This is a genomic window from Nostoc sp. UIC 10890 (genome assembly GCF_054786515.1).
Genome location: NZ_JBSGKF010000001.1, coordinates 4,164,531 through 4,222,201, shown reverse-complemented (window position 1 = coordinate 4,222,201; position 57,671 = coordinate 4,164,531). Strand labels below are relative to the sequence as shown.

General features: G+C 42.5%; 44 protein-coding genes and 1 tRNA gene (2 of these 45 cut by a window edge). 22 read left to right on the top strand and 23 right to left on the bottom strand.

Going from position 1 to position 57,671, the window contains the following annotated elements; translation table 11 throughout:
* Positions 1–1,399, top strand: partial view of an aldehyde dehydrogenase family protein gene (locus ACWATR_RS17260; RefSeq protein WP_460334798.1) — the 3' portion only. Its footprint begins 71 nt before the window's first position; 1,399 of the gene's 1,470 nt are visible here — the last part of the coding sequence; its start codon lies off the left edge, out of view; the stop codon is at positions 1,397–1,399.
* 138 nt (positions 1,400–1,537) lie between these two features.
* Positions 1,538–2,728 carry a transporter substrate-binding domain-containing protein gene (locus ACWATR_RS17255; protein WP_460334795.1) on the top strand — a complete coding sequence of 397 codons (1,191 nt, stop codon included), beginning with the start codon at positions 1,538–1,540 and terminating at the stop codon, positions 2,726–2,728.
* 149 nt (positions 2,729–2,877) lie between these two features.
* Here ACWATR_RS17255 and mazG read toward each other — a convergent pair whose 3' ends face one another.
* Together mazG and ACWATR_RS17245 are read right to left on the bottom strand one after the other, a co-directional pair.
* Positions 2,878–3,702: a nucleoside triphosphate pyrophosphohydrolase gene (gene mazG / locus ACWATR_RS17250; RefSeq protein ID WP_460334792.1), complete on the bottom strand. Its 825-nt coding sequence runs from the start codon at positions 3,700–3,702 to the stop codon at positions 2,878–2,880.
* 51 nt (positions 3,703–3,753) lie between these two features.
* Positions 3,754–4,341 (bottom strand): metal-binding protein, encoded by a 588-nt coding sequence (locus ACWATR_RS17245; protein ID WP_460334789.1) that lies wholly within the window; start codon positions 4,339–4,341, stop codon positions 3,754–3,756.
* A gap of 119 nt (positions 4,342–4,460) precedes the next feature.
* Between ACWATR_RS17245 and ACWATR_RS17240 the strand changes: the two genes are divergently transcribed.
* Positions 4,461–4,533: transfer RNA gene (locus tag ACWATR_RS17240), tRNA-Val, on the top strand.
* Between the two features lie 21 nt (positions 4,534–4,554).
* Here the strand turns inward: ACWATR_RS17240 and ACWATR_RS17235 are convergent.
* The 6 genes from ACWATR_RS17235 to ACWATR_RS17210 form a co-directional block, all read right to left on the bottom strand.
* The gene (locus ACWATR_RS17235) at positions 4,555–7,299 is read right to left on the bottom strand and encodes a GAF domain-containing sensor histidine kinase (protein WP_460334786.1); all 2,745 of its coding nucleotides are present in this window, start codon (positions 7,297–7,299) and stop codon (positions 4,555–4,557) included.
* A 550-nt stretch (positions 7,300–7,849) separates the two neighbouring features.
* On the bottom strand, positions 7,850–8,320 hold the full coding sequence (locus ACWATR_RS17230; protein WP_460334783.1) for an N-glycosidase: 471 nt from the start codon (positions 8,318–8,320) through the stop codon (positions 7,850–7,852).
* A 662-nt stretch (positions 8,321–8,982) separates the two neighbouring features.
* Positions 8,983–9,435 (bottom strand): GNAT family N-acetyltransferase, encoded by a 453-nt coding sequence (locus tag ACWATR_RS17225; protein ID WP_460340473.1) that lies wholly within the window; start codon positions 9,433–9,435, stop codon positions 8,983–8,985.
* A gap of 281 nt (positions 9,436–9,716) precedes the next feature.
* Complete coding sequence (gene mreD / locus ACWATR_RS17220) at positions 9,717–10,343, bottom strand: rod shape-determining protein MreD (RefSeq protein WP_460334780.1); 627 nt, start codon at positions 10,341–10,343, stop codon at positions 9,717–9,719.
* A 26-nt stretch (positions 10,344–10,369) separates the two neighbouring features.
* Positions 10,370–11,164 (bottom strand): rod shape-determining protein MreC, encoded by a 795-nt coding sequence (gene mreC, locus ACWATR_RS17215; RefSeq protein ID WP_181927914.1) that lies wholly within the window; start codon positions 11,162–11,164, stop codon positions 10,370–10,372.
* Between the two features lie 101 nt (positions 11,165–11,265).
* On the bottom strand, positions 11,266–12,273 hold the full coding sequence (locus tag ACWATR_RS17210) for a rod shape-determining protein (RefSeq protein WP_460334776.1): 1,008 nt from the start codon (positions 12,271–12,273) through the stop codon (positions 11,266–11,268).
* Between the two features lie 372 nt (positions 12,274–12,645).
* On the opposite strand from ACWATR_RS17210, the gene ACWATR_RS17205 reads away from it, so the two are divergent.
* The gene (locus tag ACWATR_RS17205; RefSeq protein ID WP_069071395.1) at positions 12,646–13,008 is read left to right on the top strand and encodes a single-stranded DNA-binding protein; all 363 of its coding nucleotides are present in this window, start codon (positions 12,646–12,648) and stop codon (positions 13,006–13,008) included.
* A gap of 60 nt (positions 13,009–13,068) precedes the next feature.
* Here ACWATR_RS17205 and ACWATR_RS17200 read toward each other — a convergent pair whose 3' ends face one another.
* Positions 13,069–13,809 carry an SIMPL domain-containing protein gene (locus ACWATR_RS17200; RefSeq protein WP_460334773.1) on the bottom strand — a complete coding sequence of 247 codons (741 nt, stop codon included), beginning with the start codon at positions 13,807–13,809 and terminating at the stop codon, positions 13,069–13,071.
* Between the two features lie 29 nt (positions 13,810–13,838).
* Between ACWATR_RS17200 and ACWATR_RS17195 the strand changes: the two genes are divergently transcribed.
* The 5 genes from ACWATR_RS17195 (at position 13,839) to murI (ending at position 21,563) form a co-directional block, all read left to right on the top strand.
* On the top strand, positions 13,839–14,054 hold the full coding sequence (locus tag ACWATR_RS17195) for a hypothetical protein (protein ID WP_460334770.1): 216 nt from the start codon (positions 13,839–13,841) through the stop codon (positions 14,052–14,054).
* Positions 14,055–14,194: 140 nt separating this feature from the next.
* Positions 14,195–15,673: a cation:proton antiporter gene (locus ACWATR_RS17190; protein ID WP_460334767.1), complete on the top strand. Its 1,479-nt coding sequence runs from the start codon at positions 14,195–14,197 to the stop codon at positions 15,671–15,673.
* Positions 15,674–16,346: 673 nt separating this feature from the next.
* Positions 16,347–18,263: an N-acetylmuramoyl-L-alanine amidase gene (locus ACWATR_RS17185; protein ID WP_460334764.1), complete on the top strand. Its 1,917-nt coding sequence runs from the start codon at positions 16,347–16,349 to the stop codon at positions 18,261–18,263.
* 399 nt (positions 18,264–18,662) lie between these two features.
* Positions 18,663–20,561 carry an N-acetylmuramoyl-L-alanine amidase gene (locus ACWATR_RS17180; RefSeq protein ID WP_460334761.1) on the top strand — a complete coding sequence of 633 codons (1,899 nt, stop codon included), beginning with the start codon at positions 18,663–18,665 and terminating at the stop codon, positions 20,559–20,561.
* A gap of 129 nt (positions 20,562–20,690) precedes the next feature.
* Positions 20,691–21,563, top strand: coding sequence for a glutamate racemase (gene murI, locus ACWATR_RS17175; RefSeq protein ID WP_460334758.1), 873 nt, complete (start codon positions 20,691–20,693; stop codon positions 21,561–21,563).
* A 60-nt stretch (positions 21,564–21,623) separates the two neighbouring features.
* Here the strand turns inward: murI and ACWATR_RS17170 are convergent, their stop codons facing one another.
* Positions 21,624–21,776, bottom strand: a complete 153-nt coding sequence (locus ACWATR_RS17170; protein ID WP_190942287.1) for a hypothetical protein — start codon at positions 21,774–21,776, stop codon at positions 21,624–21,626.
* 968 nt (positions 21,777–22,744) lie between these two features.
* On the opposite strand from ACWATR_RS17170, the gene sds reads away from it, so the two are divergent.
* Together sds and ACWATR_RS17160 are read left to right on the top strand one after the other, a co-directional pair.
* The gene (gene sds, locus ACWATR_RS17165; RefSeq protein WP_460334755.1) at positions 22,745–23,716 is read left to right on the top strand and encodes a solanesyl diphosphate synthase; all 972 of its coding nucleotides are present in this window, start codon (positions 22,745–22,747) and stop codon (positions 23,714–23,716) included.
* Between the two features lie 905 nt (positions 23,717–24,621).
* A complete protein-coding gene (locus tag ACWATR_RS17160; RefSeq protein WP_460334752.1) occupies positions 24,622–26,412 on the top strand; it encodes a S8 family peptidase in 1,791 nt (596 codons plus the stop codon).
* Between the two features lie 210 nt (positions 26,413–26,622).
* On the opposite strand, the gene ACWATR_RS17155 is transcribed toward ACWATR_RS17160, so the two are convergent.
* The 5 genes from ACWATR_RS17155 to ACWATR_RS17135 all read right to left on the bottom strand — a co-directional run bounded on the left by ACWATR_RS17155 (position 26,623) and on the right by ACWATR_RS17135 (position 33,519).
* Positions 26,623–28,104: an HlyD family efflux transporter periplasmic adaptor subunit gene (locus ACWATR_RS17155; RefSeq protein WP_460334749.1), complete on the bottom strand. Its 1,482-nt coding sequence runs from the start codon at positions 28,102–28,104 to the stop codon at positions 26,623–26,625.
* A gap of 104 nt (positions 28,105–28,208) precedes the next feature.
* Positions 28,209–29,084, bottom strand: a complete 876-nt coding sequence (locus ACWATR_RS17150; protein ID WP_460334746.1) for an SDR family oxidoreductase — start codon at positions 29,082–29,084, stop codon at positions 28,209–28,211.
* 1,016 nt (positions 29,085–30,100) lie between these two features.
* Entirely contained in the window at positions 30,101–31,189 is a 1,089-nt protein-coding gene (locus ACWATR_RS17145; RefSeq protein WP_460334743.1) for a fatty acid desaturase family protein, read from the bottom strand.
* A gap of 551 nt (positions 31,190–31,740) precedes the next feature.
* Complete coding sequence (locus tag ACWATR_RS17140) at positions 31,741–32,643, bottom strand: S1 RNA-binding domain-containing protein (protein WP_069071406.1); 903 nt, start codon at positions 32,641–32,643, stop codon at positions 31,741–31,743.
* Between the two features lie 135 nt (positions 32,644–32,778).
* A complete protein-coding gene (locus ACWATR_RS17135; RefSeq protein WP_460334740.1) occupies positions 32,779–33,519 on the bottom strand; it encodes a dienelactone hydrolase family protein in 741 nt (246 codons plus the stop codon).
* Positions 33,520–33,819: 300 nt separating this feature from the next.
* Here ACWATR_RS17135 and ACWATR_RS17130 point away from each other — a divergent pair, with 300 nt between their 5' ends.
* Together ACWATR_RS17130 and ACWATR_RS17125 are read left to right on the top strand one after the other, a co-directional pair.
* Positions 33,820–34,803, top strand: a complete 984-nt coding sequence (locus ACWATR_RS17130; protein WP_460334737.1) for a GntR family transcriptional regulator — start codon at positions 33,820–33,822, stop codon at positions 34,801–34,803.
* A 54-nt stretch (positions 34,804–34,857) separates the two neighbouring features.
* Complete coding sequence (locus ACWATR_RS17125) at positions 34,858–36,057, top strand: FAD-dependent oxidoreductase (RefSeq protein ID WP_460340470.1); 1,200 nt, start codon at positions 34,858–34,860, stop codon at positions 36,055–36,057.
* A 14-nt stretch (positions 36,058–36,071) separates the two neighbouring features.
* Here ACWATR_RS17125 and ACWATR_RS17120 read toward each other — a convergent pair whose 3' ends face one another.
* The 4 genes from ACWATR_RS17120 to tig form a co-directional block, all read right to left on the bottom strand.
* A complete protein-coding gene (locus ACWATR_RS17120; RefSeq protein ID WP_460334734.1) occupies positions 36,072–36,992 on the bottom strand; it encodes an alpha/beta fold hydrolase in 921 nt (306 codons plus the stop codon).
* Positions 36,993–37,097: 105 nt separating this feature from the next.
* Entirely contained in the window at positions 37,098–38,438 is a 1,341-nt protein-coding gene (gene clpX / locus ACWATR_RS17115) for an ATP-dependent protease ATP-binding subunit ClpX (RefSeq protein ID WP_181927898.1), read from the bottom strand.
* 9 nt (positions 38,439–38,447) lie between these two features.
* Positions 38,448–39,146, bottom strand: a complete 699-nt coding sequence (clpP, locus tag ACWATR_RS17110) for an ATP-dependent Clp endopeptidase proteolytic subunit ClpP (RefSeq protein ID WP_181927897.1) — start codon at positions 39,144–39,146, stop codon at positions 38,448–38,450.
* Positions 39,147–39,479: 333 nt separating this feature from the next.
* Positions 39,480–40,919: a trigger factor gene (gene tig / locus ACWATR_RS17105; RefSeq protein WP_460334730.1), complete on the bottom strand. Its 1,440-nt coding sequence runs from the start codon at positions 40,917–40,919 to the stop codon at positions 39,480–39,482.
* 891 nt (positions 40,920–41,810) lie between these two features.
* On the opposite strand from tig, the gene ACWATR_RS17100 reads away from it, so the two are divergent.
* From ACWATR_RS17100 to ACWATR_RS17090, 3 genes are all read left to right on the top strand, one after another.
* Complete coding sequence (locus ACWATR_RS17100; RefSeq protein ID WP_460334727.1) at positions 41,811–42,848, top strand: aspartate-semialdehyde dehydrogenase; 1,038 nt, start codon at positions 41,811–41,813, stop codon at positions 42,846–42,848.
* 134 nt (positions 42,849–42,982) lie between these two features.
* Positions 42,983–43,867: a 4-hydroxy-tetrahydrodipicolinate synthase gene (gene dapA / locus ACWATR_RS17095; RefSeq protein ID WP_460334724.1), complete on the top strand. Its 885-nt coding sequence runs from the start codon at positions 42,983–42,985 to the stop codon at positions 43,865–43,867.
* Positions 43,868–44,127: 260 nt separating this feature from the next.
* Positions 44,128–45,900 carry a ribonuclease J gene (locus ACWATR_RS17090; protein ID WP_460334721.1) on the top strand — a complete coding sequence of 591 codons (1,773 nt, stop codon included), beginning with the start codon at positions 44,128–44,130 and terminating at the stop codon, positions 45,898–45,900.
* A 299-nt stretch (positions 45,901–46,199) separates the two neighbouring features.
* On the opposite strand, the gene ACWATR_RS17085 is transcribed toward ACWATR_RS17090, so the two are convergent.
* On the bottom strand, positions 46,200–47,396 hold the full coding sequence (locus ACWATR_RS17085) for an anion transporter (protein ID WP_460334718.1): 1,197 nt from the start codon (positions 47,394–47,396) through the stop codon (positions 46,200–46,202).
* A gap of 516 nt (positions 47,397–47,912) precedes the next feature.
* Between ACWATR_RS17085 and ACWATR_RS17080 the strand changes: the two genes are divergently transcribed.
* Complete coding sequence (locus tag ACWATR_RS17080) at positions 47,913–48,290, top strand: Mo-dependent nitrogenase C-terminal domain-containing protein (RefSeq protein ID WP_460334715.1); 378 nt, start codon at positions 47,913–47,915, stop codon at positions 48,288–48,290.
* Positions 48,291–48,395: 105 nt separating this feature from the next.
* Here ACWATR_RS17080 and ACWATR_RS17075 read toward each other — a convergent pair whose 3' ends face one another.
* Positions 48,396–50,276 carry a caspase family protein gene (locus ACWATR_RS17075; RefSeq protein WP_460334712.1) on the bottom strand — a complete coding sequence of 627 codons (1,881 nt, stop codon included), beginning with the start codon at positions 50,274–50,276 and terminating at the stop codon, positions 48,396–48,398.
* Positions 50,277–50,476: 200 nt separating this feature from the next.
* Here ACWATR_RS17075 and ACWATR_RS17070 point away from each other — a divergent pair, with 200 nt between their 5' ends.
* The 3 genes from ACWATR_RS17070 to ACWATR_RS17060 all read left to right on the top strand — a co-directional run bounded on the left by ACWATR_RS17070 (position 50,477) and on the right by ACWATR_RS17060 (position 52,202).
* The gene (locus ACWATR_RS17070; RefSeq protein WP_420758068.1) at positions 50,477–50,968 is read left to right on the top strand and encodes a hypothetical protein; all 492 of its coding nucleotides are present in this window, start codon (positions 50,477–50,479) and stop codon (positions 50,966–50,968) included.
* 146 nt (positions 50,969–51,114) lie between these two features.
* Entirely contained in the window at positions 51,115–51,288 is a 174-nt protein-coding gene (gene rpmF / locus ACWATR_RS17065; protein WP_012407602.1) for a 50S ribosomal protein L32, read from the top strand.
* 308 nt (positions 51,289–51,596) lie between these two features.
* Positions 51,597–52,202 carry a sulfite oxidase-like oxidoreductase gene (locus ACWATR_RS17060; RefSeq protein WP_460334707.1) on the top strand — a complete coding sequence of 202 codons (606 nt, stop codon included), beginning with the start codon at positions 51,597–51,599 and terminating at the stop codon, positions 52,200–52,202.
* A gap of 88 nt (positions 52,203–52,290) precedes the next feature.
* Here ACWATR_RS17060 and ACWATR_RS17055 read toward each other — a convergent pair whose 3' ends face one another.
* Both ACWATR_RS17055 and ACWATR_RS17050 read right to left on the bottom strand, forming a co-directional pair.
* Complete coding sequence (locus ACWATR_RS17055; RefSeq protein WP_460334704.1) at positions 52,291–53,673, bottom strand: aldehyde dehydrogenase; 1,383 nt, start codon at positions 53,671–53,673, stop codon at positions 52,291–52,293.
* A 177-nt stretch (positions 53,674–53,850) separates the two neighbouring features.
* Entirely contained in the window at positions 53,851–54,990 is a 1,140-nt protein-coding gene (locus ACWATR_RS17050; protein WP_460334701.1) for a hybrid sensor histidine kinase/response regulator, read from the bottom strand.
* Between the two features lie 454 nt (positions 54,991–55,444).
* On the opposite strand from ACWATR_RS17050, the gene ACWATR_RS17045 reads away from it, so the two are divergent.
* Positions 55,445–57,013 (top strand): NACHT domain-containing protein, encoded by a 1,569-nt coding sequence (locus ACWATR_RS17045; protein ID WP_460334698.1) that lies wholly within the window; start codon positions 55,445–55,447, stop codon positions 57,011–57,013.
* A 51-nt stretch (positions 57,014–57,064) separates the two neighbouring features.
* On the top strand, positions 57,065–57,671 hold the 5' portion of the coding sequence (locus ACWATR_RS17040) for an NACHT C-terminal helical domain 2-containing protein (protein WP_460334695.1). It continues 257 nt past the right edge of the window; the window shows 607 of its 864 coding nt (coding positions 1–607); it begins with the start codon at positions 57,065–57,067; its stop codon lies beyond the right edge, outside the window.

Below are 57,671 nucleotides of genomic sequence, written 5' to 3'. Positions count from 1 at the left end.
GGTAAATAGTGTCAGCGATCGCCGATTTGAAACAATTAACCCGACTACAGGTGAGGTAATCTGCGAAGTCTCAGAAGCAGATGCCCCAGATGTAGATAACGCAGTACAAGCGGCCCGCAACGCCTTCAATAGTGGGGAATGGAGAAAGATATCTGCGACCCGTCGCGGCGAGTTGCTTTACAAATTAGCTGACTTAATTGAGCAAAATATCGATGAGTTGGCGCAGCTAGAAACTCTCGACAACGGCAAACCATTACAAGATTCATTAGGTGATTTGGGTCTAGTCATCGCCTGCTATCGTTACTATGCAGGTTGGGCAGACAAAGTACAAGGCAAAACCATCCCGATTAACGGGCCATACTTCTGCTACACTCGCCATGAGCCTGTGGGTGTGGTTGGTCAAATTATCCCCTGGAATTTTCCCCTATTGATGCAGGCGTGGAAGCTAGCACCAGCTTTAGCAACTGGTAATACTGTAGTTCTGAAAACAGCGGAACAAACACCATTATCAGCGCTGCGGGTAGGCGAGTTGATTATTGAAGCTGGTTTTCCGCCTGGCGTGGTGAATATATTATCAGGATATGGCCCAACCGCCGGGGCTGTGATCGCTCGTCACATGGATATTGACAAAGTGGCATTTACTGGTTCCACTGAAGTCGGTCATCTAATTATGGAAGCTGCTGCTAAGAGTAATCTGAAGCGCGTCACTTTGGAACTTGGTGGTAAAAGTCCTAACATCGTCTTTGCTGATGCTGACATGGATGCTGCGATCGCAAGTTCCCACGATGCCATATTCTTTAACCAAGGGCAGTGCTGTTGTGCTGGTTCGCGGCTATTTGTCGAAGAAAAATGCTATGACGAGTTCGTTGCTAGAACTGTAGAAAGAGCGAGAGTGCGGGTTGTTGGTAATCCTTTCGATGAGAACACAGAACAAGGGCCGCAAGTAGACAAAGACCAATTCGATCGAGTGATGAGCTATATCGAATCTGGAATGCGCGAAGGTGCACAGATGCTATGTGGCGGTAATCGAGTCGGCGACAAAGGTTATTTTATCGCCCCCACAGTCTTTGCAGATGTCCGCGATCACATGAAGATTGCTCAAGAAGAAATCTTTGGCCCAGTGTTGAGCATTATCAAATTCAAAGATATCGACGAAGTAATTCAACGGGCGAATGCCACCATATACGGACTCGCCGCCGCTGTCTGGACTCAGGATATTACCAAGGCTCATGCGATCGCAAATAATCTCCGAGCAGGTACGGTGTGGGTAAACTGCTACGACGTATTTGATGCTGCTGCACCCTTTGGTGGATTTAAGCAGTCTGGTATTGGTCGAGAACTTGGCGAATATGGCTTGCAGCAATATACCGAAGTTAAGACCGTTACCATCAAATTGTAGTTCGACTTGAATCTAGCTTTAACCATGTTCATCCCCCTAAATCTGAAAAAAATCAGTTTTAGGGGGATGATAACTGTGATATTTGATATGGGGTGGGCATGATAAATAGATTATGCATACAACCCCAAAAAAATTCTGATGATAAATGCGATCGCTACTAGATTTCGGCAACTTATAGCTGGGAGAAAAAGCCCAATTGGCAGATATGACCGGAAAAACAAAATCAGGCGTTCCTTAGCACTGTATACCTGCATAGGATTAATAAGTGGAATTCTGGCATTGTTATTAATGACATCCCCAGGACTAGCCCAAAAACCACAACTCCAACAACCTTTGTTAGTAGCTACACGAGTTATACCGCCCTTTGTGCTACCAAACAAAGGTGAGCTATCAGGATTCAGTATCGACCTCTGGCGCAATATCGCTAACCAAATAGGTGTAGAGTCTAAATTTATTGAATATTCCTCTGTACCGGAACTGCTTTCTGCTATTAAGGACAACAAAGCTAATTTAGGGATTTCAGCTATTTCGATTACAGCCGAACGCCAGGAGAATTTTGATTTCTCATTACCCATTTTTGCTGGGGGGCTGCAAATTATGGTAAGAAACTCAGAAACCAACGACAATGCCTTCCCAAATATTTTCCAATTGTTTTTCTCGGCTAGTCTGTTGCAGGTAATAGGCGTTGCCCTAGTGCTAATTGTTGTAGCAGCCCACATTATTTGGTTATCTGAGCGCAATCATAAAGATGGGATGATTCCCAAATCATACTTTCCTGGCATTTTCAAAGCCTGTTGGTGGTCAGCAGCCACATTAGCAACCCAAGCTGATGAAATGCCCAAGGGAGTACTGGGACGCTTAGTAGGTATTATCTGGATGTTCATCGGAGTACTTTTTGCCGCCTACTTTACAGCCAGCGCTACTACCTCATTGACAGTACAACAGCTTCAGGGCGACATCAGGAGTATAGACGATTTACCTGGCAAGGTAGTGGCCACAACTGCGGGCAGCACAGCCGCCACATATATGCGAGAACATAAGATTTCAGTTCTAGAAGTTAACAAGATTGATCAAGCTTACAATGCTCTGCAAACCAAAAAAGCTGATGCCGTGGTGTTTGATGCGCCTGTACTTCTTTTCTATGCTGCTAATGAAGGCAAAGGGAAAGTACAGATTGTTGGCAGTATCTTGCGTGAAGAAAGCTATGGCATCATTCTGCCCAACAACAGTCCCTACCGCAAACCAATTAATCAGGCCCTACTAAATCTTAAAGAAAATGGCACTTATCAATCGCTATATGATAAGTGGTTCGATGCTGAAAAATCTTGAAGAAGAAAGTCGGGAATGGGGAATGGGGCATTGGTTATTAATTCTTCTCCTCCCAAACCCCCCACACTCCTCTTCCCGATCTGGCTACACTATGCGTGAGAAATCCGGGCTTACCCCTTGCCCCTTTTCAATGCCCAATGCCCCATTCCCTACTCCCCACTCCCTTCTTGAGCAAGTTGGGCTTTTGCTTGTTGCCAAAGAGTTTCTAACTCATTCAAACTGTAATCAGAAAGGGGACGGTCAACAACCGCCTCCATTTTTTCTAATCGCTGCACAAATCGCTGATTTGTACCTTGCAAAGCATCGCTAGGATCAAGATCATGCCAACGGGCTAGCTGAATAACTGCAAACAGTAAATCACCTAACTCTGCTTGTTGTCGTTCTGGTGTTTCCTCCGCTAAAGCCTGTTGAAACTCCCCCAACTCCTCATGAAACTTATCCCAAACGCCTTGAATATTTTCCCATTCAAACCCAATAGCCGCAGCCTTTTGGGAAATCTTCATTGCCGCCGTCAACGGGGGAAGAGTACGTCCATAACGACCGAGTTTAGCACTAAATTTTTGCGCGTCTGGAGATGCTTCACCCTTTTCCGCAGCTTTAATTTGTTCCCAATTTTGCCGCACCTCATCCACACTCGCCACCAACACATCACCAAACACATGGGGATGACGGCGAATCAACTTTTGGGAAATCCCCTGAGTTATTTCTTTCAGAGAAAATTGCCCAGATTCGCTAGCAATTTGAGCCTGCAATACCACCTGTAATAATAAATCGCCTAACTCCTCTGCGATCGCACCCTTATCCCCACTCTTAATCGCATCCACCACCTCATAAGCTTCCTCAATCACATAAGGTGTAAGCGTTTCGGAAGTTTGAGCCAAATCCCAAGGACAACCACCATCAGGCGATCGCAACTTCGCCACCACCTCAATCAATTCCTGCAACGCCACCAAAGTCTCATTTTTTTCTTCCATACCTCTGCGTACCTCTGCGCTTCCCTTAGCGTTCCTTTGCGTTTAAAAAAATTATTTCTTTACTCTCGGCCGACGACTACCACTCCTCACTTTCCGCCTCTTAATTTTGCCACTAGGAAACACCCCCCGAACCCCCTGCTTTTTAAACCGCTTATAAGCCGAACCACCCCAATCGCTGAGAGAATGACTCATCGCACCAAGTTCCAACCCCAAAAAGAGGGCAACATATTCAGTATCGTATTGCACGAGCGATCGCCCCACAGTTCTACCCAAATCCTGCCAAGTAAAGCTCAGATTCCACAACCTTTCAGCAATTACCAAAACGAAAATTGCCACAATAGCAAGCAAACAGCCGAGATAAAGTATCCGCAAAATCGTGCCAATAATCGGCCCGTGGGATAAAAAAGAACGATGACGCAGACTTCTTTGATAAGGTAGCCAAATCCAGCGCAAGAAACCCCAGCGTTGAAATTGCACAGAATAGATATCCAAATCGGGGCCAAACATCAGCCCGCCAAATAGAAACCCGCCTGCAACCAACAAAGTCGCATTGCTACTGCGAGTCTGCCAGAAAGTAACGCCCGCCACGAACGGCAGAGCATACATAGTAATGCGATCGTGCGTCCGACCAGAGGGCATCCTAATTCTTGAGTGCTGAGTAACTGAATACTGAGTCAGTATAAGAGAAAAAAAGATTTTCTGAAAAAGACTAGCGCAATGGGAAATGTTTTGCTATATTAATTAAGGATTAGTCAAAAGGGCGGTTAGCTCAGTTGGTAGAGCGCCTGCCTTACAAGCAGGATGTCATCAGTTCGAGTCTGGTACTGCCCATTAAGTAACATCAATCTACCTTCAGCCATGTATTTTGGCTGGGGGTTTGATAGGAATCTCAATCCAGAACTCTGTGCCTTTGCCAAGTTCTGAAAGGCACTCCATTATTCCCCCATGTTTTTCGACAATAATCTGATAGCTGATTGCTAGTCCTAAGCCTGTGCCCTTGCCCACAGGCTTAGTAGTGTAAAACGGATCAAAAACTCGCTTTTTCACCTCTTCAGTCATTCCGGGCCCATTGTCGCTAATACGAATCAACAGACGAGAGTTATCTGCTGAGACTTTAGTAGAAATCCGGATAGTGGGCATTCGGCATAGGTTCTTCTCTTTGTCGTCAGTCCCGATTGCCCATTCCCCAGTCCCCATTACCAGGGCATCTATGGCATTGCTGAAAATATTCATAAATACCTGATTCATTTGGCCCGCATAGCATTCCACTCGTGGGATGTTGCCATAGTCTTTGATTACCTCAATGCGTGGAGATTCAGCATTTCCTTTCAACCGATGTTGCAAAATTAATAAGGTATTGTTAATCCCTTCATGCAAGTCAGCCCGCTTATTTTCAGCCTCATCCAACCGAGAAAAATTGCGTAACGACAGCACTATTGAGCGGATGCGCTCGGTTCCCACTTGCATTGAGGTCATAATTTTTGGGAGGTCTTCTACCAAAAATTCAAAATCGATCGCTTCGATCGCAGCTAGGATTTCGCTATGGGGATGGGAATAGTGCCGCTGGTAAAGACTTAAAATTTCTAGCAGCTGTTCGGTGTAGTCACTGGCGTGGCACAGGTTCCCGTAGATAAAGTTAACAGGATTGTTGATTTCGTGAGCGATACCTGCTACCAACTGTCCTAAGCCGGACATTTTTTCGGTGTGAATTAATCTTGTCTGTGTTTCTTGGAGTTCATGTAGGGTATGCTCTAACTGGGCAGCTTGATTTCGGGCTTCAATTTCGGCATTAGAGGTTTGTTCGTAGAGTTGGGCTTGTTGAATGGCGATCGCAGCCTGATCTCCTAGCTGTTGTAATAAATCAATTTCTGCATCCTGCCAATTTCTGGGAGCCTCACATTCATGGGCAATTAGTAAGCCCCATAGTTCTATACCTATATTTATCGGAACTATTAAGTTTGCTTGCACTTGTAAACTCTGCAAGAACTCTCGATGACAATCACTCAAAGAAGCTGTTGAAACGTTGTTAATTGCCCGTACCCTGCCCTGGCAGTATAGACGCGTATACTCATCAGGAAAACATTCCGGTGGTGCATTCACTCCCAAAACTGACTGCCAATTACCATTAATCTCTTCCACAATCACCGATTTACTCTTCAGTTGTAAAATCAGCACCCGATCTGAATTTAGCAGGGGACGGACTTCCCGAACGATAGTTTGCAGGGTTGTCTGCAAATCTAATGTGCGGCGAATCTGTTCGGTGACTTGCTTCAGTAGTTTAGTAAGCAGTAATGATTTTTCGAGTTCAGCAGTTTGCTCTTGCACACGCACTTCTAAATTGGCATTCAGGGCTTGTACGTGTTTGTACATTTGCTGCTGCTGAATTGCCATTGAGAAATGATCGTATAAGGCTTGCGCCAATAACATATCTTCCGGCTTCCACTCAGGTGCTTGCCCCTTTTTTTGCTCTCGCCAAACCTCAAATGAAAGTTTGGGTAGCAGTTGTCGACGATTTTGTTCACATTGTCCGGCCCACAAGATTTCCGTTTCAAATTCAGAGCGAAAAATACTTAATACACCAATAAATTTTTCGCGGTAATGTAAGGGAATCACCATAAGTCCGCGAATTTCAGTAGAACGGAATGCTAAAGCCAAAACTCGCAAACGTGGTTCTTTATAGAGGTCAGGTGTTGTCCAAATATTACCTTGTTGAAACTCAGCCATCCAGTTTTGCCACATGGGATGCTGTTCGATAATACTGTTATCTAACTCGTAGGGAAGTGTCGGTTGATCGCCCCAGGTGTATAGTTCCCGACTCTCTTCAATATAAAGCCTGCCACCGACTCCATTGAAAGCAGTAATAACTTCTTCTAGCGCTCCTTGTAATTGGATTGTCGGTAGTTTATGTAATAGTGTGGTAACTCGGTTAATAGTGGCTTCTCGCTCTTGCTTGGCGTGAGCTTCAGTGAGTAGATTACTTTGAGCGATCGCGATCGCTACCTGGTCAGCAACTTGTTGCAATACTTTCAGTTCCCGCTTTAAAATCTTTCGCGGTTCACCGTGGTGAGATACCAATAATCCCCACAATTTAGGCTTTGCCGATTGTTCTTGTAGATCGGAATGTAAAATTGGCACTACCAACGATGACTGCACGCCCATTGCCTGTAAGTATTGAATATGGCATGGGTCTACTTGCCGATAATAGATATTAGTTTGTAGACGTTTGCCAGTTTCTTTTGACTGTAGAGGCGATAACCCTGTCTTACCATTAGCCACATCAACAATCACACGTTGCTGTGCTAACAGAAACATCTCTCTAGCTGCTTGTGGAATATCATGAACTGGAAAGCGTAACCCTAATAAAGATGGCAGACGCTGTTCATGGATAGATTCAGCAATGACTTCACCACTACCATCAGCATCAAAGCGATACACCTTTACCCGATCTGCACCCAAAAACAAACGCACTTCGCTAACAGTAGTTGTTAATATCTCTTGGAGGTTGAGCGATCGCCTGATCTGTTTTGTCATCCGGTGCAGTAAACTTTCTTGGTATAAGCTTTGCTGCGACTCGTTTGGTTTATCGGTAAATGTCATTGTCTATATACACTATGACTGAAGTATATTTTTTTATAATTGTCTCTGATCAGAATTTTCAACTTACAATGCTTTGATTCTCATCCCATTTCGCGACATATTTGCTAAAAATAGGTTGCTAGAGGTATACATCTGTTGCAAAGGTTTTTTAAATGGTATTAAAATATACTTTACGTGTATCAGCTATTTTGTTTTATACCGTAGATTTATAAAGTTATCTAGGAAAATCTCAAAGCATTTTAAATATCATTAAATACTTTCCAAACATCCTCATAAGTCTAAAATTGAGAAAATCTTATTCATAGACACCTATTAATTTTATATTCTTAATCATCAAACTATTTCAGTGATATCACCCAATTTGATTCCTTCAGAATCGCTTTGAAATAAAAATATTTTTTACCCCTTTTACTCATTAATTCAATTAATTAAGATTTTCAAAACAAATAACTCAATTATTGGCAACTTTTTATAATATTTTTGACTGGGGAATTTTACCATTCCCCGTTTAATTGCTGATTTTATGTTGAACGTAACTATCTTGATTAAATTATTCGTAAATTACCGTTAAAGATAGTAAATTACGAATTTCTTCACGCACACTCATGAGAGTTTTACCGAGATGATTTTGGCCGGCTTTATTAGCACCACAGCCCCAGAAAGAATCGGTTGGGGAGTTTTCAACCAAAATCTCATCACCTGTCTTCAGAAGAACTTCTCTAATATCAGCATGGGTGAGAAACTTTTTGAGTACAGCTTCTCGCATAATTTGAGTTTTGACTAAATCCCAGTCTCGACGGAGTTGGCGATCGCTACATCTTCCCAAAGCAGCAGCTTCTTCTGGTGTGGCGGCAGCATGGATGATAGGTATAATTACTGCATCCGTGCTGGCTACAAACTTTTGTGCTTGATAATAATGCTCAACCGTTGGCCAGTAAGTACCCTGGATGTGGATTCCGTGGGGAGAAAAGTTAGAAAAACAGCCATAAGGCTGCCAAACCTTATAAAAGTAAATGGTCATTTGAAAATTGCTCTTTTATATATCAACTTCAGGGTAACTGAAACTTTAGGTTTCAAAACCCTTCATATAGAAGGGTTAATAACATCAGGTCAGGGGAATTATTTTACACAATTCCTGGAACAACAGGTTTACCACTTTACTCATAAGCCTTAGAGGTTATTTGAAAAGTTTTGGGCGAATATAATTCGCTACTACACAAACGAAGTCCACAACCGTGGACTAATACAAAATCAAGGGTTTTTAACCTGTGTTCGTGTAGCGTTCCGCAAGGAAAGGCAGGTTTTGTCTGTGTAGCCGCGACTTCTAGTCGCCAGGGCAAGTAATAATTTAGACTTTTCAAACATCCCCTTAGAAAGGATGTGTTTACCACCTAGCAATTTTTTCACCCTGTTCACTGACGTTAGCTTTGAGTTTTGAGTGAGTCGCGGTAGTTAATCAATTCCTTGATCAGCTCGTTGACAGGAAGCATTACAGCTTCCATGCCGATCAAAACATATTGTCACAGGCTAGTTCAACAGAAATATGAACCACTCGGTTTTTCAAACAGTCCATTTCTTGACTATTTCAGAATAGTACCTATCCCTAACCTCCTGCTTGAAAGTGGCGCGGCTGGGGTTGCGTTTAATCCGTGTTGTCTCGCCAGCTAATCGTTTTTGCGATGTCTACGACGGGCTACATCTCAATACGCTTGTGTTAAGGAACGAAACCCAACAGTCGCTACTATTGTTATTAACTATATATGCACCAGCCCAAGGCCCAATCGCTTTATTTGGTAGTTCCTGCTGATGGATTTCCTGTTTGTAGAGTTGGAAACCTCTTGCTTGGTAATTTGCAAGTGCATGACCACTATCCAAACTGCACGTATGAACCCACACTCGCTTTCCGCCCATCGCCCAAGCTTTTTCTACACCAACACTCAGTAAATGTCCACCAATAGACTGCTCAATAAACTGTTGTAGTAGACCGAAGTAGGCAATCTCCACGTTGCCGATTGGTTGTGCTTCTAGCTCAACATAGCCTGCGGGTGTTCCTGAAAGATATGCCACCCAGGTTTGGATCTCTGGACGGTTTAGGTACTCTAACCAGCGTTCGTAGCTCCAGTTTAAACGGTTGATCCAATACCAGTCGCCACCTACACTTTAGTATAAAAAGCGATTTAACTCAGGGCATGGAATTTCAGCACGGTTAACAGTAAGCTTTGGATTGCTTGAAAAAGCAGGACGAAGCTGACTTGGCTCAAGCATTTCCAAGTACCGGATGATAACATCAACTAACATATAGGAATCCAGTTTGATTAGTGAAAAGATTTGAAAATAAAATCTCAACTGAATAAAATTTTCATTCTCAATAGTCCTTCAAAATTTCAGTCGGATTCCTATAGATTATTTTAAATAGTTCAAGACTGTTCCAATAATTTTATCCGCTGCCACCAACGATTCAGAGGATAATAAACTACAGGTGCCCATAAACTACTAAGAATGGCAGAGGCAAGAGCGACACGCTGGTAATATGTCCAAATATCTGTTACCTTGCGCTCATCGCCCATCAAAGTTAATTGCAACCCAAAGATAGTTTCTGCCAAAACTGCCATAATAAAGACAATTACAGCAATTGAAATAAAATCTTCTTCAATAAAACGCTGTTTCTGGAGCAGACTAGTTAAAATTCCCACTATACCTAAACTGAGGGCATGAGTAGGGTTAGGTGATGTCATTGAATCTTGAAGTAGCCCTAGAACTATACCTGCCAATGCTCCGGCAAACACCGTGCGCTTCACACTCCAAGCTACCACCCAAATTAACAGCCAGTTAGGGCCAATTCCCAATAATTCCATACCTGGGAACCGGGTTGGTAATAATAGTAAACATAACAGTACAGATCCAATCGTCACTATCCAACCCAACAGCTGACGTATGCCGGGATGCCAACGAGAAAGCGGCTGGATTTGGAATTTTGATTTTCGCTTTCGTTCTGACGATTTTGGCTTTTTCTGCCTGCTAACACCAAATGCAGGAATCTTCATTTTTCTATGGATTTTCAAGGAAGAATTTACTTAGACTTTTGCGGCACTTGATTTGCCGACTCTTGGTTTTCTGGCTTTGGATAAACAGCTACCCAATCGAGAGAGCGGATTGGCGGAAAAAGCTCTATTTTTGCCACTGATGCTGGGAGTTTCTTTAAATCCAGCGACTTGATTCGTCCTACTGCCAAGCCGGATGGAAATTTCTGACTATAAGTAGATGTAGAAACTAAATCCCCCACTTTCACATTTGGGACTTTTTCATAAAATTCCAGCACAGCTTCTGCAGAAGAATCTCCTCGTAAAACACCTTTAGCTGCCGTGCGGCTAATGGATACACCTACTTGACTCTTGAGGTCACTGATTAACAACACGCGACTAGTATTGGGAGTTACGCTTTCCACTAAACCCACCAAACCGCCATCGGCCTTGACTATGAAGCCTTCCTGAATCCCTGCATTCGCACCGCGATTCAGGGTAACTTGTTGCCACCACTGGTCAGCACTACGTCCTATCACCCGTGCAGGAATTGGCCGTGATGCCAGAGGCTCTTTTTCTACATAGCCTAATAAATCTTGTAGCTTTGTCTTTTGACTTTCCAAATCTACTATACGGGTTTGCAATTCTGATATCCGGGCATCTCTGAGACGTTCTTCTCGAGTGGGCCCTGACTGCAACATCTCTAACGGACGGGTAATTGCCTGGTAGGTCTCAAGCACCAATTCACCTTGAGTCTGTCGCAATATCCAAGCACTACCAACTACTAGAGCTAACAACCCGATTTGCAATCCTTTACGATCCCACCAACGCCGTATTGTCACCATATATACCTTTGTATACTTATATAAATTAAGTTCTACTTGGATTCTATTTATATAAAACCCAAATAGAACTCAAATAGAACTCAAGTCTGATATTTTTTTTGTTACATATTCCGAGAGCTTTCAGTGACAACTCGTTCCAACTGTTTAAAGTTTTCTAACACACGACCTGTTCCCAGCACAACACAGCTTAAAGGATCAGCTGCAATGTGGGTTACAATCCCTGTTTCATGGCTAATGAGGGTATCTATGCCTTTGAGCAAAGCACCGCCACCAGCTAACATAATACCTCTGTCAATGATGTCTGCTGCTAGTTCTGGAGGTGTGCGTTCCAGTGTCCGCTTTACAGCTTCTATAATTACTGATAGCGGTTCTAACATGCTTTCACGGATTTCTGGCCCTTTGATTGTTACAGTTCGTGGTAGACCAGAAAGCAGGTGTAAACCTCGGACTTCCATCATGGCGTCATTATCATCATTAGTCGGATAGGCAGAACCCATCCGAATCTTGATGTCCTCGGCAGTACGTTCACCAATAACTAAGTTATGAACCTTCTTAATATACTGAATGATCGCTTCAGTCAGTTCATCTCCAGCAATGCGTACTGATTCGCTGATCACTGTACCTTGAAGACTCAGCACTGCAACTTCTGTTGTCCCACCACCGATATCAATGATCATGTTGCCAGTTGCTTCGGCAACAGGTAGTCCTGCACCGATAGCCGCGGCTACAGGTTCATCAATTAAATACACTTTTCTTGCTCCTGCTTGGTGAGCTGCATCCATTACAGCTCGCCTTTCTACACCTGTGACACCACTGGGAATACCAATGACAATCCGGGGTAAAACTAAAGATTTACCTTCATTTACACGCTGAATAAAGCTTTTTAGCATCAGCTCGGCTATCTCAAAGTCAGCGATTACACCATCTCGCAAAGGGCGGAGGGCAATCACATTTCCAGGTGTGCGACCGAGCATTTTTTTGGCTTCTTCTCCGACTGCTAGTGCCACCTTTTCGTTGACATCGATAGCAACTACAGAAGGCTCTTGTAGTACAATACCTTTACCAGATACATAAACCAGGGTGTTAGCGGTACCGAGGTCGATACCCATATCCCATGATGTGCGAAAGTTCCTAAAAATGCCCACGCGTCTCTAAGCCCCCTATGTGCGATACTTTTTGACTACAACGGTCAGAGTTAATCGTGCCAGATTTGATTACGTTTGTATCCTGAGTTGAGTAAACTAGACTATATTTTTATATGATTCCCAGGAATATTTAGTATGTCTCAGGCATCTGTTTTTTGATATTCTCTGGTTAGCTTAGTATATCCGTATACTTTTATGTGTTTCTCCAAGTAGTGTGTATAATTTTTCAAGTCAACTATATTGTTAACTGTTTAACACATTATTTTCAAGTGTTTCACAATTCGCTATGATGGAAGTCGGAATTAATGAGTACACTTGTACTGAAAGGCAACACGTATGAGTATTAATATTGTCACTCTTGTCGGTCGTGTAGGCGGCGACCCTGATATAAAGTATTTTGAGTCTGGTAGTGTGAAGTGTAGATTGACACTAGCGGTAAAAAGACGATCGCGCAACAGCGATGAACCTGACTGGTTTACGTTGGAATTATGGGATAAGACGGCTGAGGTAGCAGGTAATTATGTCCGCAAGGGAAGTCTAATTGGCATCAAAGGTTCCTTAAAGTTTGACACATGGAGCGATCGCCAAACAGGAGCAAACCGTTCTACACCGATTATTAGAGTAGACCAACTAGATTTATTAGGCTCTAAGCGAGATGGAGAGGGCGGTACTGGAGATATGTCTTCAGAACATTTTTAATTGGGTATTGTTTATTAGTCCCTTGTCTTAAACAAAGGACTAATGACAAATGACTAATGACTAATAACTAATTTGTAATGTCACGGATGCTTCTACTTCCTGTTCACCACCAACAACAGGGGTGGAAGCATCAGCTAACTTTGCAGCCTCTGCGCGTAAAAACATGGGTGGCCGAGGTGGAGTAGCATTATTAACTTGAATGCTCACTATTTCTTTGGATTTAAAACCCAAAGCGCTGAAAACAGCATCAGCTTGCTGCTGGGCGTCTTGAGTAGCTTCTTTTAATGCTTGTTTTTGAGCAGCCGCGATCGCTTCATCATTCGCAACAAAACTAATACCGTTAATTTGTGTCGCACCTGCTTTTACTGCATCATCCAATAATGTCCCAGCTTGCTCAACAGGAATGCTAAAACTCACAGTGTTATTGGCAGCATAGCCTGTAATTCGCTGTACATTATCGGTGTAGCTATAAACTGGGTTGAGCCGGATACCAGTAGTTTGTAATTTTTCAACATTTTTGCTCTTGAGGAACGCAACTACAGCCGATGACCTGCGGGCGGCTTCTTGCTGTACCTCCTGTGCTGTTTTCCCCTGAATCTCCACTCCTAAACTGACTTGCGCCAGGGTTGTAGGAATTGTTTCTACTCCGCGACCACTAACACTAAGGGTTCGCCACAATTTATCTTTTTCTTGCGCCAACGCGGGCAGTGTCAAAGTTACACATACTAGCAAGGCTAAAGGCAGTATTTTCCACAAGTTTCCAGATGGAAACTGAGAACCAGTTAAAGCGGCTCTAGTCATAAGATTTGCACTCCTCAAAGTATCCACAGATGTTTTTAATAAACGCATGTAGCAATCTTCTGGTGGCCGTTGAGAGCCAACAGCTACCACAAGTTTTTCACAACTCAAGTGCGATCGCTAGATACGATTTGTATGTTCTTACTTTGACATTGCGATCGTCAAAAGCTGAAACGGTTACATTTTTTGAAACTAAAAAAATTACACTAGCTTTTTTAGAGATTTTGTTGTGGCGTATTGGCTGCTGAAACCTGAATCGGAAAGGTAGGGCTTGATTGATTTGACAAATGGCACAAATTAATTTACCTAAGCTGCAAATTGCATCTCCACAGATAGACGTTTTTCAGAAACGCGTCAAAATCAAAGAGAAGGATTTTCAGAGAACCTAATGCATTTGTTAGATCCAATCAACTTTTCTTTTCCTCTGCTGGCTAGCGCAACAGAAGTCGCAGACAGTTCAATGGTAGTAGCAGCAGTGCTACTAAGCTTAGTAGTCATTTATCTCGCCAGCAAAGTTGGTGGAGAGTTATCAAACCAAGTGGGTTTACCGCCTGTCTTAGGCGAACTCGTAGGTGGTGTGGTAGTTGGCATCTCTGTTTTCCACCTTTTGGTATTTCCAGAAGGCAGCACAGACAGTTCTAACTCTTTGATCATGTCCTTCCTTCAAACCACTGGTGGTTTAACGCCTGAAGCCACACCAGCGGTGTTTGCCGCTCAGTCTGAAGTCGTTTCCGTTTTAGCAGAATTGGGTGTAATCATTCTGCTGTTTGAAATCGGCTTGGAGTCGAACTTAAAAGACTTAATCGCAGTTGGTATCCAAGCTACTGTTGTAGCAATAGTGGGGGTAGTAGTACCCTTTACCGCTGGTACTGTGGGACTGATGACTTTATTTGGTATTAGTGCTGTCCCGGCAATTTTTGCAGGGGCGGCTTTGACTGCCACTAGTATTGGGATTACTTCCAAAGTGCTGTCAGAGTTGGGGCGACTCAATTCTAGAGAAGGGCAGATTATTTTGGGCGCTGCCGTAATTGACGATGTACTAGGAATCATCGTTTTAGCAGTAGTTGCCAGCCTCGCTAAAGATGGCGTGGTGGATGTCAGCAAAGTAATTTATTTGATTATCAGCGCCACTGGTTTTATTTTGGGAGCAATCCTACTAGGTAATGTTTTCAATAAGTCCTTTGTGGCGATCGCTGATAAACTCAAAACACGCGGTGGACTGGTAATACCAGCATTCATCTTCGCCTTTGCGATGGCATACCTTGCTGCCGTCATCCACTTAGAAGCAATTCTGGGAGCTTTTGCAGCGGGTTTAGTCCTAGAAGAAACAGATAAGCGCAAAGAATTGCAAAGGCAAGTCTGTCCCATTGCTGATATGTTAGTGCCAATTTTCTTTGTGACTGTTGGGGCAAAAACCGATTTGGGAGTGTTAAACCCAGCAATTCCCGATAATCGGGAAGGTCTAATTATGGCAACTTTCCTGATCATAGTAGCCATTCTCGGTAAAGTGATCACAGGTTTAAGCGTGTTTGGTCAACCAGGAATTAACCGTTTAGCGATCGGTGTGGGGATGATTCCCAGAGGGGAAGTTGGATTAGTGTTTGCTGGTGTCGGCGCAGCCAGTGGCGCTCTCTCAAAACCATTAGGGGCGGCAATTATCATGATGGTTATCTTGACAACCTTTTTAGCTCCTCCCTTATTACGATTTGTATTTCCAGACCCAAAAGCTGTGGCCGCAGGCTCAGAGCAACTAGTTTTAGACGGTTCTTCTGGGACTTCGTTGGTAATTGAACCACCTCAGTTAAAGGTGCCAGCATCAAATGATAGTGGCAATTCGGAAATAACTCCAGAATCTGGCGATCGTTAATCAAAGTCTTGGGTAAATTCTTACTGAGTTCTGAGTAATTTTCGCTCAGAACTCAGGACTCTGAATTCAGTACTATCACTGTGCTTTGAAGATGTTGCGATTGTGTAGTGGAAACTTCTCTCCTCAAATTTCCGTCCCGTGTGATTGTAGAATAATCGTCTGTTTATAATTTCTACCAGCATTCGGAATGTTATTTATTTCTAGTCTCCCTTGGCTTGTATGCCTTTATCTGAATATTTTCCAGGTAATTGGGGAGTAAACCCATAAATCTTGCTAAATCATCTGACAGTAATGGGAATTATTTACTTAGTGCATTGATGGCAAAAAACAAAAAACAGTTATCAGTGAACGGTTATCAATTATTTGTTTTCTAGCTTCCTTGGGAGTGACAATTCCTACCTCTAAAGGTGGAAGATTTCACATGGGGATTTAGACCCAATATGAAACCTGATAACTGATTTTAAGTGGTATTACAGAAGTTTTCAGTTATTTAGACCACAACTGAGACGGAGAGTAGTGATTGCTGTAGTTCTATTACTTGAAAAGCCCTCTAGTAGAAGCTTAAAAATCAAAAAAGGCATCATAGGTCAAGTTTAGGTGGTGACGATGTGATGATTTACCAATGAGTTGAGATATTGACGGCTCCCATGAACGTGAATTAGGAGAAAGGACTGTGAAATTACACTGGTTACTACCCAGCACTATTGGAACTATCTTCATGCTGTCGTCGCCAGCAATGGCTGCGAGACTTGAATCTTGGCGCTTTGATGCCAATCAAAACAGGCTGGAAATTAATACTGTGGGAGCAGTTCAACCCCAGGCACAACTAATTTTCAACCCGACTCGGCTGGTAATTGATTTGCCAGGAACCACATTTGGGCGTCCGCAGTTAACCCAACAGGTGGGTGGTGGAATTCGCTCAATTCGTGTTGGGCAGTTTGATACAGAAACAACACGCATAGTTGTCGAACTAACTCCTGGTTATACTTTAGACCCCAAACGAGTGCAATTTGTGGGTACAACTGGCGCTCGCTGGACGGTGCAATTACCTAAGCCAGAAATCGAGAGAGTAGCTTCATCTCCCACCACATCTCCGACCTCATCTCCCAGAAGTGCTTACACTGTTGTTACCCCAGACTCTGAGCCGCAACCTAGTATTTCAAGAGTTGCCACTACTACACGAGGGGCGACTCAAATTGAGAGCTTACAAGTAACAGGCGATGGGTTGTTCATCCGCACCAGTGGTAGTAATCCTCCGATTCAGATAATTCGCAGTCGCGATCGCGCTACCATCTTCATGGATATCTCTGGCGCATCTTTATCACCACGTCTGGCGCAGCAGAATAATATACCGGTCAACAAGCATGGTGTTAGCCGCGTCGAATTCACCCGACTACAAACCCAACCTCCTGGCGTTCGCCTGACTTTGCGGGTAGATAAAAATAGCCCAGACTGGCGAGCAAGTAATAGTAACGGCGGTGGTTTGGTAGTTCTGCCTAGTCGCGTTGTCAGATTGCCTGGAAGTAGTAATTCAAACAATCTATCGGACAATCAGTCACAACCACCTTCCTTACCTAGCAGACTATCTGCTAACAACTCTCCAGCAACAATTGAGTCTATACAACTGGCTGATAATGGCACACAACTGCTAATTAGAGCCGACCAAACTGTATCTGCTACGGGAGCCTGGGATAGAACTTCTGGTCTGTTCCGCGTCACAATTCCCAATGCCAAGTTAGCTCCTAGAGTTACAGGCCCTACTTTTGCTCCTAATAGCCCCATTCTCCGGGTACGCCTGCAACCACAAGAACCCAACACAGTCGTTGTCTTAGTTCAACCAGCAAGCGGAGTACAACTTGGACAACCCCAGCAAATCGGCGACCAGCTTTTAGCTCTACCAATACAAGGCTCTCGTCGAATTGTTACAATCCCTCCCAGAAGACCTCCTTTTGCTTTACCTCCGCTACCACCGCCAAACCGGGGGCCATTCCCAGACCCAAACAATCCCAATCCCCAACCCCCAACCCAACCACAGCGCCGAGTTACCAATGGACGAGTGGTAGTTCTCATTGACCCCGGACATGGTGGTAAAGACCCTGGTGCAGTAGGTCTTGGGGGACTACGCGAAAAGGATGTTATTTTGCCTCTTAGCAAAAGAATAGCTCAGGTCTTGCAGCAAAATGGCGTGCAAGTAGTTATGACAAGGGATTCTGACTATTTTGTTACCCTTCCAGGACGGGTGCAATTAGCAGAGAGAGCTAATGCTGATGTGTTTGTGAGTATTCATGCTAATGCAGTCGGCCCGGGTCGTTCGGATGTCAGCGGCTTGGAAACATATTATTACGACAGTGGTTTGGGTCTAGCCCGTACTGTCCATAACAGTATTCTCCAAAGTGTAAATGTCAGAGACAGGGGAGTGCGGCGAGCCAGATTTTTTGTTCTCCGAAAAAGTTCTATGCCTTCTATTCTCGTCGAAACAGGTTATTTGACCGGTCGAGATGATAACGCTAAACTCAGAAGCTCGGCTTACCAAAATCAAATGGCAGATGCGATCGCTCGTGGCATTCTTCAGTATCTAAAGAGAAGATAAGTAATTTAGTCGAAATTATTGAGTAAATACATCTAATCTTTACCATTTTTATCCAATTTAGTAGTAAAACAATTTAAGTATTCTTGCGGCGGGACAAGAGTAGCTTCTTTGTTATTGTCATCTGATGCTTTGCAAATCAACAGATTTTGGATTGGTATTACCCACAAAGGGCAAAAGCGCATAGCAGGACGTTAGTCCGGTATGAACCTAAAATAGGCAGTCAAATTTATATCGGCTAATGGCATGGCAAAATCAGAGGAGCGTGCTATATTTTACGCCATTAGCTAGCTGTGTCTTAATAACAGCGCAAAACTCAAGTGTGCGTGGTGACGGTGTGAGGATTTGCCAATATGTTGAGATGTTGACGGCTCCCATGAATGTGAATCAGGAGAAAAGACTGTGAAATTACGCTGGTTACTATCCAGTACTATTGGAACTATCTTCATGCTGTCGTCGCCGGCAATGGCCGCGAGACTTGAATCTTGGCGTTTTGATGCCAATCAAAACAAGCTGGAAATTAATACTTTAGGGGATGTTCAACCCCAAGCACAATTAATTTTTAACCCGACTCGGCTAGTAATTGATTTGCCAGGAACCACATTTGGGCGTCCGCAGCAAACCCAACAAGTGGGCGGTGGAATTCGCTCGATTCGTATTGGGCAGTTTGATACAGAGACAACGCGGATAGTCGTTGAAATCAGCCCTGGTTACACTTTAGACCCCAAAAAAGTACAATTTGTGGGTACAACTGGCGATCGCTGGACAGTGCAATTACCTACACCAGAAGCCGAAAATGTACCCTCAAGAAATACTGAGGGGCAACAAGAAGAAGTTATAGCCACAGACACCTCACCAAGAACATCTACACCAACCTTCTCCCCAAGAAATATTTACAATGTGGTGACAACCGGCCCTGTCAATTCACCTAGAAACAGAATGGTTGCCGCCAGGGTTACTGAAATTGAGAACTTACAAGTCACAGGCGATGGCTTTTTCATCCGTACCAATGGTGGTAATCCTCAGATTCAGGTAAATCGTAGCAATGATCAGAAGGCAATCAACATTGACATTGCTGGCGCAACTTTATCACCAAATCTAGAGCAACGCGATTTGTCAATTAATCGCTATGGTGTCAGTCGCATTCAATTCAGCCAACTAGAAACAAGCCCATCTGTTGTCCGCCTGACTTTAGAGGTAGGCGAAAATAGTCCTAATTGGCGAGCAACTACTAGCAGTGTTGGTGGTTTTGTAGTTCTCCCCAGTCGTGGCGTTGCTCAAGTGCCTGGAAGTAACAGTCCACGCCCTGTAGCACCTTCTAATAGCTCACCTGCTACCATTCAGTCTGTGGAACTGGCTAATAATGGTACACAACTGTTAATTAGAGCCGACCAAGCTTTATCTGCTATAGCCGGTTGGGATAGAACTTCTGGTCTGTATCGCATTTCCATCAACAATGCTCGGTTGGCTCCCAAAGTTACAGGCCCGACTTTTAATGCTAATAGCCCTATCCTGCGAGTCCGCCTGCAACCACAAGAATCTAATACTGTTACTGTCTTAGTTCAACCAGCAGCCGGAGTACAAATTGGGGAACTCAACCAGGTTAGCGATCAGCTTTTAGCTCTACAATTACAACGCTCTAATAGTAGTATCACACCGCCCATTACTTTACCTCCCCTACCATCGTCAAACCAAGGTCAATTCCCAAACCCCACAGATAATCCTCGTCCCACTTCTCAGCCACGCCCCTCGGTTCCCAGAGGAAAATTACTAGTAGTGATTGACCCAGGACACGGTGGCAAAGACTCAGGTGCTCCTGGTCTGGGTGGACTCTTAGAAAAGGATGTAGTCCTGCCTATTGGTAGAAGGGTAGCAGCAATTTTAGAGCAAAATGGTGTACAAGCGATACTCACGCGGGATGCTGACTTTTTCGTAGAACTTCAGGGACGGGTAAATATCGCCGAGCGAGTTAACGCGACTTTGTTTGTCAGCATTCACGCTAATTCGGTTGATGGTCGTCCAAGTGTGAATGGCTTAGAAGTCTATTATTACGAAAGTGGTTATGCTCTGGCTGAAGCAGTTCGCAATTCTATTCTCCAGAACATCGGTACTATCAAAGACCGAGGAACCCGCAAAGCTAGATTCTACGTTCTCAGGAAAAGCTCCATGCCTTCGATTTTAGTGGAAACAGGCTACATGAGTGGTTACGAGGATAACCCCAGGTTGGGAACACCAGAGTATCAAAATCGGATGGCAGAAGCGATCGCTAGTGGCATCCTAAAATACTTAAAGCAGAGGTAATATAGTACAAATTACTAATTAAAGAGGTGGTATTTAAACTTCTTTTATTTGCAGAATTTAGTGGTCAATTTGGAGATTGTCTGCTAAATTCTGTATTTTAAATCCCAAATCCTAAATTTATATCTGCCTGTGTATTCATCTTCCATTTTTGAAGGGAATCTTGACGATTTTTCTGATCAAGAACCCCAACGTGCCCCAATTGGCATCTTTGATAGTGGTGTGGGTGGGCTAACAGTATTGCGACAACTATATCGGCAACTCCCCAATGAATCAATTATTTATTTTGGGGATACAGCTAGACTTCCTTACGGAATTCGTTCACAAGCAGAAATCTTACGATTTACGCGTGAAATTATTACCTGGCTACAACAGCAGCAGGTAAAAATGGTGATTATGGCTTGCAACACCAGTTCTGCCCTAGCCTTAGAAACCGTGCGTCAAGAATTCAGCATACCCATTTTGGGAGTAATTTTACCGGGTGCAAGAGCTGCGGTGCAGCTAGGAAAGCGGATTGGTGTAATTGCCACTCCAGCCACGGCTAAGAGTAATGCTTATAAGCACGCCATACTCGAAATTGCTCCTGATGTCCAAGTCTGGCAAGTTGGATGTCCAGAGTTTGTACCACTGATTGAGCAAAATCGCATTCACGACCCTTACACTGCGGAAGTAGCACGAGCCTACTTAGAGCCTTTATTAGAGCAGGAAATTGATACCTTAGTCCACGGCTGTACCCATTATCCCCACCTTACACCAGTACTGCGATCGCTCCTCCCCTCTCAAGTCCAGTTAGTTGATCCAGCTGTTCATGTTGTGGCAGCTTGTGCCCAAGAGCTAGACTTACTAGGCTTAAAAAATACTCACTTACCACTACCAACTCGCTTTGCCGTCAGCGGTTGTCCGCAACAGTTTTCCCAGTCAGGAGTGCAGTGGCTAGGCTATACCCCAATGGTTGAAGAGGTTTGCTTCACTGATACCGCTATTTCCAAACTCCAATCAAACTAATTTGTCCTTAGTCCTTAGTCTTTTAATCAAAACAAATGACCAAGGACAAAGGACAAATGACTATTGACTATTAACTGATATCTCCTGCTTGTGTTTTCCCTCAGCAGATGAAGGGAAACTTGTAGGAACAGTTTTTGTACCTGTTCGCTTCGCCAGTGCTAATAACAGGTAGACTGTGAACAAATATCCAGACGCTAAAATAAAAATCATCATAGGTATACTTCCGTAAATCATTGTTCTACTAGCACCCTTCTAAACGAATATAAAATTCCATAAATTAGTAGAACCTCAGCCAATCAAGTGCATTCTTGATGGCTGTAGTTTCCTATGGTAAAATTACCTATAGAGATAAAATTCTCTACGGACAAAGAATTTATTGTCTGATGCGACTTTTTGCAGACCATAGATCCCACAGCAGTTAGTTTGCCGTTTAGCAATCTAAAACTACGATTCTCAGCGGTCTACTTGATCTGCTTTATTGCTGCTCAAACTGCTGTGACAAGAGCAATGCTTGCGCTCAACGTGCGCTGAAGACGTGTAGCAGCTTCCCATAGGGATATCACATAGCTCCAAACCAGGAGTTTCGCCTACCGTAGGAAAAATTAAAGAATTTATTCCCTTAATCTTACCGACGAATATTTATTTTAGACTCACAATACCAACTCAGTAAAATCAACTAGTAGCTGACTTAACTTTTGGGGTGTGAATATCTGAAAAATTTAAAATTCCTACATTTTAGCGTAACACAACGACCCTGAATTTGAAGCCCAATCGACTGCTAAATTTCAAATTTTTTAAAGAGCTATGACTCAATCTGAAAAAATTTAGCCCTACCCATTGGCGAAAAATTTAAATTGCACCTGTTTTGTCAATAAGTAATGTTACTTAACTTTTGTTTTGAACTGTGGCGGTAAAGGTGAGATGAGAAACTACTTAATACAATTTAATCTGAGTATTTATTCTCATGTACAGAAAATTTATGTTTTAAGTTAGTTTAAAATCTGAGTTCTCACAAATCAAGCATAATTACTTATTGACAAACCCACTTCTAACCTTAATTATCACCCATAGACTCATAAATATGGGATTACCTTATGAAAACTTTGCGCTGGCACAGGGTTATCTTAAAATGAGTATAGGATATGTAAACTTTCGTAACCTAAGTCAGAGTCCGCCCATCCATGACCCCAGCCACCTCCCTGTTTACCCCTGTGGAAGCAGACCTGCGACTACTAGCAGATAACCTAAAACAGCTAGTTGGAAACCGCCACCCCATTCTGTTTGCAGCAGCCGAACATTTATTCGGAGCTGGGGGAAAGCGTATCAGACCAGCAATTGTCCTGCTAATATCGCGGGCAACAATGTTAGAACAAGACATTACACCGCGTCACCGCCGCCTAGCTGAGATTACAGAAATGATTCATACAGCAAGTTTGGTACATGACGACGTGGTAGATGAATCAGACGTGCGGCGAGGCGTTCCCACTGTTCATAGTTTGTTTGGGAATCGCATTGCCATCTTAGCAGGAGATTTTCTCTTTGCCCAATCGTCCTGGTATTTAGCAAACTTGGACAATTTGGAGGTGGTGAAACTGCTCTCAGAAGTCATTATGGATCTGGCTACTGGAGAGATTCAGCAGGGACTAAATCGTTTTGATGCTGGTATCTCTATTGAAACTTACATTGAGAAGAGTTACTACAAAACAGCTTCGTTAATCGCTAACAGTTCTAAAGCAGCTGGATTGCTCAGTGAAGTCTCACGAGAAACTGTTGAGCATCTGTATAGCTACGGTCGTCATTTTGGTATAGCATTTCAAATTGTTGACGACATTCTAGATTTCACCAGTACAACAGATACCTTGGGTAAACCAGTGGGATCGGATCTCAAAAGTGGTAATCTGACTGCACCTGTTTTATTTGCTTTAGCAGAAAAACCATCTTTAGAAGTGCTGATTGAACGAGAGTTTGCTCAAGAAGGTGATTTAGAGCAAGCACTAGCATTAATTCAAGACAGTCAAGGTATACAGCAGGCGCGAGAGCTAGCTGCTCACCATGCTAAGTTAGCAATTGAACATCTTGCAGTTCTTCCACCCTCAGAATCCCACCAGGCATTAATTAACATAGCTGAGTACACACTGAGTCGCCTCTATTAAATCAGTTCTCAGTTATCGGGTAGAAAGTGGAGATTTAGACCCAAGTGAAACTTTCCACCTGTTATTAAGGGAACTTCAAAAAATAAATTCAGTAGCTCGAAAAGTTCTGCAATGCCTACGCTAAAACTCTAATAAGCTGTTCCATATCTGACTTTTCACGTCATGTGGAATCAAAGATCCTCTAAAAGGGAATGGAGAGAGTTCAAAGCCTCTCTCCTACAAAACTACAGTGTACACACAAATCTTAAAAATTTAGTTTGAGAAGACTTTCCTCGTTCCTATACTCCGTAGACTGTTGGTCTTTTTATTTAGATAAAATAAGTTTTGACATTGAAGTAAGAACGACGCCAGATGCTCCACTTGGGATGCATCCTAAGACCGCACTGGCTCCTTTCTTTGTGTCTCGTGTCACTTTCCGCAACGCTCGATAGCGTAGCGTTAGCGACGCAAAAGCGTCTGACTCGCTTGCCGCCGGCGCTATCGACACAAATTTTTTTATCCTAGTGGGCAATAACCCGCAACTAAAGTTTTTATTAATACTTCTTTCATATAAAGCCTTCTGCCCTCTACCTTTCTTTGTAACACACTCTATTGGTATGACAGATATTAGCTAATGTTAAAAACCTTTAGAAATTATAAGTTTAGAAGCATAGACAAATTAATTGTTTATCCACCAATTGATAGTTAAACTGATACAAATTTAATTTTTATTGTATCAATTAATATGCCAAGAAAAATTCTACTATTAATTATGTTTTTTAGTAGTAGAATTAGCATTTTGTTGTGAGATTACATAGTAATTATTGACAATAGAGCTTATTCACAAATTAAAATCTTTTTCTTGTAAAGATTTTAACGCTGGAATCTGTCAAAAAAACGATTGCTATCTTTGAGAAAAAATACTTATGCTCATTGATGATGTTAATAACAATGTGCTGTCAGATAAACAGCTAAACGTCACTTCAATATCCTCATTAGATAGCTTTAATACGAAGGATGACTACAGCATTAACTTCAGCGGACGTAGTAGCCATAACTCAACTTCAACAGACTTGCAGTTGCTAAATAATGGTGACTCCGAAAATAGCATTGACGCTACTGCTAATGCTTTTAGCACTGGAAATTATAACTCCACCAATGGCTATGGCTTGATTAATGGGGCAGCAGCAGTGGCTAGAGCTACTGGTCAGAATACCTTTGCTGATGTTCCTAATCTTGGTGGCAATAATTGGGGAGCAGACCTTGTTAAAGCACCAGAAGTTTGGGCACATGGATACACAGGTCAAGGTGTTGTTGTTGCTGTTGTAGATACCGGGGTTGACTACAACCACGAGGATTTGAGGAATAATATCTGGACAAATACCAACGAAATTGCAGGTAACGGTATAGATGATGATGGCAATGGTTATATTGATGATAATTACGGCTGGAACTTCTCTGGTAACAACAACAACACCCTAGACATAAACGGTCATGGCACCCATGTTTCCGGCACGATCGCAGGAGAAAATAATAACTACGGTGTCACTGGTATTGCATACAATGCCAAGATTATGCCCGTCAAAGTTTTAAATGACTCTGGCTCTGGTTCCTATAGTTCCATCTCGAAGGGTATTCGCTACGCTGTGGATAATGGAGCTAATGTAATTAATCTCAGTTTAGGAGGCGCATCTGCCAATCGTACTCTAGAGTCAGCTATTAACTATGCCAGCAGCAAAGGAGTGATTGTTGTCATGGCAGCAGGTAATGATGGTGACTCATTACCAGACTATCCCGCTCGTTATGCATACAAGTCGGGAATTGCAGTTGGGGCAGTAGATAGAAATAATAATATGCCCGACTTCTCTAACCGTTCTGGAACGAATGAAATCTCCTACGTCACAGCCCCAGGAGTCAAGGTCTACTCCTCAGTTCCGAATAATCAATATGCTACTTATAATGGCACTTCTATGGCTACTCCCCACGTTGCTGGTGTAGTTGCTCTAATGCTTAGTGCTAACCCCAACCTTACTGATGCCCAAGTACGTCAGATTGTCACAGAAACAGCAGTAAATACTACACAAACTACAAGTGCTAGGTTTAATATTTCTAATGTCAATTCTCTAGCAAGTCAGGTGATTGCAGAGACATCAAGAAATAATACACAAAGTACAATCTCTAGTTCTAATAGTTACAATTTTGCTTCTCTAGGGAGTCAGGCAATGTCTGGCGACAACCTGCTACGCGTCTATACACAAACCGCAAGTTATCTCACATCACAACAGACAATTTCTAGGTTTAATAATTCCGATATCGGTTCTCTGATTGGTCAGGCAATTACAGAAACTACAAAATATCTGACACCAGAAACCATCGCTAGTTTTAATAATTCCAATGTCGGTTCTCTGATTGGTCAGGCAATTACAGAAACGGCAAAATATCTGACACCAGCAACCATCGTTAGTTTTAATAATTCCGATGTCGGTTCTCTGATTGGTCAGGCAATTACAGAAACTACAAAATATCTGACACCAACCGCAGGTAATAACGGATTAGCCAATCCAGAATTATGGTCGCAATTTCAAAACTATGAGAAGATTCTGGGCAGCACAAACATGGATAGCAATGAGGATGAAAATAATCTTGATTTTGGCAAACTGCTAGAGGAAATGCAAAAACAAATAGATCAGTATAGAAAATTCTTAGGTATGGTTTGAAAATTGTAGCGATTTGCAGTTCAGTTCAATAATGCTTGGTTAAGAAAATCAACCAACCAACTCCTCTGTTGTGAATGAATGTAAGGGTTTAGCAATGCTAAACCCTTACGTTTTAAGTGTGGGTTGTGGGATGCGTAGGTGTAGCCAACCCAGGCATCGCTTTTTGTGAATCGCTTTTAAACTGGAATAAAAATAAGAGAGGCTACAAACCTACCTAACTGAAAAGGCCTCGTTAAACCGTCGGGTCACAGGCTCAGTGATGAATGTCAAAATTGACTTTTTACGAGTGACAATTTCACCTGTAGCGGCCATTCCTGGTGTAAATGCTACTTCCTGACCCCGCACGTTTACGGTGTGTTTACCTAACTTAATTCTTGTAGGAAAAACTAAGCCTAATTCTTTATCAACAATTGCATTCGGACTGACTTGCATGACTTCGCCCTCCACAATACCAAATTCCTGGAAGGGGAAAGTTGCCATTTTCACTTTTGCCTTCATTCCTTGACGAATAAACCCAATATCGCGGTTGAGAACTTTCACCTCTAGGAGCATTTCTTCTCCTTCCGGCAAAATTGACACCAATTCTTCACCCACTTGTACTGGCCCTTTGGTGGCTTTGACTCTATAAATCGTACCCGCAACTGGAGCCTCAATGGTTTCTAATGCTTGCTGTTTTCTCGCCTGTTCTAATTGACCTTGAACAGTTGTCAGTTCTTCTTTACGCTTGTTGAACTGAGTCAAAATTTCACTTTGGCGTTCTGATGCTACACGCTGGGCCTGACTGCGTGCAGCGTTGTAAGCTTGTTCTGCTTGGCGAATTTCTTGGGCTTGGGCAGCAATATCTTTTTCTAATGATGTGACTTTATCTTGAGCCTCTGTGATTCTATTTTGGGCGTTAATCACTTCATCTTGTGATCTAGTGATTTCTGTCTTTGCACGAGTTAATCTTTCTTGGGCATCCAAATAATCGACACGAGGTACAGCGCCAGGAGTAATTAGGGTGCGTAAGCTTTTTTCCCTTTCTTCGGCGAGAGCCAAATTACTTTCAATTTTAATGCGGATGCTATCTGCGTTGGCAAGGTTGGTTTTAGCATTTGCAACGCTGGTTTTGGCATTAACTAAGTTGTCTTGCAATCTAGTCAACCGGACTTTGGCTTGATCAATAAGTGCTATTTGGCGATTTGCTTCTGCTTCCGCCCCTGCTTGACGCGCTTGGTAGTCTTGCAAACGGGAGGTTAAAAGTTCATCTTGTAGTTTCGTCCCAGCAGTTTTGCCTCCAATACGTTCTGCATCCAAACGTTGCAAATCGTCTTGAATCAATCTGGTAGAGTTGGCTAGGCGGGAAACATCGGTTTTCTGCAAGTCAGGATCTTTTTGAATCAGAATTTGACCTTTAGTAACGCGATCGCCTTCTTGTACTTTAACAGCGACAATTGACCCTCCACCCAAAGATGTCACGGGTCTTACCTGTGTAGAAGCAATTAATTCCCCTGGTGCTGTTGCTACTTCATCTATTTGCGAGAAGTACGCCCAGGCGATCGCTCCAAATACAATAGCGCTCATCGTTCCCGCTAATAATCTAGTGTACAGGGGTGGCAATTCCTGTACCGCTTTACCTAATTCATAAGTGAGTTGTTCCTCTGGTTGCGCGAATCGCTCTTTTGTCTGACGTGCTTGTGCAGCATTTACCATATATTTTTGTCCTTTGTCATTCGTTATTTGTCATTTGTCATTTGTCATTTGTCATTTGTTATTTGTTATTCACTAATGACTATTGACCAATGACTAATGACTATTCAAACTGCTAAATAGCGCCGCAAAAAATTTTCTAGTGTCTCCAATTTAAAGTTATAAATCGCTTCTAAATTGGCAATTTCATCTTTTGTACAGAAAAATTCATTTGCTAGCAATGTGCGATAAGTTCCCAAAGCTTTTTGGATTTGAGGATTAAATAAACCCAATGCACCTTGTAATCCATCAATTACAAATAGTGGTGAATTAATTATTACTGGCTCTTTGGCAAAGATCCGACCAAAAATTCGGGGAATATCTTCTCGCAATAAAATCTCCGGGCCTCCAACGGGTAAAATCTGTTTGCGAGCGCCTTCAACCGTCACAGAATCCACTACTATCCTTGCTAAATCATCGGTACTGACAATTGAGGTACGGTTTTTGCGATCGCCAACCAGCAGATACAATCCCGTTTCCCGAAATCGTTCTACTAGTGGCAGCAAGTTAGATGCTAATCCAGCTGGGCGTAAAATAGTGTAATTCAAGCCACTAGCTGCCAAATATCGCTCTACTGCTCGTTTGGCTTTGAAAACGGGAGCGTCTTCATAACCGCGATCGGCTCCCAGTACGGAAATGAAAACAAAATGCTCGACGCCATTGGCTTTTGCCTGGTCGATAAGTTCAATATTGGCGCGGTAATCTAAGGATAGGGCATTGCTATCAGAACCGTGGGCGCTGATAATATACCGCATACTCCGACTTGCTTTCTGGATATCTTTTTCGTGTAGCAAATCACCAATGAAAATTTCTGCACCCCGGTGTTCTAACTCGCTGTAGCGCGAGTTAAGGCGGACAAATGCCCGCACAGACTGTTCTCGTTGCCGTAGGAGTCGCACAACTCTGCGACCAATTCCTCCCGTTGCTCCAGTTACCAGAAACATATAAATACCTAAATTGAATAGTTACAGGGTTTATGTATGCAATAGAGTCTGACCTCTCTCCAAACCTCTCTCCTTTTAGGAGAGAGGCTTTGAATCTTACTCCCCTTCCCTAGTAGGGAAGGGGCTGGGGGTTAGGTCTCTATTAGCCAATAAGTCATACCTTATTTATCTTAATACTCTAAAAATTATCCCCTATATCTTTGTCGATGCAGGGGATGGATGGAGAGTGAAAGGAAGGTGGATTGGTTACGAAGATGTAGCTTTTAAAACTTCAGTACATAATAAAACTTCAGCACATGAGGGACACCTCCCTTTACCTTTCCTTATGCGTTTCCGTTTGGAATTTGTGGGCTGGAGAGAGAAAGATGGTTGTCTCTCTCTTTTCTCGCGTCGAGACTTGTGAAGCAAAAATAAATCAAACTATATTACGTTAAGAAGATTTGTAGGTTGGGTTGAACGGAGTAAAACCCAACAAAGCCCTGAAAATGTCGGGTTGCGTTCCTCAATCCAACCTACATTGGAGTTATTTTTTAGGCAAAACCTAAGCAGTATTGGGCTGAGTTGGAATCTTTGAAGAAGGATTTAGAGCATTATGTGGAAAAGCCCACGAAAAACCTAACCCCCTTCCCGCTTCAAGAAGGAGGAAAATTCAAAGTCTCTCTCCTTTTAGGCTACGGTGTACACACAAGTCTAAAATAGCTGATTAACCAGGGTTCGACCCACCCTAACCCTCCCCGATGCATTGGCTACGGTGTACACACAAGTCGAAAAAAGATCAATTTCCCATTTTTCTCTCGTTTATCTCGTTCCTATGCAGAGCAATAGGAATGCCTGATTAGGGGCTGCTGCTCTAGTCAGATATTGAGTCAGAGACTCAATGAATGCATTCCCAATCTCCGACTGGGAACAGGAAATGCTTATCAAGCTAGGTTTTTAGGACTTGTGTGTACACCGTAGCCTTAAAAGAAGAGAGAAATAGAAGAGAGGTTTTCCAGATACCGTGAAAAGTCAGCTTTTTAATTGTCGTTTGTAGGGCAGGGAATAGACTTTTCTCCTGACCAATCTGTAAGAGTATCTTCATCTTTATAATGTCGAGGAGTTTGTAGCAGCAAGTACCAAGCCTCCCCAGCATCCAATAAATTAAAGCGTTCAGGATAGTGAGTTTCTAACAGATCCCTAACCAGACAATAGTAATCAGAGTTCATTCCTGGAAAAATATGATGTTCAGTATGGTGAGAAAAATTTAAATGCAACAGGTCAAATATTTTATAAACCCGGAGAGACATACTATTAATCAGTGGATCGTTAACGCTGGTCATTCTACAAAGTAAATGATTTGTATAAATATAAAACATTACTCCAGCATAACCAATTGCAATCGGTAAAAAGTAACCAAGTATGAGCTTTATGGGTTCAAATTGGAGATAAATGAGGATACTCAGATGAATCATTATCATCATTAATAATTCACCTGCGATCGCCCGACGATCTTTAGGACTGACTGTAAATGCAGCAGGAACATAATCGACGGATTCATGATTGAAAAATAGCACAGATGTCAGATTGCGAAAAGTATGTACTCCCCAAGCAGAAGTCATTCCCACTGTGAACCATATCGGATTGACTTCAGTAGAAGGCACAAATAAGTCTTGAATCCATTTTCCCCAGGTTGCAGGCTGTTCATATAAGTAATTGCGATCAGGGTCGCCCAAATCATTAGTGTGATTATGATGTACTCTATTATGAACTGCCTTCCACAACGTTGGTGGCATCCACAACATTGTTAGCCCTAAAAAGCTAATAATATAAGATAATCGGGCGTTTTTAATCACGCTACCATGCATCAGATCGTGAGTGCTAAATAGTAAGACAACCACGCTGTTGCCCATAACGATGGTTAGAGGTAGATAAAGCCATAAAAGATATGGCGACCAACAATCTAGCCGAGCCGCTATCATCCAACCTAGAATCAAAATAGCCAGATTAATGAACAAGATAACTAATTTACTTGGATCGGGGATAAATGCTTCAGGTGGAATTAGGGAACGTAATTCTTTGGCATATATTTTCTGATGAATTAGTTTCTGCTCGGTACTAATAGTCATAAATCATTGTCACGTAAAGAATTTAAGCAAGCACAGTTTTGCGGAAAATCCTAGTGTTTTAAACTCGGACGATTCAATTCGCAGTAGGCCAGCTTATCACCATATCACAAAATATTTTTACAAGAGACATATTGCAGAATTTTGCCTCATAATAAATTCTGCGGCTCATAGCTAAAGTCATCTTAAACTGGCTGAGATTATTGTTTTACAAGCATTTTCTGCTGGTAAATACACAAGTTGAAAAAAGCCCGATTTTCCTTTGTTCTCTTGTTACCATGCAGAGTAGGGGAACGAGGGAAGTCTCATCAAGCTAGGCTTTTAGAACTTTTGTGTACAATGTATGCTAGAGGCTAGACGAAAGTCTGTGAAAAGTTTTCCTAATTTGCAATCCCCCTACATCTTTGTAGATGCAGGGGTAGTCATGAAATATTGGTTATTAATCAATTTGTGGGCGCTATTCACCGATTAATTCCACTTGTCGCAGGTGTGATGTCTACGATGGGCTACGCTTACGGACTATGTATGCTTTGTGTAAGCAGCCCATCTTCAAACTATTCAGATGCTTTATTATTAGCTCTATTGGCACGCGCCTCAGCTGAAGCCATCACTTCATCCATATTTTCTAAGACTTCGCCAGGGAAGTTTTCCAAAACTCTGGTAGAAAGAGCAACCCGCCCTTTACCTTCATCCAAGTCAATAATTACAGCTTTAATTGGCTGACCAACTTGAAATACTTTTTCAAGAGATTCAATGAATTTTTGGCTTACCTGCTTAATATGAAGCAAGGCACTCATGCCACTTAAATCGACAAATACACCAAAAGGTTTGATGCCGGTAACTTTGCCTTCTACCAGTTGACCTAGTTCTAATAAACTGAAGTTGCTAGAACGAGTTGCTAAACGCTGAGAAAGAATGAGTTTGTTGGTGTTTTTATTAATTTCCAAAAAACCCACAGTCAGATTTTGACCTTTGAGTGCTTCTAAATTATCACGTTCGGCGAGGTGCGATCGCGGAATAAATCCCCGCAAGGAGAGAATATCAACGGTGACACCACCTTTATTCACACCCATAACCCGTACTTGCACAGTCTGAGCATTTTCCTGCATTTCGGCCAGTCGTTCCCAGATGTGCTGAATTTCCAACTGCTTTCGAGAAAGGGTGACTTGACCTTCTGCATCCTGATCTCGGATAATCAAAAACTGCATTTCCTCTTGCAATGGCAGCACCTCCGATAAATCGGTAACTGCTCTCAAAGAAGCCTCATCGCGCGGCAGAAAAGCTGACGACTTGCCACCAATATCAACGTATGCACCATCATGGTCAAGTTGGAACACTTTGCCATGTACAATCTGTCCCTTTTGAAATTGGTAGTCGTGTTTTTCTAGTGCTTTGGCAAAATCGTCCATTGTAAATGACGAATTGGCTGTTTGAGAAAGTTTCGATTCGGAATTCATGACTTTTGAAGATTAATTGTTATTTGATATGGTGCCACTGGAGTTTAGATTGTCATTTGTCACTTGTCATTCGTCAGTTGTCCTTTGTTATTCACTAATGACTAATGACTAATGACAAACTTGCCTGCGTATGCTTCAGTTTAGTTGACTAAAGAGTTGTTTTACTTGCTCCCAAGCATCGGCCGCAGCTTTAGGATTATAACTGGCACGATGGTCACAGAAAAATCCGTGATCAGCTCCATCGTAGCGAAACACGCGATGAGGAATTTTATATTTTTCTAACTCTGCCTCAATCTCGTCTACTTGTTCCGCTGGGATGCTAGCATCTTCTTTACCAAAGAAGCTATATAGAGTACCTGGAATTTCTCTGGTACGGGTGACAGTAGGAGCGCCGCCTCCTGGTGTACGGGTGGTAATTCCAGCACCGTAGAAGGAAGCTGTAGCTTTAATATTTGGCAAAGTGGCTGCAAGATATGCGACATGACCACCAAAACAGAAGCCAATACAGCCAAAGCCATCTTTTTTCACTTGGGGCAGATTTTTGAGGTAGTCAATTGCTAATTGAATATCGCTCAATAACTCTGATGCTTGAGTCTGCATGGCGTAGCTTCTGCCAGTTTCAATGTCTTCGGGTGTGTATCCGGTTTCAAAGCCAGGAGCAATCCTTTGAAAAAGCGCAGGTGCGATCGCTACATACCCAAGTTTGGCAATCCGTTCTGTAACTTCCCGAATGTGAACGTTGACACCAAAAATCTCTTGTAATACAACCACTCCTGGGTAAGATCCAGATTCTTTTGGTTCCGCCAGATAAGCAGACACTTGAATATTATCTTGCAAAAGATTAACCGTTGTGGTAATTGTTGCTTGCTCTGTCATAATAATTTTTACCAGTGCTGTGTAATTAGCTGTGTGTTTATTTGATATAACTATGCCAGTATGCCTAGGTTATTCCCAATTAAATTATCAATTACCAATAGTGAACGCATTAGAAATTTCTACCAGAAAAACTTTATATGTAAATAAAATATTCGATATGTAGCAAATGCATCTGGACACCAAAATAGTGCTGAGTGAAAAGTGCTGAGTAGACAAGCAACACTTAATACTCAAACCTCAGCACGGGCAAACGCCCCGCTAACAGCACTCATCAGCACTTAGTATTCAGGAGGTTTGGTGATGATTCAATTCCGTATTCAGCCAGACAGCGAAATTCCGGCATCAACCCAGCTGTTTAATCAAATCCGGTTTGCGATCGCTTCCCGGCAATATCCGCCTGCTTACAAATTACCAAGCACACGAGCGTTGGCAATGCAAACGGGGTTACACCGCAACACTATTAGCAAAGTTTACCGTCAACTGGAGGAAGACGGATTTGTTGAAAGTATGGCTGGTTCGGGAATTTATGTTCGGGCCCAAGGTCATGAGGGCGGTAGCAGGCTGCAATCACCAATTCTCAAACAGAATCCTGATGCATATCAAGTTGTCCAGCAAGCACTTGATGATCTGCTCTCTCAAGGATGTTCACTGAATCAGGCCAGGGAGCTATTTTTAGCGGAAATTGACTGGCGCTTGCGTTGTAGTGCGCGGGTATTGGTTGCAGTTCCATCTTATGACATGGGTGCTGGTGAGTTGATGGTATATGAATTAGAGCGATCGCTAAAAATCCCAGTCCAGTTGGTCGCAATGGAAGAATTAACAGCTGTGTTAGATAAAACTACCTCTGCGACAGTCGTCACAAGTCGGTATTTTATCAGTAATGTGGAAGCGATCGCAGCTCCAAAAGCTGCACGGGTAATTCCTTTGGATATCTACGACTACAGCAAGGAACTCAGCCTATTGAAAACCCTACCAAAAGAAAACTGTGTAGGCATAGTCAGCCTCAGTTCCGGCATTGCACGAGCAGCAGAAGTAATCCTCCACGGTTTGCGGGGGGATGAACTACTGGTGATGACTTCGCAACCAAAAGATGCCTATAAACTTCAGGCTATGGTAAAACGGGCTGAGGTAATCATAAGTGATCAAGCCAGTTTTGCGGCAGTGCAAGCAGCCGTGCAAGCATCTGATGAAGATATTATTCGTCCACCAAAGCTGATTAAGGTTGAAAATTATATCGGCGCTAACTCAATTAACTTGCTAAAACGAGAACTAGGTTTGAGTTAATCTCAAGATAATTCGACCAACATCTTTGAGAGCAATTGATATAGGAGGGATGGGATAGTGCAAATTGTAATTGTGGGCGCAGGCCCAACAGGTGCAACCCTTGCACTGCTCCTTGCAAAACGTGGTATTGCTGTAACGTTAATTGAAGCAGCAAAAGATTTTCATCGTGTATTTCGCGGTGAAGGATTAATGCCCAGTGGCTTAGATGCACTAGAGCAAATGGGTCTATCAGCATTGTTAGAGCATATTCCCCATCGACAACTCGACGCGTGGGAATTCATTATAGAGGACAAGCAGTTGTTTCGAGTTGATGAACCAATGGGGGCAACCCGACCCTGTACACTAGTTTCACAACCACCACTGCTCAAAGCACTGATTTCGGAAGCTCAAACCAATGATGGGTTTGAATTCATTCAGGGTGTTCCTATAAAGGATTTACTGTGGATTAAGCAACGTGTAGCAGGTGTATTACTTACGGATGGAAGAGAATTTGCTGCTGACTTAGTGGTTGGGGCAGATGGTAGAAATTCTCTTGTGCGACAACGTATAGGATTGGAGTTGGTACGTCAGCCTAAAAATATTGATATTCTCTGGTTTAAACTTGCCGCCAGCCCTGAGTTTGCAGCCGATAATGTGTTTCGTACTATTGTAAATAGCGATCGCGTATTCACCATCTTTCACGGAGCAGAATCAGGAAAACTACATCTGGCTTGGGTGATGTCCGCAACTGAAAACACTGACTCCAAACAAGCCAACTGGGCAGAGATTTTTGCCTCCTTATCACCCTCATGGCTAGCAGAGCATTTCCGTAATCATGCAGACACCATCGAATCCCCCATTCGGCTTTCTGTTGTAGTTGGTTATTGTCCCAAATGGCACGCACCAGGGGTACTGCTTCTAGGTGACGCTGCACACCCAATGTCTCCTGTCCGCGCTCAAGGAATTAATCTCGCATTGCGTGATGTAATTGTCGCTGCTAATCATCTTGTGCCGCTGTTCCACAAAGAAAGTGGACACCAGGATATTGACATCGCACTATCGCAAATCCAAATGGAACGTGAGCCAGAAATTATCCGCGCCCAGCAACTCCAGTTAGAAGAAGCTAAACAAGGTGAACTACTGCGAAAAAATGCACTGCTGCGATCGCTGTTAATTCAACTTGCTCCCTTGCTCCGTAAAACAATTCAAAAGTCTTGGTCAAAGCGACAATATGAAATGCGTCAAGGTATTACACAGGTACACTTAACTGTCTAAAAAACCACTATTATTTATCCCACCTGTGCTTGTCGGGCATTAATTTGCAAAAACTCTTGTACCAGTCGTAAGTAAGTTGGCGCATCTTCCAACATTGGGAAATGGGCTGTGTTGGGAATCATCACAAATTCCACTTTCTCACTTAGTGCAGCGGCTTTCCGCCCCATCTCGGCTGGAATAATCTTGTCATACTCTCCGGCTACAAGCAGAGTCGGCACTGTCAGCTTGGCAAACTCTTGCGGCATCACTTCAGCTTGAGCTTTACTGACTGAAGTAAAAATTGTTCCTATCGCTGCATCGTAATCTGCTTCGAGAAAATCTTGCAAAAAAGCTTGACGCTCAGAATGTGGTATTGAACTATACAGAAATCTGGCCATAAACATCCGGTCAACAAATGGGATTTTGCTTAACCACTTGGGACGGAATTTCACCACATAGCCACCAAATTTATGAAAGGCACTAAAGGATTTTTCGTCGTACTCAAAAATGCCACTACAAGTTAAAATTCCTCGCTCTACTCGTTGAGGGTAGCGGTTAAAAAATAAAGTTGCAACAGAAGCACCCATTGAATGAGCATGGATGTAGACACGCTGAAGATGCAACCCATCTAACAAAGCTGCCAAATCATCAGCGTATTCCTCTAATTCATAAGTTAGCTCTTTGATTGCCTGTGATTCTTCCTGGGGGGACTCAGATTCGGCAATAGCTTCACTTGCTTGGGCTATGGTTGGCTTTCCGCGAGAACGACCAAATCCCCGCAAATCGTAGAGTAAACAATCAAATTGCTCCGATAAAGCATTAGCAGTATTTTGCCAATACCTAGCTGAACCAGCCCAACCGTGGATGAAAACCATCACTGGTTTTACTAAAGAACCAGATGGTTTTTTCACCCATTCGTAGTAATGCTCAACGCCACGAATATTAATATAAGGCATTAGTTACTTTGTCCTTTGTCAGTTGTCATTTGTCCTTGGTATATGGTTATTAGTCCTTAGTTTTTGACAAATAACCAATGACCAATGACTAATGACCAATGACTATTAAGCAGATTCTGGCTTCGGTAATGAAGATGGATGTATTATTAGTTCGGCAGTCGATCGCTTCTCGACCATTTCCCTGGTAACTGTACAGCGTGTCACATCCTTACGGGATGGTAACTCATACATTACATCCAACATCAATTCTTCGACAATACCACGTAATGCTCTCGCACCAGTTTTACGGCGGTAAGCTTCTTGAGCGATCGCTCGTAAAGCATCTGCTTTAAAATCTAACTGGACATTATCCATCTTCAGCAGTTTTTGGTACTGCTTAACTAGGGCGCTACGTGGTTGAGTAAGAATCGCCATCAGCGCTTCTTCATCTAGCGGATCTACTACTGCTACCATTGGCACACGCCCAATAAATTCTGGAATCATGCCAAATTTTACTAAATCATCCGGTTCTAGATGGCGAAGAGTATCTGCTGCTCGTTTCTCCTTCGATTGGCCTTCTCCTGGTTGCACAAAACCGATTGCTTTTTTGCCAACTCTCTGATCTACAATTTTTTCTAAGCCCACGAAGGCACCACCACAGACGAACAAAATATTACTTGTATCAATCTGGATGCAATCTTGATACGGATGTTTGCGCCCTCCTTGGGGTGGTACATTGGCGATCGTTCCCTCTAACATTTTAAGCAAAGCTTGCTGCACGCCTTCGCCAGAAACATCGCGGGTAATTGACGTGTTCTCGCTCTTACGAGCAACTTTGTCAATTTCATCAATGTAAATAATTCCTCGTTGCGCTTCCTCTATATCCAAATCTGCCACCTGCAACAGTCGCAGCAAGATATTTTCCACATCTTCTCCCACATACCCTGCTTCCGTCAGCGTTGTCGCATCGGCGACGGCAAAGGGTACATCCAAGATTTTCGCTAGGGTTTGTGCTAAGAGAGTTTTGCCGCAACCGGTCGGGCCAATTAACAAGATGTTGGATTTTTGCAATTCTATTGCGTCATCTGCCCCAGCTTTGCCACTGGCTTTAGACTGAATGACCGCCAGCCGCTTGTAGTGATTGTAAACAGCTACTGACAGCACTTTCTTCGCTTCGTCTTGACCAATAACGTGCTCGTCTAGATACTTTTTAATCTCTCTTGGCTTGGGTATTTGATTAAACGAAATACTAGCAGAGTGGGTGCGCCGTTTTTGAGGTGGCTCTGCTCTTGGTGCTGGTTGTGCGGCCGCACCATTGGTATCGAGTAATTCCTCGTCTAGTATTTCATTACACAAGTCAACGCATTCATCGCAGATGTAGACTCCCGGCCCCGCGATTAATTTACGCACCTGCTCTTGAGACTTGCCACAAAATGAACATTTCAAATGGGAGTCGTACTTAGACATACCAGCCTCTTATTTCAGAATGGTGACGTTTTCCCCTGCTGTGGGAAGATTTTGCCTGGAAATGACCTGATCAATCAAACCGTAGTTTTTCGCCTCTTCTGCCGACATAAAAAAGTCGCGCTCAGTATCTGCTTCAATTCTTTCTAAGGGTTGACCAGTATGGTGAGCCATTAACTGATTCAACTTAGCCTTAACGTAAAGAATTTCTCTGGCTTGAATTTCAATGTCAATGGCTTGACCTTGAGCGCCACCAAGTGGTTGGTGAATCATAATCCGGGAGTCGGGCAGAGACATTCGCTTACCGGCAGCCCCTGCTGTCAACAAAAATGCCCCCATGCTCGCGGCTAATCCAAAACAGATGGTAACAACATCAGGGCGAATTTGCTGTATTGTATCATAGATTGCCATCCCTGCGTAGACCGAGCCGCCAGGAGAATTAACATACAGTTGGATGTCTTTTTCTGAGTCTTCGGCATCTAGGAATAACAACTGAGCCACAATTGAGTTGGCTACGGCATCGTCTATTGGTGTTCCCAAAAAGATAATCCGCTCTCGCAGCAGACGGGAGTAGATGTCGAAAGCCCTTTCTCCCATGCCAGATTGTTCTATCACCATCGGTACGATGTTGCTAGGGCTGCTCAACTGGGAGTTAATGTTTATTCGACTTAAGTTGCTGATGGGGGAATTTCCTGACTGCGATTCAAGCATACAAGCTTTCTTTGACGATAATTGAGGACAGATGTTTCAGCAGCAAATGCTGCCTTTTCGACGAATGGGATTTCTATAAGCTACGTGTTAACCATTATGCCTCATATAATTTCCTCTCGTTTAACACAGTATCAAGCCCAGGCGATAACAGGTGTCACTATTTGCCGAAAATTCATTAATTCTTTAATTATTCTGACTTTATCCCTGAGTCATGGAGCATAGGGCATGGGGCATTGGTTATTTCTTGCCCTACTTCCCTCATATCCCTTACCTTACCGATTTCACCAGTACTTTAACTCAGAACTGGTGAACTCATGGCGGTGGGATTTTTTATTATCCTTCTGTGACTTCTGTAGAAGTTTCGCTGTTTTCTTCTTCAGTCTGAGGTGCATCACCATCAGCATCAGATTCTGCGTCTTCTGTTTCCTCTGCGGGACTCAAAGAACCTTCGGGTACAAGTTCAACTGAGGAATGTTCTAAAAGCCAATCGATGATTTTTTCGTTTAGCAGCTCGTTTTCCACAATTGAGCGCAGTTTATCTTCATCAACGTCTTGCTCCTCTGGGTACTGTTCCAAAAGTTCTGTGACTCTAGCTGCGATTTCTTCTGGTGTTACCTCAATAGATTCGCGTTTACCGACTTCCCGCAAAGACAAGGAACGCTTGATGCGTTCAATTGCTTCAGTGCGCGATCGCTCCCGCAATTGCGGAATAATATCTTGAGTAAACAACTTTCTTACATCCAACCCTTGCTGAGACAGCCGGATTGCTGTTTGCGTTAGCATTGCATCTACTTCTTGCTCAACCAAGGTTAGTGGTAAGTCAACTTCTACATGCTTAAGCAGTTCCGTTAACAAGGCTTCCTGCTTATTTGTTTTTGTTTTGTCATCTGCCTCTTTTTGATATCGCTCTACCAAAGAAGCACGTAACTCCTCTAAGGTTTCAAAATCGCTGATTTCTTGGGCGAAATCGTCATTTATTTCTGGTAGCTCTTTTTCCTTCAGTTCTTTGAGCGTGACTGTGAAAGTTGCCGCTTTTCCAGCTAAATCTTCGTTAGCATACGGATCTGGGAACTGCGCCGCAATTTCTTTGGTTTCTTCAGGATTCATCCCTACTATTCCCGAAATAAAGCCTGGAATAAATTTATCTTCTTGCAATTCAACTTGAAAATCAGTTGCTTCGGCTCCGGGAATTGGTTCTAGTTCAGCTGTTTCGTCCTCACCCTCGGTTTTGGCGAATGAACCTTTAAAATCGACTACAGCAATATCACCGATTTGGGCTGCACGTCCTTCCACAGGAATCAATGTCGCCAATTCTTGACGTTCCTTATCCAGCGTGTTCTCCACTTGTTCTGGATCGTACTTGACTTCTTCAGCTTGGAAGAGTAAATCAGTGTACTGCACGAGATTTACTTCTGGTTCTACATCGACCGCCGCCGAAATCGTCAGGGGTTTTCCAGGTTCATAATTATTAATCAAATCCTCAAAAGAGGAGCGCAATTGCGGCTGACCGATTGCCGGGATAGCTTCTTGTTTAACTGCTTGCTCAATACCGTCTTGAATTAGTTCTTCCAGCGCTGCTGCCTTGATACGAGTTGTACCCAGCCGTTGTAGCAATATCGGCCGAGGTACCTTGCCTTTACGAAACCCAGGAATATTGGCAGTACTCGCTAAGTTTTTGATGACCTGTTCGTAAGTTTGCTTGGTAATTTCCGGCGTAATCTCTATTTCCAGGCCAATTTGGCTGGCGGGAAGTTTTTCCTGGGTGACTTTCATGCTTCGTCTCTAGTTTTCTGGTATTTTATACTCCGAGTACACACAAGACGCAATAAAATAATTGTTTGCGTTTTATAGCTTGATGTCTCTTAGGGGCAATGGGAGTTTGCCAAAAGGTCTGATGACATCCAAGGATGGATGTTTATCCTGGGGCAAATATCCAGTTTACTGCCAATGACCAAGGACTTGACATTTTACCTTCATAACAATTTTGTGAATGGGGCATTGGGATTAGGGGGAAGGTGAGAGGTGATAGGTGATAGGGAATAAATCTGTAACCTATACCCTTTACCCTGTAACCTATTCCCTTCTTCACTCCCTACTAACCCTAAAACTTAGGAATTAATTATTCAGTGGGCTAATGCCGTGATATCCTGGTTCTCAACGAGTGGTTAGTACCTCCAAGTTCAAGTTATAGTATTGAATCTAGCTATTATTTAAGTTGTGGTATGAGAGTGCATCTGTTACCAAACCGCATAGCTCGCTTTTGTGCTGTGCTAGTTTTATGCAATTCGATCATAGTATATTCATCATGTTGGTAAGCAGATTTGCAGCCAAAACGTTTATTGCCTTAAAGCTGGGATGCCTATTAAACGTCTAAGTGCAGATATCTCCATTTTTCTGCTAAATGGTGGTTTGTTGTATAATAGTATTATAGTTAAAGGTTGATGAGAAAATTGGAAGTCCGTTGTCGTAGAATGCAACATCACTTAACTTATTAAAAAACCAAGAAATAAATGTATTAAATATATAAAGATCGACTAAATTAGAAAAAAATCTAAATCTATTCAAAATGTATTTCAAGACTGCGATCGCTATTTATATATAAGAAAATTGTCAATTGTTCCAAGAAATTGCACATAAATCTTTCTTTTAAAGGAGGAAGCAAGTTTGTCGAAATCCTATCGTTTAGCTATTTTGGGAGCAACTGGTGCAGTTGGCACAGAGTTGCTGGAATTGTTAGAAAGTCGTAATTTTCCTCTTGCCAACCTAAAGTTATTGGCATCAGAGCGGAGTGTGGGGCGATCGCTACAGTTTAAAGGTGAAAATATACAAGTAGAGCCAGTGAGCGATCGCGCCTTTGAAAATGTCGATATAGTACTGGCTAGTGCAGGTGGTTCTACATCCAAAACTTGGGCAGCAGTTGCCGTCGAAAAGGGCGCAGTGGTAATTGACAACTCCAGCGCCTTTCGGATGAACCCAGAAGTTCCCTTAGTAGTGCCAGAGGTGAATCCCCAAGCCGCAGCGCATCACCAAGGCATTATTGCTAACCCCAACTGCACAACAATTTTAATGGCTGTGGCAGTCTGGCCATTGCATCAAGTTAAACCAGTGCAACGCATCGTCGCCGCAACCTACCAATCGGCTAGTGGTGCAGGTGCTAGGGCAATGGCAGAAGTCAAAACCCAAACAAGCGCTATACTACAAGGACAGCCACCGATTGCTGAAATATTGCCTTACCCATTGGCATTTAATTTATTCCCCCACAACTCACCATTAAACGATTTGGGTTATTGTGAGGAAGAAATGAAAATGGTTAACGAAACCCGAAAAATATTTGGCACGCAGCAAATCAGAATCACTGCGACATGTATACGGGTTCCCGTACTCCGCGCCCATTCAGAAGCCATTAATTTAGAATTTGAGACTCCCTTTAGTGCAGAGGAAGCCAGACAAATTTTAAATTCCTCCCCTGGAGTGAAATTGGTCGAAGATTGGGAAACTAATCATTTTCCGATGCCAATTGAAGCAACAGGTCGAGATGAAGTTTTAGTGGGAAGAATTCGTCAGGATATTTCTCATCCCTGTGGCTTGGAATTATGGTTATGTGGCGACCAAATCCGCAAAGGCGCAGCATTGAACGCAGTACAAATCGCCGAGTTGTTAGTAGAGAAAAATCTACTCAAACCATTAGCTATTAGTCATTAGTCATTGGTCATTGGTAAAGTGACAAAAGACAAATGACAAAGGCAAAATGACACTTGAAAGCAATTTGCAGATAGGTTATTACAATATAGAACCACCAAGATATAAAAACATGGGTAATCAGGAGTGAAAAAAGGGTGGGAGATTTTGGCAATGTTTTAACCGCTATGATTACGCCATTTAAACCAGATGGTAGTGTCAATTATGATGTAGCGGCAGAACTGGCAGCGCATCTAGCTAACAACGGTACAGATACATTGGTAATGTGCGGCACAACAGGAGAATCCCCAACACTAAGTTGGGATGAAGAATACCAGTTGTTTGTCGAGGTATTACAGTCCGTGGCAGGAAAAGCCAAGGTCATCGCAGGTTGTGGATCAAATTCCACCAAAGAAGCGATCGCAGCCACCCAAAAAGCGTCTAAGATAGGAGTACATGGTTCCTTACAAGTTGTTCCTTATTACAACAAACCGCCACAGGCGGGATTGGAAGCGCACTTTAAGGCGATAGCACAAGCCTGTCCCGACCTACCATTGTTGTTATATAATGTCCCTGGTCGTACCGGACAAAACCTTCAGCCAGAAACAGTTGCCCGATTAGCTGAGGTTAGCAATATTGTCGGGATTAAAGAATCCACTGGTAATATAGATCAGGCAAGCGAAATTCGTCGTTTGACACCAAAAGAATTCCACATCTATTCTGGTGATGATTACATGACTTTGCCCTTGTTAGCGATTGGGGCAAAGGGTGTGGTAAGTGTGGCTTCTCATCTGGTAGGAAACCAACTACAGCAGATGATCCAAGCTTTTAGTGCCGGGAAAATTGAAGTAGCAAGCGACATTCATCTCCAACTCTTCCCGTTGTTTAAAGCTCTATTTTTAACTTCAAATCCCATTCCAGTGAAAAAAGCACTGAAACTTCAAGGTTGGAAGGTTGGTTCAACTCGTCCGCCGCTATGTGAAGCTGATTTAGAAGTCAGTCAAAAGTTAGAAGCGGTTTTGAAAGAACTTGGTTTAATCTAGCCACCAGCGAGTTAAGCGCAAGATACATATAAACAATGATCATAATTGTTGATAAGTTGCAATTTAAAAATCTGTGCTAGGACTGATAGATATACTATGAATCCTTGAGCTTACAGTTGATTTTATTGAATAAAAAATTGAAGATTTCAATTGAAAACTTGATTGCTTTCAGACTGACTTAAGAGGCAGATTATGTTGTCTTAAATACAAGTTCGTTAACTATCAACTTAATTAACCACAAGTAACAATCTAAGGAGAAAATGGCTAAAAACGAAGCTAATAATTCCGCCTTGAAAATTATTCCTTTGGGCGGTTTGCATGAAATTGGGAAAAATACCTGTCTTTTTGAGTATGACGATGAAATCATCCTGTTAGATGCAGGATTGGCTTTTCCCACAGAGGCGATGCATGGAGTAAATATTGTTCTGCCAGATACGACCTATCTGCGAGAAAATCGCCACAAAATTAAAGGGATGATTGTTACTCATGGTCATGAAGACCATATTGGCGGGATTGCTTTTCATCTCAAGCAATTTGATATTCCAGTGATTTATGGCCCGAGATTAGCAATGGCAATGCTAGAGGGTAAACTGGAAGAAGCAGGAGTCCGCGATCGCACAGAAATCAGAACAGTTCTACCACGTGATGTAGTGCGGATTGGCAAAAACTTTTTGGTGGAATACATCCGTAACACCCACTCTATTGCAGATAGTTTCACTGTTGCCATTCATACTCCCCTGGGTGTAGTAATTCACACAGGGGATTTTAAAATTGACCATACCCCAGTAGATGGTGAAAAGTTTGACTTGCAACGCCTAGCAGAACATGGGGAAAAAGGCGTTCTTTGTTTACTGAGTGATTCCACTAACGCGGAAGTGCCAGGATTTACACCCTCTGAACGTTCAGTTTATCCCAATCTGGAGAGAGTATTTAGTCAAGCACCTGGGCGATTATTTGTCACTACCTTTGCTTCTAGTGTGCATCGCATCAACATGATTTTGGATATTGCCAAGAAGCAGAACCGTGTAGTGACAGTTGTGGGGCGTTCGATGCTGAACTTGATTGCTCATGCCCGCAATTTAGGTTACATCAAGTGTGAAGATAATCTGCTGCAACCATTGCACGCCGTCCGCAATCTACCCGATGAAAGAGTACTGGTTTTAACTACAGGTTCTCAAGGGGAATTGATGGCAGCCATGACCAGAATTGCCAATAAAGAACATCCTCACATTAAAATTCGCCAAGGAGATACAGTAGTATTCTCTGCTAACCCAATTCCCGGAAATACAATTGCTGTAGTCAACACCATCGATAAGTTGATGATTCAAGGTGCGAAAGTGGTCTATGGACGGGATAAAGGGATTCACGTCTCCGGTCACGGCTGTCAAGAAGAACAAAAGCTGATGATTGCCTTAACTCGACCCAAATTCTTTGTGCCATTTCACGGCGAACACCGGATGCTAGTGAAGCACGCCGAAACCGCTCAGAGTATGGGCATTCCCGCAGAAAACATGATCATTATTCAGAATGGTGATATTGTCGAACTGACTGAAGATGCTATTCGCGTCGCTGGTAAAGTGCCATCTGGTATTGAATTAGTGGATACTACTAGTTCGGGTATGGTAAGTGCCAAAGTTTTACAAGAACGGCAACGTATGGCTTCAGAAGGCATTATTACGATCGCAGCTGCCATTGATTGGAATGGTAAACTGTTGGCGAAACCAGAAACTCACCTCCGGGGTGTAGTTACAAGTGTAGAGCGATCGCTCCTACAAACCTGGGTAAAACAACGCATTGAAGAAATCCTCACTGTGCGCTGGACAGAATTTGCTCCTAGCGAAGGTGAAGCAGCAGATATAGACTGGGGTGGATTGCAAGGTACTTTAGAACGAGAATTGCAACGTTCCATCCGTCGGGAATTGCAATGTCAGCCATCTGTGACTTTGTTGATGCAAATCCCTGATGAGCCACCTGTAAAAGTTGCCGATGGTAGAAGACGGCGGACTCGGACTGCTGCTCAGGTAGCATCCTAGAGAATTTACGGTAAAAATCTCACGCAGAGGCGCAGAGACGTAGAGTTTTTCTAACGTCTTTGCGCTTTATCGTGAGATTTCAAGAAAAATCATTTGCTTTTATAAACTGGAGTCGTTGCGTATAAGCAACTTTTCCGGGACTTATGATTTATTATTCTGATATCCATTTCCAGAAACAATAAACACCATAACCAATTGCTGGTGCTGCAACTGTGATAGCTACACCTGCTGCCACCACCGCCAACAATAGCCCCAACAGCCGCTAAGCCTGAAGTGATTCCAGCAGCGCTCAAACCAATTCAATGAACCCAGAGATATACTAGAAGGAGAGTACATACTGTTAACGGCACTCCAAAGCGGAGATGTTCCCAAAAAGTTAGCTTGTAACCTAAATCCGCAGCAGCTTCTACAGTAATCAGGTTGGCGACTGCACCAAACAAAGTTAAATTCCCTGCCAATGTTGAGCCTGCTGCTAGCAACAGCCAAGACTTAGTATCACCTTGAGAAATCAGCGGTTGTAATAAGAGTACAGCCGGAACATTAGAAATCAAGTTAGATAAAACCACAGTTACACCCAGTAAACTCGCAGCAGAGTTTACTGTATGAGTCAATGGCTCGAGCAAATTCAACTTTTGTGTGACTCGTGTCAGGATAAATAATCCAGAAAACATTACCAGCAGGTTCCAATCCACCTTTTGCAAAATGCGCTGGGGTTTAACGCGCCGAGTAATTAGCAACAAGCTAGCAGCAACTAAAGCAGACTGCGCTAAGGGTAAGCCGACAGTAAATGCAATTAGCAGCCCAATTGTAATGACTAATGTTTTATTAAATAAGGGTTTATAAATCCGTTGGTTGTCAACAGGTAATAGTTGGCAAGGTTTGACTGAGCGGACATCTGGGTAAAGTAGCCACAGTAATATCACCTGAATTACCAAGCCTGCTAGGGCAACTGGGGCCAATACACGCAGAAATTCTAGATAGGAGATGCCTGAAAAGGAGCCAATCAGGATATTTTGGGGATTACCGCTCAAAGTTGCTACCGAGCCTATATTAGTTGCACCTGCGATCGCTAGTAAATAAGGTATCGGATTTAAACCCAAAGCTTGAGTCAAACTCAAGGTTAATGGTGTAAAAACTAGCGCCAGAGTGTCATTGAGAAAAAAGGCGGAGAGAATACCACTACCAAAAGTTAAAGCCATCAACAAACCCAGAGGACTACGAGTGATACTCAATATCACTGATAGCGATCGCCGAAAAAACCCAGCATAAGATAAGTTGGCGTTAACTACCATCATGCTCAACAGAAACACGATGGTATTGGCATCAATAGCTTGCCACGCCTCCTGTAAATTCAGAACACCTAAAGCAATTAAAAAGGCAGAACCAACCAAAGCAATGGTGGCGCGGTTCATGCGTAAACCAGGGATGTAGCCCAATGCTAACCCCAGGTAAGTTAGCCCTAAGACGCTGTAGATTGCAAATTGGAGAAAAATCACTTTCTTTACCGAAACTTTGCGACGAACGATGTTTCATAAATATCCGCTCTGCATCTACTGAGAAAACCAACCCACCTGGCTTTCAGCCGCAGTCGTATTTACAGACTTCTCTCTATTCAGCCAGCAATAAACAGTATGTACTTACGTGAGAAAGTGGGAACACGGAGGGGAAAAATGCCTTCTAGGATATTACTGATGTTTATACTTATAAAAAATTCTTTTATAAATAGCTTATATTAAGGATTGTAAATGTTACACTAAAACCTATCCAATGATGGATGTCTTTATTAAAATTTAAACTGTGTCAAGTTATGAACAAGATCGTAATATTACACTACCGATCCCCAGAAAATTGCGATTAACTTGACGTAGTAATAAATTAGGTTCTGACTTAAGTGGCTAATCAGGTATTACATTATATCGCAGTCAGAACGCGATTTTTCCGGGAAAGTTCGTTGCCACGTTGTATATATTCATCAAAAAGGTGAATAGCCTCAATAATACAGAGGGTTAACCATGAAGGTATTCGACAATACCACAAAAAAGATTTTTCTGGCTAGCTGGGTATCAATCAATCAAGCAGAGACTAGTGACCATAAAGTAACCCAGCTAAACCGTTCTATTTCCAAGCTTTACTGGGATATTCTCCAACCCTTACGGCAGCGTGTAGAAAATATTCAAGTCCGCGATCGCCAACTAGCTCACCGTTTGTGCAAACTGATTCCATCTCAGTGCCCTTTTGAGCGCGATGTCAAAGTATTTGGGAAAACCCTGTTTCACATTCCGCCCATGTGCAAGCTCAATCCCTTATATGAAGAAGTGGTTGGTTTACGTTTCCGAGCGCTGTGTTATCTAGCCGATGAATGCGGCGAAGATGTATCGCAGTACTGTTGAATGTTGAGTGTTGAGTCAAGAGTGAGTAGTTAGGAGTAATAGGTCGGGGATCAATAATATAACTCCTAATTCCTAGCTCCTAACCATTTTTTTACTATTTTTTTACTATTTCTTTTGCCATTTTTGGATGGCATCCTGAGCATCTTCATAAGCAGCTGTCTCTTCTGGCACTAAGGTAGCAGTCTCAATTGCAGCCTTAAGTTCTCCTTGGGCAGCGCGACGCTTGGCCATGTCTAAAATTTTCTCACTCCAGCTATTGATCGATTTTTGGGCGGCATCAAAGCCCGGTTGACCTGCTGGTACTTTTTTGGCAACTTCGATCGCCCGATTGTAAGTAGATGCCTGTCCAGATTTAATCAAGGCATTAGCTGCATCTAAAAGAGTTTTGTTACTGACATACTGCTTGCCCTCTAACCGCCACAGGTTTATTGCTGCTTGTGCTTTGGCGTAGGGGGCTTCGTATTTGGTGATTAATCGAGCAGCTGCAATAGCGCTTCCATACTGTCTTTGTTTAGCACGACCCTCTGCTAAATCTAAAATCATCTGGCTCCAAATCTTAATATTCTCCTGAGCTTGTTCGTACAGTGGTTCACCGGGTTTAATTTTCCGGGCTGTAGCGATCGCCATGCTCAAATCACTAGCCTGAGTTTGTCGGAGCGACATTTTCGCCAAGTCTAATACTGCTTGATTCCGCTTTTTCGACTGGGAACTAGAGGCTATTTGGGCACTAGATTGGTTACTGAGTCTAACCGGTGGAGTGCTATCACTTGGTAAATTCTCGATAACCTGAGAGTTACTAGCAGTAACATTGGGTGATGTGCTTGATATTTGCTTAATCCTAAAAGTTTCTTGATTACGGAGAAAAACTACAGCAATTAAACCTGCTACTAGCAAGCTGCCTCCGCCCCACAAGATAAACTGTTTCCAAAAAGGGATGCTTGGCTGATTCGATGGCAATCGAGATACGTAACCTTTAGAGGAATTGGGAATAAATCTTCCTCTCGGATTCGCTCCTAAAGAAGTTTCCGGCATTGGCTGGGAAACTAAGCTGCTAGATGACCCTTGGACTTGTTGACCCTTGGACTTCTCAACCTTCTGAGCCTTCACCTGTTGGGATGAATTCACAGTAGCTTCTCCCCATCTGCCCCGTTCTGCTGAAGTTTTAGGGTAATCATCGAGGGGAGGAGCCGCACGAGCGATCGCAAAAGATTCTTCAGGATAAATCACCGGTTCTGGTTGCAAGTGACTTTCCATTGCCAATTGTGGCAAAATTACTTGCTGCCTTGATGGGATGATCGTGGCAGGATTTTGGACAGGACGCCAATGGTGATGACATAGTTTTGGCATGAGCAAGCTTAGGTAGCTTTCTAAATCTGCCAAGTTGCTGCCATTACCAGAACGCAAAGCTTCTAACAAAGCTGCTGTAAAGAATCCGTGACCTAATTCGCTACTCTCATGGGAAAATTGCTCTGGTTGGCAAGAAAGAATTGTCGCCAGTTGTAATTCTTGGGCTAATTCTATGGTTTCTTCACCAACGGGAGCATCCGCTTGAGTGCCAAAAGCGCGGTTGATATCGAGTAATAGCAATACATTTAGGTCAGCAAGTTGCAGACTTTGCATTAGCGATCGCAATTCTATGCCAGTCTCTTCCACGAGTTCCGGGTTGCCTTCCACTGGCATTAAGTAATCTTTGCCCTTGTAGTTGACTCCATAACCGCTAAAAAATAACCACAGATAGTCTTCTGGTTGCCAACTTGTCGCTGCAAAATCCTCAAGCAGCAGCAGAATATTCTCCTTGGTTGGATAAGTTGATCTATCCCCAATCGGTGGCGAGGTATCTGTCATGACTAGACAGTGTTCGGGGAGAAAACCTGCTTCTGTCACCAAAAAATCATCTAGTGCCTCAGCATCAGCTTGGGCACAACTTAAAGGTTGAAATAACTGATATTGATTGATGCCAATTGCGATCGCCCAGTAATTTGCCATCCCGCTCTTTGTCAGTTATCGTTTGCTGGTCTTAAAATTGCGGTTGGCTTTGCCAAAATAACAAAGCTAACCTGTGTCTTATAGTCTAGGTGATTCTGATCGAATCTTAAGTTAGAATGTAATTTTTATTACGTTACTCAACCGGAAAATACCTTTTACCTAATTTCAATAAAAGATCATCACTAAGGAGATAGAAGGTCATGAGCAGAAATCTTGCTCACCTACCATCATCGATCACTCCCTTTTCAGTTATTAGCCAAATTGCCAGAAGAATCCGGATAGTTCCTTTAGTAGTTTTGCTCATATCTACTGTTCCTGCGTGGTTTTTGACGGAAGCGATCGCACCCCAGGTTGTGCGAGCTTACACCGCTAGAGTTGATCTAGCTATTGACCGTTTGCCGGAAGAAAACTATGAAACCATTCTGCGGAGGGCGGAAGCGGCTGCGAGGGCAGCGGCTCAAAGGAGCTTCGACCAAGATATCTTGGTGACAGATGTTTCCATTATTGTGTCCGTACAAAATTATGGAGCGATCGCACCAGTCTTGACATTAGAAGTTAGTCGTCCCCAATGGCGATCGCGTCCTGACGCTCAAAATTGGGCAACTTACTTTAAAACTGCGCGATCGCTACTTTTCTTTGAAAATACCTCTAATCCAGTTCCAGCAGCTAGTAGTGTGTCAACCCCAAAATGACGGATTGGGCTAGATACAGAGAGAAGTTCCAAGCCAAGGTTCCTTGATTTGGAACTTCTTAACTTATTCCTGACTCAACTGTTGTCTTTGGCGTCAGTGGATGGCCTAGAATAAGAAGGTTGTCAAGAATCGCGATATCTGCTGACATGGCTGTTCCTAAGAAGAAAACTTCCAAATCAAAACGAGATAAACGTCGAGCTACCTGGAGACATAAAGCTGTCGTCGAAGCTCAAAAAGCCCTATCTTTGGGCAAGTCGATTTTGACTGGACGTTCGACATTTGTATATCCAACTGCTGAAGAAGAGGAAGAAGAATCATAATTTCCCAGTCAGGAAAAGCATGAACAGCACCGATAGATTTGATTGGTGACCTTTGCCAATGAAACTTCTCACTACTGGATAAATGCTTTTTCTTAGCTTTCCTGATTGAATTATGAATCATAAACACTCTACATAAGCTCATTAGAACAAAAAAATTGGTAGTGAGTAATTGGGAACATCCATTACCCATTACCTATCATTCACAAGTAATGATCAAGTCATCATATAAAAAGTAAAACATCTGGTGCTGTTGGCAACTCCACAAAAAAACTTGTAAATACCTTGAGAAAAATAAGTTTTCTCCAAATATGCTAGGAAAATTTTTTCAGAAACCAGGGAAGGAAGAAAGCGATCGCGTTCCTCCTGGTCAACACTTAGCTAAAGGTTTCCCCGTATTAACTTACGGTGCAACTCCCCAAGTCAGCACTGAGGAATGGGAGTTTAAAGTTTGGGGTTTAGCAAAATCGGCTACCTTTAGTTGGTCAGACTTTATGGCGCTACCTCAACACGAATTCACAGCAGACTTCCACTGTGTAACGCGCTGGTCTAAACTCGATGTCAAATGGACTGGCATTAAAGTTACAGATTTTATGGGTCTGGTTGAGTTAGACCCCAAGGCAGCCTACATTATGGAACACTGCTATGGTGGCTACACTACCAATATCTCTGTAGAAGATTTTATCCGCGAAGAAAACTTCTTTGCCTTTAAAGTTTTTGGTGAAGACCTTTCAACTGAACACGGTGGCCCGATGCGGCTAGTTGTTCCCCACCTCTACGCTTGGAAAAGTGCTAAGTGGATTAATGGTTTAGAATTTTTAGCTGGTGAAGAACTTGGTTTTTGGGAGCGCAATGGCTACCATCGCCGTGGTGAACCTTGGGCGGAGGAGCGTTACAGCAACGCTTTTGGGTTTTAGGAATTTTAGGAGAGACGCGATTAATCGCGTCTGTACAAGAGTTAGGAGTTGTAGATTTTTATTTCTCACTCCTAACTCATAAATTTTTTTAACCCAAAAGTTTCTTGATTATTGGCAATTTGCCCTGATATGGAGCGTATCGCCATTTTAAATCTAGCCAGAAGGAGTTTTGCAATACACTTTTCTTATGGGAAAAGGTGTCAAAGCTAGCTTTACCATGATAGTGACCAATACCGCTATCTCCTACTCCACCAAATGGTAAAGATGAGACACCAACCTGCATCACTGTGTCGTTAATGCAGACTCCACCAGAGGAAGTTTCCTGCAAAACTCGCTTTTGCAGGTTTTTGTCTTGAGAAAATAAGTATAACGCCAAGGGTTTAGGTCTAGAGTTAATCAAAGCGATCGCTTCTGCAATGTCAGTATATTCAATTACAGGCAAAATTGGGCCAAAAATTTCTTCCTGCATTACAGAATCTTCCAAAGAGACATGATCAATCACTGTGGGGGCGATATAACGCTCTGAAGGTTGATTTTCTCCACCAATGATAACTTCACCGTCTTTGAGAAAATTAACCAATCTATCAAAGTGTTTTTCACTGATAATCCTGGCATAATCAGGACTGTTTACAGGATTATCGCCATAAAATTCCCTTAAGGATTTTTCCAACCCATCTATTAAATCTTTTTTGATTTTTTTATTAACTAAAAGGTAGTCAGGGGCGATACAAGTTTGTCCAGCATTAATAAATTTGCCCCAAGCAATTCGTCTGACGGTGTGTTCAAGTTTAATGTCAGTATCTACGATACAAGGACTTTTACCGCCCAATTCTAAAGTCACTGGTGTGAGATGTTTTGCCGCTGCTGCCATAATGATTTTGCCGACGGCTGTGCCACCAGTAAAAAATATATGGTCAAACTTTTCTGCAAGTAGCTTTTGACTTGCTTCCACACCTCCTTCAACCACTGCAATATAAGCAGGGTCAAAATATTTGGCAATAATCTTAGCAACAATATCAGATGTATGAGAAGCAATTTCTGAAGGTTTGAGAATTGCACAATTCCCAGCTGCGATCGCACCTATTAATGGTGAGATAATTAACTGAAATGGATAGTTCCAAGGCCCAATAATTAAGACAACTCCTAACGGTTCTGCATAAATTCTCGCTGAGTAGGAAAAAAAGTCCCAAGAAACAGATGCTTTTTTTGGCTTACTCCAGTTTTGAAGATGTTTTATAACATAATCAATTTCCTTAACTACGCTGATTTCTGTAATATAAGTCTCCACTTCTGGTTTATGTAAATCTGTTTGTAATGCCTCAACTATTGCTTGCTCATGCTCAATGATTGCTTGCTTGAGAGTTTTGAGTTGCTCAATGCGAAAAGTGATATCTTTAGTTTTGCCCGTTTGAAAAAACTCTCGCTGATTCTGGATAATTTCGCTAACGTTAGATAATTCAGTGGTAATCATTTGCTTGTCCGATAAAAAACTGTTTGTTTAATTTGATTGCTGCTAAATAAGCATATTTTTTATTGTTCTATTTTAGAATTGGAATATTTAGCTAAAAGTAAATACTAGTAAGGTTATAAATTATAAATTATCAGGATAAATAATTCTAAAATTCATAATTTATAATTACTAATTTTTTCATGTTTTGCTGGGTAGAAGCACAATAAATACACTACCTTTACCCAACTCAGAATTAAGGAGAATTATGCCTTGATGTGCCTCGACAATTCGACGAGCAAGGTACAATCCTAAGCCACTACCAGAAGTTTTGTGGCTGCCTTGGCGAAATCGTTCAAATATGGTGGCTTGTTCTTCAGTGGGAATACCTGGGCCAGTATCCGCTATCTCAATTCTAATGTAGTCACCAGAATTAGATTTTCCAAATAACTGAGATTGACTACTGTTGTCGAACTGGCGTTGAGAAGTAAAACGAATAGTAATAGACCCAGAGTTGGTAAATTTGATCGCATTGCCTATGAGATTGGTGAATAGACGATGCAGTTCTAAGCGATCGCCCATCACTGTATTTGACTCTTCAGTAAAGTCCAAATTTAGGGACAGTGCTTTGTCTTGGGCTAGAGGTGACAATTCACCAGTCACTTCTTCTAGCAGTTGTCTCAGATTAACTGGTTGAAACGCCAAACTTTTGCGACCAGCTTCAAAGCGATAAACTTCCAATAAGGTATTGACCATAGAAAGCAGATTGATATTGCTACGGGCCATGATGGCTATTACTTCCTGCATTTGCGGTGATAATGTTCCCAACGCGCCTTGTTGAAATAGCATCAACATGCGATCGGCGGCTACCAAGGGAGTGCGTAAATCGTGGGTGAGGCGGGAGACAAAATCTTCTCGCTGACGGGCAATTTCATCACGTTCATCCATACTATGCTTCAAACGTAAGAGCGATCGCACTCGTGCCAGCAATTCATCTACTGTTACAGGTTTGCGGATAAAATCATCAGCCCCCAAGTCTAAACCGTGGGCGACGTTTGGCGCATCGTGGGCAGTAATCAGCAATATGGGGATATATTGCGGCAATTTCATCTCACCGCGAATATGCTTAGTTACTTCGTACCCATCCATACCTGGCATCATCAGATCCAGCAGAACCAAGTCACAAGGAGAAGCTTTCAATTCTGCCAAGGCTGAAATACCATTTTCTGCGGTGCTAACTGTGTAACCTTCTTCCTCCAAAATAGTTTTGATCAAAAACACGTTATCAGGAGAGTCATCAACAACCAGAATTTTGTCAGAACGAGAAGATTGTGAAGTCATATAGATGCAAGCTACGGGGTAAAAGTAAATTTTTGATAAGGCTAGCTGTATTTGCAACAATTTGTCTAGCTATATGTGTGTGAATCGTTCTCTTTTGTTGGCTCAGGCAGAGACTTTAGAGATGTTTTGAGCAAAATCCAATCAAGATAGACTATAAGAATCTGCATTTTCAGAAAGTGGTTGAGACATTGAAAGCTTTCATCCCTCAGCAGCTATGCCCAGATTTTTTTCAGCAATAGCACTAGGATAACTTCAATAGATTTCTTGAGAATCAGAGTAATTAATATTTCTAACATTGCGATCGCCTCAGCTGCTTGACTGAGTTCAATGTCGCAATTTTGTTTTGTAGTTATTTATTTGACTTGTCGTGACTTAGATTGACATATCTTGACTAGCTACAAAACTATATAAATGCAAGCTAGACTGAGCTTTAAGGCGATTTCACATTAGGTATATGTCGTTACCAAGAGACTTTCTGACACAACTAGAGCAATACAGCGAATTGTCAAACCGAGAAAAGGCAGTCTTTTTAGAAATCTTCAGTAGTGGCAAGAGTCGAGTTCAAGTTACACAAGCGCTTAACATCTCTAACAGCAATCTCAACAGTTTTCTAACGGGGATTTACAAAAAGTTCAGTATTTCCGGCAGTGGGCCTGTTAAAGAAAGCCGCTTGCGGGAATATCTCCAAAAGCGATATTCCCAGCAGAAACCTTCTGGTAGCTCAACTGCTGACATTGCAGAGGATGATATTGATGCTCTAGTTCAAGAAATCCGGGAAAAGATTAAACCCAGCATCAAAGAAAAGTGTGGAACGATGCGTGTGCTGGATATGGATCAGCCTATTGAGTTAACTGGAGAGCGAGGCATCTATACTAACGTCAACATTCTGGAGAAAACCACAAAACGCAGGCGAGTAAAAATTGGGCAACTGCTGCAAAAGTTTGATCGGGAAGACTTTGATCATTTTGGACTTCATGAACCCAGTGAGAAGCGCGTGTCAGGACTGCAAGCAGTGCAGCATCACAAAAAACTAATGGTTTTAGGTAAACCGGGCGCGGGAAAGACTACATTTTTGAAGTATTTAGCAATGCACTGCATCGAAGGGCAATTTTTGACAAACCTAGTTCCCGTGTTTATCATCCTCAAGGACTTCGCACAAGACCCTAAACAGCTAGATATTCTCCAGTACATTACTCAACAATTATTTATCTGTGGTATCCACAATAGCAGTGTGAAAACCGAGCAAATGTTGAGACAGGGTAAATTTTTGGTTTTACTGGATGGTCTGGATGAAGTTAGAGAAGAGGATACAAAGCGTATTTTATGGCAAACTCGAAAGATTTCAGAAGAGTTCCACACCAATCAATTTGTTATAACCTGTCGGATAGCTGCCAAAGAATACACCTTTGAACAGTTTACTGAAGTGGAAGTGGCAGATTTTGACAAAGAACAGATTGCTATTTTTACTCACAACTGGTTCCGATTAAACTGCCAAGTGAAAGCTGAAAGATTTATTGAAAAACTACAAGCTAACAAACGGATTTTTGATCTGGCAACTAATCCACTATTGCTGACCTTGCTGTGTTTGGTATTTGAGGAAAACGCAGATTTCTCAGCAAACCGTTCAGAACTTTATAAAGAAGGGTTGGATATATTGCTTAAGAAATGGGATGCTAAACGTAATATTGAGCGCAATCAAATTTATCAAAATTTATCGTTGGACTGTAAAGAAGATTTACTCAGCGAAATTGCTTTTACTACCTTTGAGCAGAAAGACTATTTGTTTAAACAAAAAACTGTAGAGGCATATATCGCCGAGTTTATCAGTAATTTACAATTTGCTAATTTAGAACCAGAAGTTTTTAAACTTGATAGCGAAGCTGTTTTGAAATCTATTGAAGCCCAGCATGGTTTACTGGTAGAAAGAGCAAAAGGAATTTATTCTTTTTCGCATCTGACTTTTCAAGAGTATTTCTGTGCTAGAAAAATTGTATCTACTTTAGCGTATGAAAAGTTAGTATAACATATCACTGAAAAACGCTGGCAAGAGGTGTTTTTACTAACCGTTGGAGTTATGGAAAAAGCAGATAGTTTAGTGTTGTTAATGAAGCGAGAAGTTGATAAATTAGCCGCTTCCGATGAAAAATTACAGCATTTTTTAGAATGGCTTGCTCATAAATCTAGTTCATTTGAATATTTTTACAAGCCAGCAGCTATAAGAGCATTATATTTTGAAAGGACTTTAGAGAGTGAACAAAATAAATTAGATAATACTCTTGGATGGGATTCAGAAAATACTTTATATGGTTTAGATAATGCCCTTGGATGGGATTCAGAAGATACTTTAGATGATATAGAGATAGATTGGTCACTTAATAAGGCTCTCACAAATACTCTTGTTCTTAGTGATGACCTAGCTAATGCTTTTTCTCAAGGTCTTGATGCTACTGATATTCATGATGAAACTATTGATAGATCATCCCGTGGAGAAGCGTTTATTGCTCGTGATGATGCTTGGTGTAATATAGCTGACATTGACGATTTTCTTGGAACTGCTATTGGTTTAGCTTCTTCTTTTCAATCAAAATTTAAGACGGAGTTGCAGTTACTAAGAGATGAACTCAATGAGGCAATACCAGAATGGGAATACCTATTTGAAAAATTAGAAGGATTTGGAGAAT

Coding starts and splice junctions, on each gene's coding strand:
- ACWATR_RS17255 (WP_460334795.1), top strand. CDS start 1,538: ATGATAAATGCGATCGCTACTAGATTTCGGCAACTTATAGCTGGGAGA.
- mazG (WP_460334792.1), bottom strand. CDS start 3,702: ATGGAAGAAAAAAATGAGACTTTGGTGGCGTTGCAGGAATTGATTGAG.
- ACWATR_RS17245 (WP_460334789.1), bottom strand. CDS start 4,341: ATGCCCTCTGGTCGGACGCACGATCGCATTACTATGTATGCTCTGCCG.
- ACWATR_RS17235 (WP_460334786.1), bottom strand. CDS start 7,299: ATGACATTTACCGATAAACCAAACGAGTCGCAGCAAAGCTTATACCAA.
- ACWATR_RS17230 (WP_460334783.1), bottom strand. CDS start 8,320: ATGACCATTTACTTTTATAAGGTTTGGCAGCCTTATGGCTGTTTTTCT.
- mreD (WP_460334780.1), bottom strand. CDS start 10,343: ATGAAGATTCCTGCATTTGGTGTTAGCAGGCAGAAAAAGCCAAAATCG.
- mreC (WP_181927914.1), bottom strand. CDS start 11,164: ATGGTGACAATACGGCGTTGGTGGGATCGTAAAGGATTGCAAATCGGG.
- ACWATR_RS17210 (WP_460334776.1), bottom strand. CDS start 12,273: ATGGGTATCGACCTCGGTACCGCTAACACCCTGGTTTATGTATCTGGT.
- ACWATR_RS17205 (WP_069071395.1), top strand. CDS start 12,646: ATGAGTATTAATATTGTCACTCTTGTCGGTCGTGTAGGCGGCGACCCT.
- ACWATR_RS17200 (WP_460334773.1), bottom strand. CDS start 13,809: ATGACTAGAGCCGCTTTAACTGGTTCTCAGTTTCCATCTGGAAACTTG.
- ACWATR_RS17195 (WP_460334770.1), top strand. CDS start 13,839: ATGTTTTTAATAAACGCATGTAGCAATCTTCTGGTGGCCGTTGAGAGC.
- ACWATR_RS17190 (WP_460334767.1), top strand. CDS start 14,195: ATGCATTTGTTAGATCCAATCAACTTTTCTTTTCCTCTGCTGGCTAGC.
- ACWATR_RS17170 (WP_190942287.1), bottom strand. CDS start 21,776: ATGATGATTTTTATTTTAGCGTCTGGATATTTGTTCACAGTCTACCTG.
- sds (WP_460334755.1), top strand. CDS start 22,745: ATGACCCCAGCCACCTCCCTGTTTACCCCTGTGGAAGCAGACCTGCGA.
- ACWATR_RS17160 (WP_460334752.1), top strand. CDS start 24,622: ATGCTCATTGATGATGTTAATAACAATGTGCTGTCAGATAAACAGCTA.
- ACWATR_RS17155 (WP_460334749.1), bottom strand. CDS start 28,104: ATGGTAAATGCTGCACAAGCACGTCAGACAAAAGAGCGATTCGCGCAA.
- ACWATR_RS17150 (WP_460334746.1), bottom strand. CDS start 29,084: ATGTTTCTGGTAACTGGAGCAACGGGAGGAATTGGTCGCAGAGTTGTG.
- ACWATR_RS17145 (WP_460334743.1), bottom strand. CDS start 31,189: ATGACTATTAGTACCGAGCAGAAACTAATTCATCAGAAAATATATGCC.
- ACWATR_RS17140 (WP_069071406.1), bottom strand. CDS start 32,643: ATGAATTCCGAATCGAAACTTTCTCAAACAGCCAATTCGTCATTTACA.
- ACWATR_RS17135 (WP_460334740.1), bottom strand. CDS start 33,519: ATGACAGAGCAAGCAACAATTACCACAACGGTTAATCTTTTGCAAGAT.
- ACWATR_RS17130 (WP_460334737.1), top strand. CDS start 33,820: ATGATTCAATTCCGTATTCAGCCAGACAGCGAAATTCCGGCATCAACC.
- ACWATR_RS17120 (WP_460334734.1), bottom strand. CDS start 36,992: ATGCCTTATATTAATATTCGTGGCGTTGAGCATTACTACGAATGGGTG.
- clpX (WP_181927898.1), bottom strand. CDS start 38,438: ATGTCTAAGTACGACTCCCATTTGAAATGTTCATTTTGTGGCAAGTCT.
- clpP (WP_181927897.1), bottom strand. CDS start 39,146: ATGCTTGAATCGCAGTCAGGAAATTCCCCCATCAGCAACTTAAGTCGA.
- tig (WP_460334730.1), bottom strand. CDS start 40,919: ATGAAAGTCACCCAGGAAAAACTTCCCGCCAGCCAAATTGGCCTGGAA.
- ACWATR_RS17090 (WP_460334721.1), top strand. CDS start 44,128: ATGGCTAAAAACGAAGCTAATAATTCCGCCTTGAAAATTATTCCTTTG.
- ACWATR_RS17080 (WP_460334715.1), top strand. CDS start 47,913: ATGAAGGTATTCGACAATACCACAAAAAAGATTTTTCTGGCTAGCTGG.
- ACWATR_RS17075 (WP_460334712.1), bottom strand. CDS start 50,276: ATGGCAAATTACTGGGCGATCGCAATTGGCATCAATCAATATCAGTTA.
- ACWATR_RS17070 (WP_420758068.1), top strand. CDS start 50,477: ATGAGCAGAAATCTTGCTCACCTACCATCATCGATCACTCCCTTTTCA.
- rpmF (WP_012407602.1), top strand. CDS start 51,115: ATGGCTGTTCCTAAGAAGAAAACTTCCAAATCAAAACGAGATAAACGT.
- ACWATR_RS17060 (WP_460334707.1), top strand. CDS start 51,597: ATGCTAGGAAAATTTTTTCAGAAACCAGGGAAGGAAGAAAGCGATCGC.
- ACWATR_RS17055 (WP_460334704.1), bottom strand. CDS start 53,673: ATGATTACCACTGAATTATCTAACGTTAGCGAAATTATCCAGAATCAG.
- ACWATR_RS17050 (WP_460334701.1), bottom strand. CDS start 54,990: ATGACTTCACAATCTTCTCGTTCTGACAAAATTCTGGTTGTTGATGAC.
- ACWATR_RS17045 (WP_460334698.1), top strand. CDS start 55,445: ATGTCGTTACCAAGAGACTTTCTGACACAACTAGAGCAATACAGCGAA.